Origin of the sequence: Citrobacter telavivensis, from assembly GCA_009363175.1 — a bacterium.
Classification (GTDB): domain Bacteria; phylum Pseudomonadota; class Gammaproteobacteria; order Enterobacterales; family Enterobacteriaceae; genus Citrobacter_A; species Citrobacter_A telavivensis.
On record CP045205.1, the window covers coordinates 3,509,978 to 3,565,608 of the forward strand.

Annotated in this window: 64 protein-coding genes and 4 pseudogenes (2 of these 68 running past the window's edge); 16 read left to right on the forward strand and 52 right to left on the reverse strand. The window is 50.1% G+C overall.

What is annotated here, in order from left to right:
- Window positions 1-946: the 3' end of a formate dehydrogenase subunit alpha gene (locus GBC03_19085; GenBank protein ID QFS72164.1), read on the forward strand. It extends 1,202 nt beyond the left edge of the window; the window shows 946 of its 2,148 coding nt (coding positions 1,203-2,148); its start codon lies beyond the left edge, outside the window; its stop codon occupies window positions 944-946.
- 130 nt (window positions 947-1,076) lie between these two features.
- Here the strand turns inward: GBC03_19085 and GBC03_19090 are convergent, their stop codons facing one another.
- The 4 genes from GBC03_19090 to cspI all read right to left on the reverse strand — a co-directional run bounded on the left by GBC03_19090 (window position 1,077) and on the right by cspI (window position 2,171).
- Window positions 1,077-1,250, reverse strand: a complete 174-nt coding sequence (locus tag GBC03_19090) for an addiction module toxin, GnsA/GnsB family (protein ID QFS72165.1) — start codon at window positions 1,248-1,250, stop codon at window positions 1,077-1,079.
- A 207-nt stretch (window positions 1,251-1,457) separates the two neighbouring features.
- A complete protein-coding gene (locus tag GBC03_19095) occupies window positions 1,458-1,688 on the reverse strand; it encodes a hypothetical protein (protein ID QFS72166.1) in 231 nt (76 codons plus the stop codon).
- Window positions 1,689-1,759: 71 nt separating this feature from the next.
- Window positions 1,760-1,948, reverse strand: a complete 189-nt coding sequence (locus GBC03_19100; protein QFS74065.1) for a cold-shock protein — start codon at window positions 1,946-1,948, stop codon at window positions 1,760-1,762.
- A 10-nt stretch (window positions 1,949-1,958) separates the two neighbouring features.
- On the reverse strand, window positions 1,959-2,171 hold the full coding sequence (gene cspI / locus GBC03_19105) for a cold shock protein CspI (GenBank protein QFS74064.1): 213 nt from the start codon (window positions 2,169-2,171) through the stop codon (window positions 1,959-1,961).
- A 627-nt stretch (window positions 2,172-2,798) separates the two neighbouring features.
- On the opposite strand from cspI, the gene GBC03_19110 reads away from it, so the two are divergent.
- Together GBC03_19110 and GBC03_19115 are read left to right on the forward strand one after the other, a co-directional pair.
- Window positions 2,799-3,032, forward strand: a complete 234-nt coding sequence (locus tag GBC03_19110) for a hypothetical protein (GenBank protein QFS72167.1) — start codon at window positions 2,799-2,801, stop codon at window positions 3,030-3,032.
- Window positions 3,032-3,481 carry an NUDIX domain-containing protein gene (locus GBC03_19115; GenBank protein ID QFS72168.1) on the forward strand — a complete coding sequence of 150 codons (450 nt, stop codon included), beginning with the start codon at window positions 3,032-3,034 and terminating at the stop codon, window positions 3,479-3,481. Before GBC03_19110 ends, GBC03_19115 begins: the two co-directional genes overlap by 1 nt.
- A 503-nt stretch (window positions 3,482-3,984) precedes the next feature.
- Here GBC03_19115 and GBC03_19120 read toward each other — a convergent pair.
- The gene (locus GBC03_19120; protein QFS72169.1) at window positions 3,985-4,461 is read right to left on the reverse strand and encodes a GNAT family N-acetyltransferase; all 477 of its coding nucleotides are present in this window, start codon (window positions 4,459-4,461) and stop codon (window positions 3,985-3,987) included.
- Window positions 4,462-4,579: 118 nt separating this feature from the next.
- Here GBC03_19120 and GBC03_19125 point away from each other — a divergent pair, with 118 nt between their 5' ends.
- Both GBC03_19125 and GBC03_19130 read left to right on the forward strand, forming a co-directional pair.
- Complete coding sequence (locus GBC03_19125) at window positions 4,580-4,774, forward strand: phosphoglycerate mutase (protein ID QFS72170.1); 195 nt, start codon at window positions 4,580-4,582, stop codon at window positions 4,772-4,774.
- A 132-nt stretch (window positions 4,775-4,906) separates the two neighbouring features.
- The gene (locus GBC03_19130; GenBank protein QFS72171.1) at window positions 4,907-5,206 is read left to right on the forward strand and encodes an antibiotic biosynthesis monooxygenase; all 300 of its coding nucleotides are present in this window, start codon (window positions 4,907-4,909) and stop codon (window positions 5,204-5,206) included.
- A 338-nt stretch (window positions 5,207-5,544) separates the two neighbouring features.
- On the opposite strand, the gene GBC03_19135 is transcribed toward GBC03_19130, so the two are convergent.
- Window positions 5,545-6,795, reverse strand: a complete 1,251-nt coding sequence (locus GBC03_19135; GenBank protein QFS72172.1) for an NADP-dependent isocitrate dehydrogenase — start codon at window positions 6,793-6,795, stop codon at window positions 5,545-5,547.
- A gap of 170 nt (window positions 6,796-6,965) precedes the next feature.
- Here GBC03_19135 and rluE point away from each other — a divergent pair, with 170 nt between their 5' ends.
- From rluE to purB, 5 genes are read left to right on the forward strand one after another with little or no spacing between them, the layout of a single operon-like run.
- A complete protein-coding gene (rluE, locus tag GBC03_19140; protein QFS72173.1) occupies window positions 6,966-7,634 on the forward strand; it encodes a 23S rRNA pseudouridine(2457) synthase RluE in 669 nt (222 codons plus the stop codon).
- A gap of 3 nt (window positions 7,635-7,637) precedes the next feature.
- Window positions 7,638-8,099 (forward strand): NUDIX domain-containing protein, encoded by a 462-nt coding sequence (locus tag GBC03_19145; protein QFS72174.1) that lies wholly within the window; start codon window positions 7,638-7,640, stop codon window positions 8,097-8,099.
- A gap of 53 nt (window positions 8,100-8,152) precedes the next feature.
- Complete coding sequence (gene mnmA, locus GBC03_19150; GenBank protein ID QFS72175.1) at window positions 8,153-9,259, forward strand: tRNA 2-thiouridine(34) synthase MnmA; 1,107 nt, start codon at window positions 8,153-8,155, stop codon at window positions 9,257-9,259.
- Window positions 9,260-9,295: 36 nt separating this feature from the next.
- The gene (gene hflD / locus GBC03_19155; protein QFS72176.1) at window positions 9,296-9,937 is read left to right on the forward strand and encodes a high frequency lysogenization protein HflD; all 642 of its coding nucleotides are present in this window, start codon (window positions 9,296-9,298) and stop codon (window positions 9,935-9,937) included.
- Window positions 9,938-9,940: 3 nt separating this feature from the next.
- Entirely contained in the window at window positions 9,941-11,311 is a 1,371-nt protein-coding gene (gene purB / locus GBC03_19160) for an adenylosuccinate lyase (GenBank protein QFS72177.1), read from the forward strand.
- Window positions 11,312-11,826: 515 nt separating this feature from the next.
- Here the strand turns inward: purB and lpxP are convergent.
- Together lpxP and GBC03_19170 are read right to left on the reverse strand one after the other, a co-directional pair.
- Window positions 11,827-12,762, reverse strand: a complete 936-nt coding sequence (gene lpxP, locus GBC03_19165) for a kdo(2)-lipid IV(A) palmitoleoyltransferase (GenBank protein QFS72178.1) — start codon at window positions 12,760-12,762, stop codon at window positions 11,827-11,829.
- A gap of 187 nt (window positions 12,763-12,949) precedes the next feature.
- Entirely contained in the window at window positions 12,950-13,138 is a 189-nt protein-coding gene (locus GBC03_19170) for a hypothetical protein (protein QFS72179.1), read from the reverse strand.
- Between the two features lie 514 nt (window positions 13,139-13,652).
- Here GBC03_19170 and GBC03_19175 point away from each other — a divergent pair.
- The gene (locus GBC03_19175) at window positions 13,653-13,886 is read left to right on the forward strand and encodes a hypothetical protein (GenBank protein ID QFS74066.1); all 234 of its coding nucleotides are present in this window, start codon (window positions 13,653-13,655) and stop codon (window positions 13,884-13,886) included.
- A 19-nt stretch (window positions 13,887-13,905) separates the two neighbouring features.
- Here the strand turns inward: GBC03_19175 and GBC03_19180 are convergent, their stop codons facing one another.
- The 3 genes and pseudogenes from GBC03_19180 to GBC03_19190 form a co-directional block, all read right to left on the reverse strand.
- Window positions 13,906-22,485 (reverse strand): cyclic beta 1-2 glucan synthetase, encoded by an 8,580-nt coding sequence (locus GBC03_19180; GenBank protein QFS72180.1) that lies wholly within the window; start codon window positions 22,483-22,485, stop codon window positions 13,906-13,908.
- A 401-nt stretch (window positions 22,486-22,886) separates the two neighbouring features.
- The gene (gene cspF, locus GBC03_19185) at window positions 22,887-23,099 is read right to left on the reverse strand and encodes a cold shock-like protein CspF (GenBank protein ID QFS72181.1); all 213 of its coding nucleotides are present in this window, start codon (window positions 23,097-23,099) and stop codon (window positions 22,887-22,889) included.
- Between the two features lie 89 nt (window positions 23,100-23,188).
- Window positions 23,189-23,358: pseudogene (locus GBC03_19190) on the reverse strand (LexA family transcriptional regulator).
- Window positions 23,359-23,388: 30 nt separating this feature from the next.
- On the opposite strand from GBC03_19190, the pseudogene GBC03_19195 reads away from it, so the two are divergent.
- Window positions 23,389-23,457, forward strand: a pseudogene (locus GBC03_19195) (DinI family protein).
- A 107-nt stretch (window positions 23,458-23,564) separates the two neighbouring features.
- A complete protein-coding gene (locus GBC03_19200) occupies window positions 23,565-23,804 on the forward strand; it encodes a DinI-like family protein (GenBank protein ID QFS72182.1) in 240 nt (79 codons plus the stop codon).
- Window positions 23,805-24,081: 277 nt separating this feature from the next.
- Here GBC03_19200 and GBC03_19205 read toward each other — a convergent pair whose 3' ends face one another.
- The 8 genes and pseudogenes from GBC03_19205 to GBC03_19240 all read right to left on the reverse strand — a co-directional run bounded on the left by GBC03_19205 (window position 24,082) and on the right by GBC03_19240 (window position 34,631).
- On the reverse strand, window positions 24,082-25,590 hold the full coding sequence (locus tag GBC03_19205) for a hypothetical protein (protein ID QFS74067.1): 1,509 nt from the start codon (window positions 25,588-25,590) through the stop codon (window positions 24,082-24,084).
- Between the two features lie 477 nt (window positions 25,591-26,067).
- Window positions 26,068-26,451, reverse strand: a pseudogene (locus GBC03_19210) (hypothetical protein).
- A 9-nt stretch (window positions 26,452-26,460) separates the two neighbouring features.
- The gene (locus tag GBC03_19215; protein ID QFS72183.1) at window positions 26,461-27,423 is read right to left on the reverse strand and encodes a hypothetical protein; all 963 of its coding nucleotides are present in this window, start codon (window positions 27,421-27,423) and stop codon (window positions 26,461-26,463) included.
- A 7-nt stretch (window positions 27,424-27,430) separates the two neighbouring features.
- Complete coding sequence (locus tag GBC03_19220) at window positions 27,431-30,142, reverse strand: DUF1983 domain-containing protein (GenBank protein ID QFS72184.1); 2,712 nt, start codon at window positions 30,140-30,142, stop codon at window positions 27,431-27,433.
- Complete coding sequence (locus GBC03_19225) at window positions 30,142-30,540, reverse strand: hypothetical protein (protein QFS72185.1); 399 nt, start codon at window positions 30,538-30,540, stop codon at window positions 30,142-30,144. Before GBC03_19225 ends, GBC03_19220 begins: the two co-directional genes overlap by 1 nt.
- A 6-nt stretch (window positions 30,541-30,546) precedes the next feature.
- Window positions 30,547-31,131, reverse strand: a complete 585-nt coding sequence (locus GBC03_19230; protein QFS72186.1) for a hypothetical protein — start codon at window positions 31,129-31,131, stop codon at window positions 30,547-30,549.
- Window positions 31,131-31,724: a hypothetical protein gene (locus tag GBC03_19235; GenBank protein ID QFS72187.1), complete on the reverse strand. Its 594-nt coding sequence runs from the start codon at window positions 31,722-31,724 to the stop codon at window positions 31,131-31,133. Before GBC03_19235 ends, GBC03_19230 begins: the two co-directional genes overlap by 1 nt.
- Before the next feature lie 3 nt (window positions 31,725-31,727).
- Window positions 31,728-34,631: a phage tail tape measure protein gene (locus tag GBC03_19240; protein QFS72188.1), complete on the reverse strand. Its 2,904-nt coding sequence runs from the start codon at window positions 34,629-34,631 to the stop codon at window positions 31,728-31,730.
- 170 nt (window positions 34,632-34,801) lie between these two features.
- On the opposite strand from GBC03_19240, the gene GBC03_19245 reads away from it, so the two are divergent.
- Window positions 34,802-35,311 (forward strand): hypothetical protein, encoded by a 510-nt coding sequence (locus GBC03_19245; protein QFS72189.1) that lies wholly within the window; start codon window positions 34,802-34,804, stop codon window positions 35,309-35,311.
- 198 nt (window positions 35,312-35,509) lie between these two features.
- Here the strand turns inward: GBC03_19245 and GBC03_19250 are convergent, their stop codons facing one another.
- The 15 genes and pseudogenes from GBC03_19250 to GBC03_19320 all read right to left on the reverse strand — a co-directional run bounded on the left by GBC03_19250 (window position 35,510) and on the right by GBC03_19320 (window position 46,629).
- Window positions 35,510-35,842: a hypothetical protein gene (locus GBC03_19250; protein QFS72190.1), complete on the reverse strand. Its 333-nt coding sequence runs from the start codon at window positions 35,840-35,842 to the stop codon at window positions 35,510-35,512.
- A gap of 90 nt (window positions 35,843-35,932) precedes the next feature.
- The gene (locus GBC03_19255; GenBank protein QFS72191.1) at window positions 35,933-36,181 is read right to left on the reverse strand and encodes a hypothetical protein; all 249 of its coding nucleotides are present in this window, start codon (window positions 36,179-36,181) and stop codon (window positions 35,933-35,935) included.
- 17 nt (window positions 36,182-36,198) lie between these two features.
- Window positions 36,199-36,719, reverse strand: a pseudogene (locus GBC03_19260) (hypothetical protein).
- Window positions 36,720-36,781: 62 nt separating this feature from the next.
- Window positions 36,782-37,957 carry an Ig domain-containing protein gene (locus tag GBC03_19265; protein ID QFS72192.1) on the reverse strand — a complete coding sequence of 392 codons (1,176 nt, stop codon included), beginning with the start codon at window positions 37,955-37,957 and terminating at the stop codon, window positions 36,782-36,784.
- Between the two features lie 24 nt (window positions 37,958-37,981).
- Window positions 37,982-38,374: an electron transfer flavoprotein subunit beta gene (locus GBC03_19270; protein ID QFS72193.1), complete on the reverse strand. Its 393-nt coding sequence runs from the start codon at window positions 38,372-38,374 to the stop codon at window positions 37,982-37,984.
- A complete protein-coding gene (locus GBC03_19275; GenBank protein ID QFS72194.1) occupies window positions 38,371-38,751 on the reverse strand; it encodes an HK97 gp10 family phage protein in 381 nt (126 codons plus the stop codon). The genes GBC03_19270 and GBC03_19275 overlap by 4 nt, the downstream gene beginning before the upstream one ends.
- A gap of 1 nt (window position 38,752) precedes the next feature.
- A complete protein-coding gene (locus GBC03_19280; GenBank protein QFS72195.1) occupies window positions 38,753-39,136 on the reverse strand; it encodes a glutamate 5-kinase in 384 nt (127 codons plus the stop codon).
- A 1-nt stretch (window position 39,137) separates the two neighbouring features.
- Window positions 39,138-39,548, reverse strand: coding sequence for a protein singed (locus tag GBC03_19285; GenBank protein QFS72196.1), 411 nt, complete (start codon window positions 39,546-39,548; stop codon window positions 39,138-39,140).
- A 3-nt stretch (window positions 39,549-39,551) separates the two neighbouring features.
- Window positions 39,552-39,851, reverse strand: a complete 300-nt coding sequence (locus tag GBC03_19290) for a hypothetical protein (GenBank protein ID QFS72197.1) — start codon at window positions 39,849-39,851, stop codon at window positions 39,552-39,554.
- Window positions 39,852-39,889: 38 nt separating this feature from the next.
- Window positions 39,890-41,026, reverse strand: a complete 1,137-nt coding sequence (locus GBC03_19295; GenBank protein QFS72198.1) for a P22 coat - protein 5 family protein — start codon at window positions 41,024-41,026, stop codon at window positions 39,890-39,892.
- Window positions 41,027-41,113: 87 nt separating this feature from the next.
- Complete coding sequence (locus tag GBC03_19300) at window positions 41,114-41,878, reverse strand: hypothetical protein (GenBank protein QFS72199.1); 765 nt, start codon at window positions 41,876-41,878, stop codon at window positions 41,114-41,116.
- Between the two features lie 104 nt (window positions 41,879-41,982).
- Complete coding sequence (locus GBC03_19305) at window positions 41,983-43,095, reverse strand: hypothetical protein (protein QFS72200.1); 1,113 nt, start codon at window positions 43,093-43,095, stop codon at window positions 41,983-41,985.
- Window positions 43,082-44,485, reverse strand: coding sequence for a DUF4055 domain-containing protein (locus GBC03_19310; GenBank protein QFS72201.1), 1,404 nt, complete (start codon window positions 44,483-44,485; stop codon window positions 43,082-43,084). The genes GBC03_19305 and GBC03_19310 overlap by 14 nt, the downstream gene beginning before the upstream one ends.
- A 3-nt stretch (window positions 44,486-44,488) precedes the next feature.
- Window positions 44,489-46,060, reverse strand: coding sequence for a terminase (locus GBC03_19315; GenBank protein QFS72202.1), 1,572 nt, complete (start codon window positions 46,058-46,060; stop codon window positions 44,489-44,491).
- Complete coding sequence (locus tag GBC03_19320) at window positions 46,057-46,629, reverse strand: terminase small subunit (protein ID QFS72203.1); 573 nt, start codon at window positions 46,627-46,629, stop codon at window positions 46,057-46,059. The genes GBC03_19315 and GBC03_19320 overlap by 4 nt, the downstream gene beginning before the upstream one ends.
- Window positions 46,630-46,652: 23 nt before the next feature.
- On the opposite strand from GBC03_19320, the gene GBC03_19325 reads away from it, so the two are divergent.
- Window positions 46,653-47,111, forward strand: coding sequence for a hypothetical protein (locus GBC03_19325; protein ID QFS72204.1), 459 nt, complete (start codon window positions 46,653-46,655; stop codon window positions 47,109-47,111).
- Between the two features lie 267 nt (window positions 47,112-47,378).
- On the opposite strand, the gene GBC03_19330 is transcribed toward GBC03_19325, so the two are convergent.
- Both GBC03_19330 and GBC03_19335 read right to left on the reverse strand, forming a co-directional pair.
- Window positions 47,379-47,897, reverse strand: coding sequence for a hypothetical protein (locus GBC03_19330; GenBank protein QFS72205.1), 519 nt, complete (start codon window positions 47,895-47,897; stop codon window positions 47,379-47,381).
- 221 nt (window positions 47,898-48,118) lie between these two features.
- A complete protein-coding gene (locus GBC03_19335) occupies window positions 48,119-48,367 on the reverse strand; it encodes a Fur-regulated protein (GenBank protein ID QFS72206.1) in 249 nt (82 codons plus the stop codon).
- Between GBC03_19335 and GBC03_19340 the strand changes: the two genes are divergently transcribed.
- Window positions 48,366-48,962 (forward strand): hypothetical protein, encoded by a 597-nt coding sequence (locus tag GBC03_19340; GenBank protein ID QFS72207.1) that lies wholly within the window; start codon window positions 48,366-48,368, stop codon window positions 48,960-48,962. The genes GBC03_19335 and GBC03_19340 overlap by 2 nt on opposite strands.
- Window positions 48,963-49,082: 120 nt before the next feature.
- On the opposite strand, the gene GBC03_19345 is transcribed toward GBC03_19340, so the two are convergent.
- From GBC03_19345 to GBC03_19420, 16 genes are all read right to left on the reverse strand, one after another.
- Window positions 49,083-49,538, reverse strand: coding sequence for a hypothetical protein (locus GBC03_19345; protein ID QFS72208.1), 456 nt, complete (start codon window positions 49,536-49,538; stop codon window positions 49,083-49,085).
- An 86-nt stretch (window positions 49,539-49,624) separates the two neighbouring features.
- Window positions 49,625-49,819 carry a hypothetical protein gene (locus tag GBC03_19350; protein ID QFS74068.1) on the reverse strand — a complete coding sequence of 65 codons (195 nt, stop codon included), beginning with the start codon at window positions 49,817-49,819 and terminating at the stop codon, window positions 49,625-49,627.
- Window positions 49,776-50,045, reverse strand: a complete 270-nt coding sequence (locus GBC03_19355; GenBank protein QFS72209.1) for a hypothetical protein — start codon at window positions 50,043-50,045, stop codon at window positions 49,776-49,778. The genes GBC03_19350 and GBC03_19355 overlap by 44 nt, the downstream gene beginning before the upstream one ends.
- Before the next feature lie 6 nt (window positions 50,046-50,051).
- Entirely contained in the window at window positions 50,052-50,666 is a 615-nt protein-coding gene (locus GBC03_19360; protein ID QFS72210.1) for a glycoside hydrolase family 19 protein, read from the reverse strand.
- 156 nt (window positions 50,667-50,822) lie between these two features.
- Window positions 50,823-51,104, reverse strand: coding sequence for a phage holin family protein (locus GBC03_19365; GenBank protein QFS72211.1), 282 nt, complete (start codon window positions 51,102-51,104; stop codon window positions 50,823-50,825).
- A complete protein-coding gene (locus GBC03_19370) occupies window positions 51,091-51,486 on the reverse strand; it encodes a hypothetical protein (GenBank protein ID QFS72212.1) in 396 nt (131 codons plus the stop codon). Before GBC03_19370 ends, GBC03_19365 begins: the two co-directional genes overlap by 14 nt.
- Before the next feature lie 189 nt (window positions 51,487-51,675).
- Window positions 51,676-52,110, reverse strand: coding sequence for an IS200/IS605 family transposase (tnpA, locus tag GBC03_19375; protein ID QFS74069.1), 435 nt, complete (start codon window positions 52,108-52,110; stop codon window positions 51,676-51,678).
- A gap of 168 nt (window positions 52,111-52,278) precedes the next feature.
- Window positions 52,279-52,653, reverse strand: coding sequence for a hypothetical protein (locus GBC03_19380; protein QFS72213.1), 375 nt, complete (start codon window positions 52,651-52,653; stop codon window positions 52,279-52,281).
- 83 nt (window positions 52,654-52,736) lie between these two features.
- Window positions 52,737-53,072, reverse strand: coding sequence for a hypothetical protein (locus GBC03_19385; GenBank protein QFS72214.1), 336 nt, complete (start codon window positions 53,070-53,072; stop codon window positions 52,737-52,739).
- Between the two features lie 41 nt (window positions 53,073-53,113).
- A complete protein-coding gene (locus GBC03_19390; protein QFS72215.1) occupies window positions 53,114-53,653 on the reverse strand; it encodes a hypothetical protein in 540 nt (179 codons plus the stop codon).
- 95 nt (window positions 53,654-53,748) lie between these two features.
- Window positions 53,749-54,546, reverse strand: a complete 798-nt coding sequence (locus GBC03_19395; GenBank protein ID QFS72216.1) for an antitermination protein — start codon at window positions 54,544-54,546, stop codon at window positions 53,749-53,751.
- Window positions 54,536-54,682, reverse strand: coding sequence for a YlcG family protein (locus GBC03_19400; protein QFS72217.1), 147 nt, complete (start codon window positions 54,680-54,682; stop codon window positions 54,536-54,538). The genes GBC03_19395 and GBC03_19400 overlap by 11 nt, the downstream gene beginning before the upstream one ends.
- Window positions 54,679-55,035, reverse strand: a complete 357-nt coding sequence (locus GBC03_19405) for a RusA family crossover junction endodeoxyribonuclease (GenBank protein ID QFS72218.1) — start codon at window positions 55,033-55,035, stop codon at window positions 54,679-54,681. Before GBC03_19405 ends, GBC03_19400 begins: the two co-directional genes overlap by 4 nt.
- Entirely contained in the window at window positions 55,032-55,322 is a 291-nt protein-coding gene (locus tag GBC03_19410; protein QFS72219.1) for a DUF1364 family protein, read from the reverse strand. The genes GBC03_19405 and GBC03_19410 overlap by 4 nt, the downstream gene beginning before the upstream one ends.
- A gap of 2 nt (window positions 55,323-55,324) precedes the next feature.
- Complete coding sequence (locus GBC03_19415; GenBank protein ID QFS72220.1) at window positions 55,325-55,525, reverse strand: hypothetical protein; 201 nt, start codon at window positions 55,523-55,525, stop codon at window positions 55,325-55,327.
- 5 nt (window positions 55,526-55,530) lie between these two features.
- Window positions 55,531-55,631, reverse strand: partial view of a DUF1367 family protein gene (locus GBC03_19420; protein QFS72221.1) — the 3' portion only. Its footprint extends 367 nt past the window's final position; the window shows 101 of its 468 coding nt (coding positions 368-468); the start codon falls outside the window, past its right edge; its stop codon occupies window positions 55,531-55,533.

The window sequence follows — 55,631 nt, forward strand, 5'->3', positions numbered from 1 at the left end:
CATCATGGGGGAAGATCCGCTGCAAACAGAAGCCGATCTGGGACTGGTGCGCGACGGTTTCGCGGCGCTGGATTTTGTCGTGGTACAGGATATTTTCATGACCAAAACCGCCGAGATGGCGGACGTTATTTTACCCGCCACCTCCTGGGGGGAGCACGGCGGCGTATTCACCTGTGCCGATCGGGGCTTCCAGCGCTTTGAAAAGGCCATTGAACCTACCGGTGACGTGAAGCGCGACTGGGAAATTATCAGCCTGCTTGCCAGCGAAATGGGCTACCCCATGCACTATGAAAACAATCAGCAAATCTGGGATGAGATGCGTGAGCTGTGCCCGCTGTTCTATGGTGTGACTTACGAAAAGATGGGCGATATGGGACATGTCCAGTGGCCCTGCCCCGACCTTGACCACCCCGGTACGCCATATCTGTATGAAAACAGCCGCTTTGACACAAAAGACGGTAAAGGCAAGTTGTTTGCCGCACCGTGGCGCGCCCCTGCGGAAGTCCCTGACGAGGTGTATCCACTGGTCTTGTGTACGGTGCGCGAAGTCGGTCACTATTCCTGTCGTTCTATGACCGGTAACTGTGCCGCGCTGCAGGCGCTTGCCGATGAACCCGGCTATGTGCAAATCAGCTTGCAGGATGCGCAAAAGGCGGGCATTCGCCATCGCGACCTGGTGTGGGTTAGCTCGCGCCGGGGAAAAGTGATCAGTCGGGCGGATGTCTCCGAACGTATTAATCACGGGGCAGTGTATATGACCTATCAATGGTGGATTGGCGCGTGCAATGAATTAACGCAGGATAATCTCGACCCTATCTCAAAAACGCCGGAAACCAAGTATTGTGCGGTTAAGGTCGAGAAGATTGTCGATCAGCAGTGGGCCGAACGCTATGCTGCGCAGACCTACCGTGACATGAAGACGCGACTTTGCGAGGCGATTGAATAGCGTAACGACATCGCGTAGCGGGTGAAATGAGCTCAAACCACCTCCAGTGGAGGTGGTTTGAGTTTGATAATAAAAAAGCACCCTCTCTTTATAAGATGATGCTTTCATTAGCGCTGGTTGTCGATGACCGCTAGATCAAATTAATTTTGATGTCATAGCTTTCCAACCCAGTCATTTTCTCTCGCGCCGTAAACTGGATATCAGAGACTTCTTTACCTGTCTTTTTTTTGAGCTCAACTATTTTTTTGGTAATAAAATCAGAAATATCCGCTTCAGTTTTTCTCTTTAACTCTTCGATTTTCATTATGCACCTCTTGGTCTGTAACGGCACCGATGCCCCCAGCAGATCCCATGATTCATGTGAAAACTTATACAACCACTGATATCTATAAACGATATGCAGTAAAGTTTCAATAATCAAGAGGTTAGTGGATATGGTTTATACCAAACCTGCTCAAGAAGCAAACAACAATCCGCAGTTTTACTGCCGTTCATAGAGGACTATGAGTCGTTATTTAAAGAGCTTTGATGCCGCCGCAATAATTTCTTCCGAAGTGACAGCCCGATCAGAGGCAACATGAACTATTTTATGATCTCCAGTGAGAGACGGGAAACCTGCGGACATGACTTGCAGGTGTGCCTTTTCCCCATTAGGGTACTCACGCATTATTGTAGTAATACTCTTCATGACTGATACGACTACTGCCGATTCTGAATTAAAAAATACTATCACTTTTTTCATAATTATTCCGTGATGATTCCGTTAATAAGAATAGCTTAAAAATAAAAAAGGCTCCCAAAGGAGCCTGAATTTTATTTTCTGAAATCCAATGGAGACTGACCAGAACGAATGTACATTGCAATATTATCGAATGTTATCATTGTAGTTTTGCAAAAAATACATTTCGCGCCGAAAGGATTTCTATCAGTGACATCGAAAGACGATGTTCTGTACTGAGACCCATGGCAACAAGGGCATCTGAAGTGAATATTATTAGTAATAGCAGTTTCCTTAAAGCGCCACGACGTTAACTGCCGAGGGACCTTTTGGACCTTGCTCGATACCGAACTCGACTTCCTGATTCTCATTCAGCGTCTTAAAATCGTTACTCTGGATAGCAGAGAAATGGACGAATACATCCTTACTACCATCTTTTGGAGTGATAAAACCAAAACCTTTTTCAGGATTGAACCATTTAACTAAACCAGTCATTTTGTTAGACATAATCATTACCTTTTTGAGTAAGCCCTTGGGCAGAATGGTCCGAAGAAAAATTATCAGAGAGGAAAAACCAACAAGGAAGTCTCAACAGGAACAAATAATAAAACTATTCTAGTGACTGCTTCAGATAAATTCATAACAAACCAGAACTCCATTAACGCATGATTAACGCGACATAGCAAGGTATAGTTTTGTAAGTCAGTTAACCCGCTACTAACGAACAAAAAAATAATATAAATAGCTTTAACCAGAAATTATGCCATGCTGATTCTGACCTTTATCTATCGCCCTAAGTTGTGAGGGATTTTGGCTCATGGAAGAGTCTCATTTTCCCCCTTCGCTTTTCTGTTTTTCAGCGACAGAACATACTGTTACGTTAATCGACGATATTTTTTGTGACTCTTCTCCCGACAATACACTTTTAGTGTTTCTTCAGGACTCATATGTCTTTGACAAGTCACTCCTGCCATGTCGCGTTCATCAGCGATGACAACCTAACGTTCATGCTTCTGGTGCAATATCTACGAGCATGTCGCGTACAATCCGGCGTTGGCTACGGTTGTTTTGCTTGTGACGACAGCGACAAGATCTGCGGTGTGCTTTGCGGCATCAGTCCAGGGCTACGCACCGATGGTCCATAAAAATGGTGTCTGGGGACTGGCAACTGCGCGGCTTTTTAATGAAGCACCCAGGCAGTTAGCGCAGCAACAAAGCTCGGACAAAATAGGTGGTAACAAGCGTATTGCGTTATATACTTTTCGCGCGCGCCACGGCATGAACAACCTGGCCGTTGCTGCAGTTCGTTATCCTAAACGATATGGCTGCGGCATCCTCCGTTTTGGCCATGCGAAAAGGAGTGAGTAATGGACTATGTACAGCAGATGCGCAGCATGATTGGTCATCGTTTACTTTTACTGGCGGGTTCTAATGTCGTTCTGACAGACCAAAATCAGCGTATCCTCCTGCAACATCGACGGGACGGAACATGGGGCCTGCCCGGTGGGCTTCTTGAACCGGGTGAGTCTTTGGAAGAAACAGCCATACGTGAAGTTAAGGAAGAAACAAATCTTGATGTCCACAACCTGACTTTATTGGGCGTTTTTTCCGGTCCGGAATATACATTTACACTTCACAACCAGGACAAAATCAACGTCGTTACATCCCTTTTCTGGTCTGGTGACTGGAGTGGAGAAATAGTGAATGACCCCGAAGAAGGGCTGGAGCTTGCTTTTTTTTCTCCGAATGATTTACCTAACAATATGGACAAAGAATATCAGGTTTATATAAGCCATTATCTGGCATGGTTAAAATGAACCAGCCGAATGTGTGATAGCTCATGCCTGCATAGACTGTAACTGTATTTCCCGTTCACTTACCCGTCGTAACAGTTGCGGCACGACAGGGACGAGATATGCAGCGCCGAAGACGTTCGAAGTCATCGGTCGCGGTCTTCGCGGCGATCGCGCCTTCCATACCTTTAACGATCAGGTCCGCGGCTTCGAACCACTGCATGTGGCCCAGCAGTGCATAGAGAAAATTTGTTCAACACTATGATAAATATCAACTTATTCAACTTTCAGCCTGTAAAAAGGCTCAATCACTCATGACGCAGCACCTTGATTAACAAAATTATATTTGTCGTTTTGGGAAAGTTTTCTGCTCTGTTTTGAAGCAACTTAGTTTTCTTTTGGTTAGTACTTTGTGGTGTGAATTAGACTAACCTGCCTCGAATAAACATCAGGACTCGGGGCCAGTTATGAGCGAATAGCGAACATAGTTTCGTCGATACTGCCGGCTTTTATTGCGTGTCAGTGGCTCAACCCGTAATAGATTTACTCATATTGATACCCGTCACTCCGAATCCGCTGGTTTCATAGACATGCCGGGCGCGAGCATTATCACCTGCAACACGCAATCTGATCTCTTTAAAACCTTTCGCCAGCAGATACTCTTCGAAAGCACGTAGAGATTGTTTGCCAAGTCCCAATCCCTGACAGGAGTTGAAAATATGAAAATCGTAGATAAAAACAGTGCGCTTAGTCGAGTCTGGTTTGTACCAGAGATAACCTACATGATTGTTAGTATTGTCCGAATGAGCAACAATACACATTAATACTTGCCCATGTGTATTAATTCCATCGGGAAGCATTTCCGCTATTTCCTGCTTCGCTCTGGCAAGAGAATCACGAGGGGAGACCATGTAGTTTGATTCGATCTCATATGCATAATCATTAACGAAATATTCGAGATAAGCAGGATACTCATCTTTTGTCATCGCTCGAAAAGAAATCATATCGGAATCCTCAACCTTATCATGCTGAAAAATATGAATATATTAATAACAACGCAGATCTCTATCGTCAATCATGTTCACGTCTAAATATGCGTTCAGGCCAGGTGATTAGCATAAGATAGCTAAACAACGCGCCGTTCAGGCTGCGGATATCCTGGTGACATCGGTAAAAGTAGTAAACGGGCCTGTTCTGCTTATGGGTCATTGGGTGATGAATCGACTGATTGCAAAGGAACTCGTATCGATGGGCTGGAAAGAGTATCGTCGACAGGGCAACGGTTACTGGAACGCTGTTATCTACAGCTTACTGTAAGTAAAAATCTTGATTAAACATTCAATATATCCAACCTCTTGAGTCTACCAGGCCCGCTTCTGGCTCTGACCAGCCCTTCAGGCTGGAATTACACGTAAAGAGCCTTGTACCATTTTTAATGAAGGAGTTCGCATGCTAAAGGTCATCGCCGAAGATTTTATCAAACTTGAGTGTGTCGAAACCGTTCTCCCTTTCTACCGCGAACTCATCGCCGCAACAAAGAAAGAGCCCTTGTGTATTGCTTATGATTTGTACCAGGATGAAAAGGATCCGGGGCATTTTATTTTCATTGAAGAGTGGCCTGACCGGGCAGCACTCGATGCACACTGCGCCAGCGAGCATTTCACTCGGCTTGTTCCTTTGATTGATCAATACGCGCGTAAAGCGGCGCAGTACATTCTGATGGATGGTCGGGTGGAACCAGAGAGATAACGTTCGATTCTGGCATGAAGTGGACTAACCCAGAGTCGAAGCCAATTCTACGCAAGACCTAAAATAATCCTCTATCCATTTAACGATTTTCCAGCTCAAGATAATCCGCATTGCTGATCGAGTCCGCGCCCCCAAAATCCAATAACCCGTCGAAGTCTCCATTCGTGGGATGAGTAATCTTCTCCCTGAAAAAAGTGCATGAAACTAAAACGGGTCTATTTACACGCTGACCTAACGCTTATCGGCTGAAAGCAAAACTATTTTGGGGCAGAACGTTAAAAGGGGTAAAAAAAACGGGAACCCATCGGCTCCCGTTCTTGTTTAACCCAGATACTGGATTACATGTTTTCGATGATCGCGTCACCAAACTCTGAACATTTCAGCAGTTTAGCGCCTTCCATCAGACGTTCGAAGTCATAGGTCACGGTCTTCGCGGCAATCGCGCCTTCCATGCCTTTAACAATCAGGTCTGCGGCTTCGAACCACTGCATGTGGCGCAGCATCATCTCAGCGGACAGGATGATAGAGCCCGGGTTAACTTTGTCCTGACCGGCGTATTTCGGCGCCGTACCGTGCGTTGCTTCGAACAGCGCGCACTCGTCACCAATGTTTGCGCCAGGGGCGATACCAATACCACCTACCTGTGCAGCCAGAGCGTCAGAGATGTAGTCACCGTTCAGGTTCATACAGGCGATCACATCATATTCGGCCGGACGCAGCAGGATCTGTTGCAGGAACGCATCGGCAATCACATCTTTAACCACGATCTCTTTACCGGTGTTCGGGTTCTTGATTTTCATCCACGGGCCGCCATCGATCAGTTCAGCACCGAATTCTTCACGCGCTAACTGGTAACCCCAGTCTTTGAACGCGCCTTCGGTGAACTTCATGATGTTGCCTTTATGAACCAGGGTCAGAGAGTCACGGTCGTTAGTGATCGCGTATTCGATCGCCGCACGAACCAGACGCTTGGTACCGTCTTCGGAGCACGGTTTGATACCGATACCGCAGTGTTCAGGGAAGCGAATTTTCTTCACGCCCATCTCTTCACGCAGGAATTTAATCACTTTTTCTGCATCTGCAGAGTCCGCTTTCCACTCGATACCGGCGTAGATGTCTTCTGAGTTTTCACGGAAGATAACCATGTCGGTCAGTTCCGGATGTTTAACCGGGCTTGGGGTGCCCTGATAGTAACGAACTGGACGCAGGCAAACGTACAGGTCAAGTTCCTGACGCAGCGCAACGTTCAGAGAGCGAATACCGCCACCAACCGGGGTGGTCAGCGGGCCTTTAATCGCCACGCGGTAGTCACGAATCAGATCCAGGGTTTCCGTCGGCAGCCAGACGTCCTGGCCGTATACCTGGGTGGATTTCTCACCGGTGTAAATTTCCATCCAGGAGATTTTACGCTCGCCTTTATAAGCTTTCTCAACGGCAGCGTTGACAACTTTGATCATCGGAGGGGTAACATCAACACCGATGCCGTCGCCTTCAATGAATGGGATAATCGGATTGTGCGGCACATTTAGCTTGCCGTCTTTCAGGGTGATTTTTTGACCTTCTGCCGGAACAACTACTTTGCTTTCCATTCACCTCTCCTTCGAGCGCTTCTGGTTGCTCGTCTGTCATCGCGCTGCATGTGCTTTTGCGTCCTGCTGCACGACTGCGTTAGAGCAATTTTTTGTTAATGTTTTGTAATGAGCATGTCAATACTACCCTAATGTTCGCTGCCATGAAAGACACTCGTTATTAGGCTATAATGCGGCAATTGATAAGATCTGAAAATACCATGCAAAAAACTTCTTTTAGAAATCACCGGGTTGAGCGATTCAGCCAGCGACAAGTCACTAAGCGTCGGAAAGAAAACCAGCCAAAACGCGTGGTTTTGTTCAATAAACCTTACGATGTTTTGCCACAATTTACCGACGAGGCTGGACGCAGCACGTTGAAAGATTTCATCCCTGTGCAGGGCGTTTACGCCGCAGGTCGTCTCGACAGAGATAGCGAAGGGTTGCTGGTGCTCACCAATGACGGCACATTACAGGCGCGACTGACGCAGCCCGGCAAGCGTACCGGGAAGATTTACTACGTGCAGGTAGAAGGTGAACCGACGGCGGAGGCGCTGGAGGCGCTGCGCAATGGCGTGACGTTAAACGATGGGCCCACCCTGCCTGCCGGTATTGAAGTGGTCGCGGAGCCCGAGTGGCTGTGGCCGCGCAATCCGCCCATTCGCGAACGTAAGAACATCCCAACCTGCTGGCTAAAAGTGACCTTATATGAAGGCCGTAACCGCCAGGTGCGACGAATGACCGCACACGTTGGTTTTCCCACATTGCGCCTGATCCGTTACGCGATGGGCGATTACACCCTGGAGAACCTGGCCAACGGTGAATGGCGAGATGCCACTGAAGAAGAAAATAAAGGATAGGTCATGTTCAAACCGCACGTCACGGTCGCCTGCATCGTTCATGCAGAGGACAAATTTTTAATCGTTGAAGAAACCATCAACGGCAAAGCGCTATGGAATCAGCCCGCCGGGCATCTGGAAGCAGATGAAACGCTGGAGCAGGCCGCTGCTCGGGAGTTGTGGGAAGAGACTGGCATAAAAGCGCAGCCTCAGCACTTCATTCGCATGCATCAGTGGATTGCACCGGACAGCACGCCGTTTTTGCGGTTTCTGTTTTCCATTGAACTTGCCAATATGTGCGACACCGAACCCCATGACAGCGATATCGACTGTTGCCGTTGGGTGAGCGCTGACACCCTCCTCAACGCCCCAAACCTGCGTTCTCCGCTGGTTGCCGAAAGCGTTCGCTGCTATCAGAGCGGAATGCGTTACCCGCTGGAGACGATCGGCGCATTTAACTGGCCGTTTACAGAGGGTGTCAAGTAAGGGGCTGCGTGCTAGAATATGCCGCCTTGAAGTTCAATGTCGTGAGTATTCCAATGTCAGAAAGCCCAAAAAAAGTGATCGTCGGCATGTCCGGCGGTGTCGATTCCTCCGTTTCCGCCTGGCTGTTGCAACAACAGGGTTATCAGGTAGAAGGCCTGTTCATGAAGAACTGGGAAGAGGACGACGGTGAGGAATATTGCACAGCGGCAGCCGATCTGGCCGACGCTCAGGCCGTCTGCGACAAGCTCGGCATTGAACTGCACACCGTAAACTTTGCGGCAGAATACTGGGATAACGTCTTTGAACTGTTCCTTGAAGAGTACAAAGCGGGCCGTACGCCGAATCCGGATATTCTGTGCAACAAAGAGATCAAATTTAAAGCCTTCCTGGAGTTCGCAGCAGAAGATCTGGGCGCAGATTACATCGCTACCGGACACTATGTTCGTCGGGCGGATGTCGACGGTAAGAGCCGCCTGCTGCGCGGAGTAGATAGCAATAAAGACCAGAGCTACTTCCTCTACACGCTGGGCCATGAGCAGATCGCGCAAAGTCTGTTCCCGGTTGGCGAGCTGGAAAAACCGCAGGTGCGCAAAATTGCCGAAGACCTGGGGCTGGTAACCGCGAAGAAAAAAGATTCTACCGGCATTTGCTTCATCGGCGAGCGTAAGTTCCGCGAGTTTCTGGGCCGCTATCTGCCGGCACAGCCGGGTAAAATCATTACCGTGGACGGCGAAGAGATTGGTCAGCATCAGGGGCTGATGTACCACACTCTGGGTCAGCGTAAAGGTCTGGGCATCGGTGGTACCAAAGAAGGAACGGAAGATCCGTGGTACGTGGTGGACAAAGATGTTGAGAACAACATTCTGGTGGTTGCTCAGGGTCATGAGCATCCGCGTCTGATGTCCGTCGGTCTGATTTCGCGGCAGCTGCACTGGGTCGATCGTCTGCCGTTCACCGGCACGATGCGCTGCACGGTGAAAACCCGCTACCGCCAGACCGACATTCCGTGCACCGTTAAAGCCCTGGATGCCGAACGCGTCGAGGTGATGTTTGACGAGCCGGTGGCCGCCGTCACCCCAGGCCAGTCAGCGGTCTTTTACCGCGGCGACGTGTGCCTCGGCGGCGGCATTATCGAGCAGCGACTGCCCCTGCCGGTATAATTATTCTCAACAGACTGATACAAGGAAGCAGTGATCGTGGCAAAGAATTATTATGACATCACCCTCGCACTGGCTGGAATCTGCCAGTCAGCACGCCTGGTGCAACAACTGGCGCACCAGGGACATTGTGATGCCGATGCGCTCCACGTCTCACTGAACAGCGTTATCGATATGAACCCCAGCTCAACGCTGGGCGTGTTCGGCGGCAGCGAGGCCAATCTGCGCCTCGGTCTGGAAACCCTGCTCGGCGTGCTGAATGCCAGCAGCCGTCAGGGGCTGAATGCGGAACTGACTCGCTATACGCTTAGCCTGATGGTGCTCGAGCGTAAACTCACCGCCGCCAAAGGCGCGCTCGATACGTTGGGCGAGCGGATCAACGGCCTGCAACGCCAGCTCGATCACTTTGATCTGCAGTCTGAAACGCTGATGAGTGCGATGGCCGGTATCTATGTCGATGTTATCAGCCCGCTGGGTCCGCGCATTCAGGTGACCGGTTCCCCTGCCGTGTTGCAAAGCCCGCAGGTACAGGCCAAAGTTCGCGCTTCGCTTCTGGCCGGCATTCGCGCCGCCGTGCTCTGGCATCAGGTCGGCGGGGGCCGTCTACAGTTAATGTTTTCTCGTAATCGCCTGACGACTCAGGCAAAACAAATTCTTGCTCATTTAACCCCGGAGTTGTGATCTATGGAATTATCCTCACTGACCGCCGTTTCCCCTGTCGATGGACGCTACGGCGATAAAGTCAGCGCGCTGCGCGGGATTTTCAGCGAATATGGTTTGCTGAAATACCGTGTACAAGTAGAAGTACGCTGGCTGCAAAAACTGGCCGCGCACGCAGCGATCAAGGAAGTTCCTGCTTTTGCTGCCGACGCAATCGGTTTCCTCGATGCTATCGTCGCGAACTTCAATGAAGAAGATGCGGCGCGTATTAAAACCATCGAGCGCACCACTAACCACGACGTCAAGGCGGTCGAGTATTTTCTGAAAGAGAAAGTGGCGAATGTCCCGGAACTGCATGCGGTGTCCGAATTCATTCACTTCGCCTGTACCTCTGAAGACATCAACAACCTGTCTCACGCGCTGATGCTGAAAACCGCCCGTGATGAAGTGGTGCTGCCTTACTGGCGTCAACTGATTGACGCGGTCAAAGATCTGTCCGTGCAGTATCGCGATATTCCCCTGCTCTCCCGCACCCACGGCCAGCCGGCTACGCCGTCAACCCTGGGCAAAGAGATGGCTAACGTGGCTTATCGTATGGAACGTCAGTTCCGCCAGCTTAACCAGGTGGAAATCCTCGGCAAAATCAACGGTGCCGTCGGTAACTATAACGCCCACATTGCCGCTTATCCGGAAGTGGACTGGCATCAGTTCAGCGAAGAGTTCGTCACTTCGCTGGGTATTCAGTGGAACCCGTACACCACGCAGATTGAGCCGCACGACTACATTGCTGAACTGTTTGACTGTATCGCCCGCTTTAACACCATTTTGATCGACTTCGATCGCGACGTCTGGGGTTACATCGCGCTGAACCACTTCAAGCAGAAAACCATCGCCGGTGAAATTGGCTCTTCCACCATGCCGCACAAAGTGAACCCAATCGACTTCGAAAACTCCGAAGGCAACCTGGGCCTGTCTAATGCGGTGCTTCAACATCTGGCGAGCAAACTGCCGGTTTCCCGCTGGCAGCGCGATCTGACCGACTCCACCGTTCTGCGTAACCTGGGCGTGGGTATCGGCTATGCGCTGATCGCCTACCAGTCCACCCTGAAAGGGGTGAGCAAGCTGGAAGTAAACCGCGACCGTCTGTTGGACGAGCTGGATCACAACTGGGAAGTACTGGCCGAGCCGATCCAGACCGTGATGCGTCGTTACGGCATTGAAAAACCGTACGAGAAGCTGAAAGAGTTAACCCGTGGTAAGCGCGTCGACGCTGAAGGTATGAAGCAATTTATCGACAGCCTGCCGCTGCCGGACGACGAGAAAATCCGCCTGAAAGCCATGACCCCGGCCAACTATATTGGTCGTGCGATCACTATGGTTGACGAGCTGAAATAAATACCTGGCCCGGTGGCACAACGTCACCGGGCCGACTTCCTGCACATCGCTTGCGCCGCCATCCGGCACTTCCCTCCCTCTTTCCCCCGGTTTATGAAATGTTTATCCCCGCAACTCCATAATCAGCGTTAAACTGCGCACATAAAAAACAAACAGATTTTAAAACATACATTTATAACAATATCAATATGTTGAAAAGGACTCAATCAGACGATAACAGATAATATCAGCTATTTCATCACCCCCAGAGTTACCCCTAAACTATTTTTTACCCCCAAATATGCCCCAAATTATTTGACGTTAGCTATAGGGCAGAATCGTCTACCAGGGCGGGATCAGTCCAAGGTTTAAAGGGCAGCTTTGAGCTGTTGAACTCACATCGAAAAACGGACCTTCAAATCCGAACAGGTTTAATTGATTAACCATGACTGTCAGTTACGCCATCGTTAACATGAAGTAGATCGAGTAATTCCTCATCCCATTTTTAACAAATACACAATGGCAAGAAAAATAGATTATGGCTCATGACAAGTAGAGTGATTCATTTGTATAAAGATGACTTCGCCTTCAGGACGCGTTTTGAACCTGCGATGCATCCACAGGTATTGCTCAGGGACACGGAGAATTTCACACTCGATGATCTTGTTCATATAAGCCGCTGCGGCGACCTTGTCTTCCCCTGGATAGCCTGACAACGGATTGCTGATATACATGTGATAACCTTTTTTATCGCTACGACGAAACATGCTAAGTGTGATCAAGTGTGCACCAGCGAGTTTTGACAGAGCATACGTTCCGTTCGTCGTGGCTGCTTTTTTTACCGAGAAAAAAGGTGCAAAAACGCTTCCCTTAGACCCATAATCCTGATCTGGTGCAAACCATACGGCTTCCCCGGCCTTCAGCGCATGAACATAACCAGATAAATTACGTCGATTAATCATAGTCTTATTTGAACGCATACGCCCTTTTGTCTGTACCCATTCCATTAATGGATTATTGTGTGGGCGATACGTTGCCATCATAGGATGACATAAACCCATTACTCTTCCACACAATTCAAGGGACATAAAATGAATCCCGACAACCAATACTCCTCTGGTCGCACTGGTCAGGTTTTCAAGCCCTTCGACATCAAACCATTTTTTGACTCTCGCATCGCTCCAGAACCAGGCCATTCCTGTTTCCATCAGTCCCAGCCCGAGAGAAACAAAGTTTTTATTGACCATCTGGCTCCGGGCAAACGGTGTCATCCCTGGAAAGCAGAGTTCGATATTTCTAATCGCAATTCCTTCCCGGCGTTTCAGAAAGGGTATGGATATTTTTCCAAGGCCAGAGCCCAGAATATGTAAAACCGGGTAAGGAAGTTGAACGAGAAGCCACAGCAGACCCAAACCAGACCAGGTAAGCCAGTAGCGGGGATGAAGTAAATTATGAGTAAAAGTCTGTGCCATAAATTTCCTTAATGCTAATGAAGGTTATAACGCAAAAGGAAAACAATGAGACAATTCGTCTTTAGCGATGCATTTTGTTTTAGATAATTTAAATCTGTCTAAATTCAGAAAAAACAAATAATTTTGCAATGACTGGTAAAGGATTTAAAGAGTCAGGAGTGAATTGTAAACCAGCAAAGTTTTTCTATTATAAATCCATGGATTTATCATTGATACTCAAGAAATTGTCTTCTTGATTCATCATCATCAAGGTACTCAAAAGAAAGAAGGCGAATTTTGGTAAGTTTATAAAACCACTCGCAATCGTTTCGTTGAATAATTTCGCCAGGTTTAAAACATATCCCGGATGCCACCCGGATAATCGCATATTTCCCATTACTAAACCTGACCCGGTGAATACAAAAAGGTTGACCGACCTGCCCGTGACAGCTGTTCGACAGGATATGTCCTTCAATAAAAACAGATTTTTTAGATTTCATTATCATACCCTCGACAACTACAGTACAGGAGAAATGTTGTCATTTCCCAACATCACTTACGTTAAGTGGCAGAAGCTGATCAGCCGCCTATACACCAGCATTCTGAAGGTCTGAACAACAGTCCGCAGGCAGGGCACTCAAGAACCGCATCTTTTCTTAGTTTACCTGCTTTCTGATCAGCTCTGTGTGCACATATCGGGCAGGCAACATGAACTGGTCTTTCTTTAAAGTGCCTGAGTCCTTTTGTATAAGACATAATTAAAGCTCTCTGAGGAATACAATAATTATTATACGCTTTAATATAATAATAACTGGTTTAAGTTATGTTGATTTATGACTGAACCAGAAGAAGAGATATTGAAAATTAAACGTCTGATTTATGATATACTAACCTTCCATGAGAAATTTATGATGAAATCAGAAGACACCCTTGACTGGTATCCGGCACAGCTACCGCCAGTGAAAATTATTCTTGGCGAAGCCGTGCTGGCTGTGGGTAAACAGGGCCGACCGATTAATACCCGCACCTTGCTGGAATACCTTCAGGTCATGCAGGACAAACAAAAAAGGCGGGATGACAAAATCGCCATGCAGACTGCGATTGATGTTCTCAGGGATAATCAGCGCATTAACGGCAGACGTTAATGCGCCTCCGGGATCAGTGTTAGTTCTGAATGATCTCAACTATATGGTTTTGTCCGTCATCCTGCAGCGGTATTCTGTCATCAGGGAGGAGAACACCATCCAGTGTCACGCGATATTCTGCATCACCGCGTGAGACACTAATCTGATAATGGCTTTCGCCATATTGATAGGCCATAGAAAAAGACGGCCACTCATCCGGTAACCGGGCATGAACACTAAAGTCAGTACCTGAACGTTTTATCCCCAGTAATTCCTCAGTAAGTAAACGCCAGGCCCAGCCTGCGGAACCGGTATACCAACTCCATCCTGCACGTCCGGTATGGGGAGCGACGCTGTAGACATCAGCACTCATGACATAAGGCTCCGCTTTATAAATCCCGACCGAGGCTGCATTCAGAGTATGATTTATAGGGTTGAGAATTGACCAGAGTTGCCAGGCACGTTCGGCATTCCCCATCCGGGCAAATGCCATCACGGCCCAGATGGCACCATGAGTATACTGCCCTCCGTTTTCCCGCACACCGGGCAGGTAGCCCTGTATGTAACCCGGATTTGGACCGTGTCCATCGAAAGGAGGCGTTAACAGTTTGATCAGTCCCCCTTCGTTATCAACAAGGTGCTTATCCAGCGCCTGCATGGCCTTTGCGCACCGTTCCTGACTCGCGGCTCCGGACAATACAGACCAGCTCTGCGCAATCGCATCAATCCGGCAGTCCTGTGAGGCTTTCGACCCCAGGGGAGTTCCGTCGTCAAAATACCCGCGCCGGTACCATTCACCATCCCAGGCGTGGGCTTCGAGATTGCTTTGCAGGCGCAGAGCCTGTGAACGGCACATCGAGGCGATACTTTCATCCAGCCTGCGCTCCGCCAGCGCTGCAAACCGCTGCAAAATGTCATACAGGAAGAAGCCCAGCCAGACGCTTTCACCTTTGCCTTCGATACCCACCCGGTTCATCCCGTCATTCCAGTCACCAGCCCCCATCAACGGCAGACCATGCTCCCCGAACCGCTGTCCATGGCGAATAGCTTTGATGCAGTGTAACCAGAGAGTCTCTTCGGTGCCGCTGATGACCGGCGTGTCATAGATAGACTCTTCACCAGGTTGAAGCGGGCGTCCCTCCAGGTAAGGAATGCATATTTCCAGTGCATCCGTATCCCCCGTCGTTTCAACATAGTGGCAAACAGCAAGCGGCAGCCACAGGTAGTCATCGGAACAGCGGGTACGAACACCGTTGCCGTGTGGCGGGTGCCACCAGTGCTGCACATCACCCTCGATAAACTGCCGTGATGCACAGAGTATTATCTGTTCACGCATCCGGTTCGGGGCAGCATGGCTCAGTGCCAGTGTATCCTGCAGTTGATCGCGAAAACCAAATGCACCGCCAGACTGATAGTAACCACTGCGGGCCATAAGGCGACAGGCTATTGTCTGATACAACAGCCAGCCATTAACCAGTAAATTTACGGACGTGTCGGGGGTGTTAACCACGATTTTATCGAGCACATTGTGCCAGTGGTTATGAATATGGTTCAGCTCCTGGCGGACCGTATCCTCGTTCATGTAACGAGCCAGCGTCTCCTGAGCACAAACATCATTCTCCTCTGTGCCGAGGATAAAAATAAACGTCCTCTGATCTCCATCAATTAATGTAACCGTCGATTGTACCGCCCCGCAGGGATCCAGACCGGCGCCCGTCTTACCTGAAAGTCTGCGCAGTTTCATGGCCGACGGGGCGTGCAGGGAACCATTACGGCCGATAAACTCCCGGCGGTCCCCTGTCAGCGAACAATCATTACCGCTGACGGCAAAAAATGCAGTTCGGCCGCCACCATTATCACCATAAAAGTTGTTCGCCAGCACCCCGCAGCCGCCAGGCGTTCTGGTCGCATGTGTCACAATGTGAGGGGCTGAGCGAGTTCGTGATCCTCCGAGCGTCCACTCCACATAGCCTGTGACGGAGAGTTTACGTGTCCGTCCCGAAGAGTTACTGAGCGTCAGGAGCACCAGTTTAACCGGTGCCTCTTCGGCAACCAGGACCGTCAACTCGCTGTCTATACCACTCTCACGATGGGCAAAAACGCTGTAACCAAAACCATGGCGGGTCAGGTAATCACCGTGTCCGCGAACAGGCAAAGCCGTCGGTGACCAGCACTCACCGCTCTCTTCATCGCGCAGATAAAACGCTTCGCCGCTTCGATCACTCACCGGATCGTTCTCCCACGGTGTCAACCGGTATTCATGTGCATTCTCATACCAAGAGTAGGCCTGTCCTGCCTCTGAAATCACACTGCCAAAATGGGAATTTGCCAGTACGTTTGACCAGGGAGCTGGTGTCTGCGCATTTTCCCGGAGGACAATCTGATACTCCCGACCATCCTGAGAAAATCCACCGTACCCATTGAAATGGCATAACTGACTGATATCGGGGCTCCAGTCCGTATGTTGATTACGCTCGCGCACAGCGCGCGGAATGAATGCTCTGGCCGGCAATTTCAGGGTATGTATACGCTGGTTAAGCTGCTCATTAATCCCCCCCGCGCGGTCATCAAGATAAAGACAGGCCACGCTCATCAAAAGCAACTTATCCTCAGCGGAGAGATGCTCACCATTACGGACAAAAAGCCCGCCTGTTTTGTCCAGCAGACTGGCTTCAGACCCGGCATAAATTAAATCCATAATCTGATTTTGTAATCCCTGCTGGTAGCCGCCGGGGCTGTTATTCAGGATAACCAAATCAACATCCAGCCCTTTCTGTCTCCAGTAACGGTGTGCCTGAATCAGTGTGGTCACTGAGGTTATACTTTCCTCGCTGGTTATACTAAACAACACTATCGGCAGATCGCCTGAAATTGCCCAGCCCCACAGACCGGACTGACCACGCCGGTTGCGGCTGATCACCTGGCCTTCAGCGCGCAACTCCTGGACAGGGTAAAGCACAGCGCTGGCGAGACGATTGAACAAAGAGGCATCATCTTCACTGGCGTTCATCTGGCGTAATACTACCAGACTGTGAGACCAGGCCAGTTCAAAGACGCGATCGGCGATAGGGTAATCGCGATATTTTTCCAGCAGCGCCAGGCTCTGTTGACGGGTCTCACTGATGCCATAAATAATATCAATCGTGACCGGCTGCCCCGGTTGCAGAATTATGGCATGGCGAATTGCCAGTATCGGATCCAACACTGACCCCGACGTGTTGCTGAGCGACCCTCCTGCCTCTATTGCCAGGGCATCAGCAGGGTTTCTGCCACGCCCGATAAATTTTGCCCTGTCCGTTTCAAACGAGACGTTATGTCGGTTATCGCCATGTACCACCATCATGTGAAACAGGCAGGGACACGCTTCATCCGGGGAGCGCGGGCGCCGGTGGCAAAGAATAGCGTCACGCTCAGGATCCAGCTCAGTTTGAATAAACAGATTGCTGAATACCGGGTGTGTCAGATCGCTAGCATCAGGTGCCAGTACCACTTCAGCATAGGTTGTCAGTTCCAGAGAGCGGGGCTGACGCCCACGATGAATCAGTGTGAGCCGCCGCAACTCAACATCATCCTCCGGGGAGATCACCACCTGAGTTTTGACACTGACTCCCCCAAAGGTGCGTCTGAATTCAGCCCCCGCATCGGTGAATAACACTTCCTCGTCGTGTCCGCTGGTATAGCCTGTCGGTTGCCAAGTATTGCTCCACACATTTCCCGTCTGTGTATCACGGATGTAGCAGAATGCTCCCCAGTTATCACGGGTGGTATCACTGCGCCAGCGTGTTAGTGCAATATCGTTCCAGCGACTGTAACCACCGCCGCCCGCGGTCAACATCAGATGATAATGGCCGTTGGACAGGAGTTGAATATCAGGAGCTGGTGTATCCACGCCATAGAAAATACGGGGTTCATAGCGAACGGGTTTGACCCTGCCTTCATGAGATTCAAAATGGCGGCGCGGACTGTACAGATCGACCGCATCCGGTACGCGCTCTTGTAACAGCAGACTCGCTGACCGGAATACCGTACTGGACATGAATCGTTCAGTCATGGGGGCGTCAAGCAGCACATGAGCCAGTGCCTGAAATGCCATGCCCTGGTGGTGCGCCATCCAGGACTGTACCACCGCATAGAGCTGGCCGGTTGCGAGGCGTGAGGGGGTATAGTCCAGCGCTTCATAAAAGCCGTATTCGCCGTGTGCGCCATTTTTTTGCAGTCTGAACAGGTTCTCACAGGCTCTTTGTGGAGAAACCATCAGCGCCAGCATTGTGGCGTAAGGTGCGACAACCATGTCATCGGCAAGTCCCCTGCGCAGACCAAGACCCGGTACGCCAAATGCCTGATACTGATAATTATGCTGAACATCAAAAGCATGATAGCCAGACTCTGAAACGCCCCATGGTACCCCGCGTTCTTTCCCCCAGTGAATCTGGCGCATAACCGCCGACTGACTCATTTCTTCGAGCAGGCTGCCGGGCCAGGTGGGCATCACCAGATTTGGCATCAGATATTCAAACATGGACCCGCTCCATGACATCAGGGCAGTTTCACTATCAATCGTGGTAAACAGTCGACCCAGCGCGTACCAGCTTTTAAGAGGTAGCTGATTAGTCGCAATGGCAAGAAAACTGGTCAGGCGGATTTCAGACGGCAGGAGATCGTAGTGGCTCTTGTCAGGCGTATTCGTGTCACAGTTATAACCGATACTGAGCAAACTGGTTGCTTCGCTGTACAGAAAGGCGAAATCCATCCGGGCATGCTCATCCAGCCGCTGTTCAAGTTCGGTGATAATATTCAGTCGCATTCGGGCCTGCTCCATCGCTGACGCCGGTGATGTTCCTGTACCGGTTAATGTCGGACGAGCAAGCTCGCTCAACGTCGGCAGCGTCTGTTCGTTCCACGATACAGGTAACCAGCCAAGCAACAACGACCACTCATGGCAGAACTGAACCAGTTGATGCTCCAGATGTCCTGCCCAGCGAATCTGAAGGGGTGATCCTTGATGACATAACGTGGACAGATGGTTGCACTGGATGCTCATGTTTTTCAGTTCGCTGAAAAACGCCTGTGGAGAGAGTGACATCGCGCTCAGGCAGTGTTTGCGTAGCAGCCGCAGGCTGTCTGGTAGGTTTTGACCCCACTGTTTTTCCAGAATATCCAGCGTATCGCTCAGTCCTGCCAGTATCTGTTGGCTGTTTAAAACAGGCTGATGACGCATGGAGGACAGCCCTGCACGCAGCGTCAACAAATGCCCGGCCATATTGCCGCTGTCGACGCTGGAGATATAGCGTGGACTGAGGGGGATCAGCGTACGGGTGTCATACCAGTTGTAGAGATGGCCCCGGTAGTGCTCCATTTTATCCAGCGTGTCGAGCGTGAGCGACACGCGCCGGAGCACCTCTCCGCCGGGCAGGTAGCCAAAGTCCCATGCCGTCAGGTTAGCCATAAGTGAAAGACCAATATTGGTAGGTGAAGTTCGATGTGCCACCGTCGGTTGTGGTATTTCCTGATAATTATCAGGCGGAAGCCAGTTCTCTTTTGCTGTGACAAAGGTTTCAAAAAAAGCCCAGATTTCACGGCTTGTCTGGCGTAACAGCTGTTTTTGTTCCTGATTTGGCGAAAATACCTTACGCACGGGCTGGCGACTCAACCAGCTCATCAGCAGCGGTGCCACACACCATAACAAACCGATCGGCAACGCAATCCACAGCAGTTGGGGGGTAAATTGTCCGGTCAGTATTATCAGCGTCACGCCACCGGCAACATTCAGCCACATCGCCTGATAAAAACATGCAACAGTGGGTCTGGCCTGATTACTGTCCTGGCTGTGGCTGACCCACTGGCTGAGGTGACGCCTGCTTATCCCCAGTCGCCATAGCGTCACGGCGATCGCTTTCAGTGAATATCCGGCTTCGTGCGGCAGTATCGCAAAATTAAGACCGATACCTGACAGACGCTTCAGCGCGCCCGCCCCCACAAGTAACAGATGCGGCTTCAGGCGGCGGCGCAGAGGTTTATTGAGAAGGTCATGGGTGATGCAGAGGATGGCTGGCAACAGCCAAATCAGTGACAGTATGCCCAGCCAGTAAACCGGATTGGGTACCCAAAGCAGGGTGAAGTACAGCAATACCAGTAAAGAGGGGGCTACCAGACTGCGACGTAGATTATCGAGTAATTTCCAGTAAGAAAGCGCGGTCAGCGGATTCCGGGCACAGGTTCCATCGGCTTTTCTGACACGTGGTTTCAGCCAGTTAAGCAGTTGCCAGTCACCCCGGATCCAGCGTGAACGGCGTGCAACATCCGACAGATAATTATTAGGGTACTGTTCGTAGAGTAACACCTCACTCAGCAGACCCGAGCGCGCATAGCACCCTTCAAGGAGATCATGGCTGAGAACCAGATTTTCCGGACAGGTATTGGCAGTAGCCTGCATAAAAATGTCAACATCGTAAATCCCTTTGCCCACGAACGATCCTTCCCCAAAGAGATCCTGATAGATATCCGAAGACATCATCGAATAGGGGTTATTACCCGGTATGCTGCTGCGCAGGGCTGCGTAACGCCCCTGACCATCGCGTGGTATCTCCTCCGCAAGACCGGGTTGCAGAATGCCAAATCCTTTGACAACCCTCTGGCGTAGCGGATCATACTCTGGCGTATTCAGCGGATGCGCCATCGCCGCAACCAGTTTATGTGCCGTATCGCGCGGCAGCACCGTATCACTGTCCAGGGTAATGACGTATTTAATGTAACCCGGTAAAAGGTGTGCAGGCATGTCTGCAACGCTGACGAATTGCGTTCCCGGATGGCGCAACCAGCTGTTCAGTAACGCCAGTTTTCCCCGCTTGCGTTCATAACCTATCCACATTCCTTCCGCGGGGTTCCATTCAGGCTGGCGATGTAACAGATAAAAACGTGGTCGGCCGGAGGGGTAGCGCCGATTCAGCGCCTGCGTATCGGCGATAGCCTGTCTGAGCAGCGCGTGACTTTCCGGCGAGGGTTCATTTTCAGAATCAGCAAAATCAGTGAGCAGCGCGAACCTGAGATTTTCGTTTTCATTCCCAAGCCAGCAGACTTCAAGACTGGTGAGGAGCTGGATGAAACTTTCGTGGCTGGTCAGCATGCAGGGAATGACTAACATGGTGGCACTGTCAGCGGGAATACCGGCTGAAAAATCCATCCCCGGCAAGGGGCGAGGAACGCGAAAACGGGTGGTTGCATCACTGAGCAAATCGCTCATTAACTGAGTTAATGCGATAATCAGAGGTAATATCACCGCGATCAATAGCCAGTCTGCGCCCTGCATGGCGGTTTCGTGCAATATTGCTGCGGTCGCTGCGGTTGTCAGCAACGCCAGGCTTCCAAGCCATGACAGCAGGGTTATTCTGTTGAAACTGTGCCGCAAGCGTATGAGCCTTGAGGCGTCTGCCAGGAGATGAATATCCAGCGCCTGTCGACCTTCGCCCGCAAGATAATAACCAACATGATGTTCCGGTGTATCAGGCGCTTTTTCCTCTGAAAACGCCAGCGCCGTCTCAGCAACCTCAGGCTCGCTGAGACCGCTGTCTCTGGCCAGAACCTCAACTACGTGCCGGTAATGATCCCGGGTATTGAAGTGCATCCGGGGATAGATGCCGGCAGGATCATTGCGTAATGCCTGTTCGACAACGCTTATCGTTTCGGCGAAATCAGCCCAGTCCGTTTCACTCAATAAACGCAGGCCCGCGATGCTGTTACTGACGGACAGCTGGCTGGCGGCAAGCTGCTGATTGAAACTATGTATGAGAACGTCAGTGGTGATCCCCTGTTCCCGAAGGCACTGATCAACCCAGGTCAGAGGTAACGACAGCGCGTTGCCATGCCCCTGCAGGCGCCGCACCAGCTCTGCGACAAACGCGCTGGTTAACGGAGGTCGGGAGCGCGCCATATCGGCAACCACCATGATTAAATCACCAGGCGCACTCTCTGCGCATTCGACAATCCTTGTTATCCACGTATCAGCAAGGTTTCTGTCCTGCTGCGCTTTTATCACTTCCATACTGATACGACGAAGATTTTCAATCAGCGCAAGGCGCAGCATTCCCGGTAACGCCCAGACTTCACCCAGCGTCAGCGGCGTCACCTGTTGATAGGCAGTGAGATAGCTGGTCAGGCTGGCTGCATCCCAGCGACCATCGCCGTGAGCTATGGCCTCTGATGCAATATGGTAAATTCGCGGGCAATTCAGCGACATCAGCGATGGGAGACCTTTACCAAAGCTTTTCGGCAAGTGCTGGCGGACAGTGCGGATTTGTTCCTCAACCAGATAATAATTGTCCAGCAACCACTCCCCGGCGGGCATGATACTGGTCTTTTTACCCGAGTTAAGCTCATAGCAGTTTTGGGTGATGACTGCCTCATTGTCGCCGAGTCTTTTCAGAAGGTAATACGGAAGTTTATCCGGCGATATTTTATGGGTCCGTGCCAGTTTCTGACCGTAGCGTTCCATCTGGGCGGTCGAAAAGAGTTCTGACTGCAGAGTGCTTTCACCGGAAGGATCGTTCGCCGAAAACATAACGTTTCCGGAGGCATTCTCAGGAATACGGGAGCGGTTAAACCATGCTCTGGGGTTCATTTTCATAGCGTTGCTCTGATGCGACGTTAGCGCGCAGGAGCAGTTGCGAAATCAGTTCAGAAACGTTCTCTCAGGATGGGCGTAAGGCATCAGGGATTTAACAGCTGCTGGAATTTAACTTAAGTATAGAGCATGGGCTCTGAATGCTGTTTTAGTTGGGATTAGCGTCGGGAGATAAACAGAGCCTTACAGCCGGGGCAAAGCATGGCCTGATTGCGCCGGATTTTTAACAAGGGTTGAGCTGATTTTAAGCCACAAACCGGGCAGGTGGCGGTGGCGGTAGACGCACCGCTGAAAAGTTTCATTGCGTAATTGATAATAGACATAACCATTAACCTTTCAATGAATGAGCTTCACCGTATCACATGTGGTTAAGTTTTAATCTATTTATTTTGAAGCACTGAAATTCAGGAAAGGTAGATGTTCGCAGCCATAGGCCCCCTGAGATCGTTGAACCGGCAAATTTCAATGCGGTTTCCTGAGATGAGTAATTCTGATTCACGGGAGTTAACGTCCGAAATGTGAAGCAGAACGTCTTTTCGGCCATCTGAAGGGGTGATGAGGCCCTTACCACTGAAAATGTCAAAGCTTTTGACAATTCCTGTCATTTTATGGGACAAGTCAATTCCTGCTTCAGTAATACGTCGATTACCGCTTACCCAAGTGATATTTCCAATACTCGGTTATTCATCAAGATCCCGCATATCGCATCGACCGTCAGGCACCTTTCAACGTAGTCAGTTGCTGGTGAAGGGAAGCCCATAGCTAAAGTCCTCCGTTTGGATTGAAGAGCTGAAATGTACGGTTCTCACCTTCCTGCGTTGATACATCATGGAAGGTTGTCACGTACCATTCGATCCATTCGTTGGCCTGCTTCATGCTCCAGTGACAGTTAACCTTACTCAGTTCCTGGACAAACTGCTGCGTGGTGACAGTTTTCCGGCCGTTCGGTTCTTGCTGTATCGAAGCATGCCAGGCTAATTCAATATCGCTACGTCGTGACATCATTTCACCCTCTTTTGAGTGCTGGATAAAAACACAGTATAAATACTGTATATCCAACCAGTAAAGAGGGAAGGGAAAATATGTTTGTTGAGCTGGTTTATGACAAGAGAAACGTTGCTGGATTGCCAGGAGCAAGTAGCATCATTCTGGCAGAACTGACAAAGCGGGTGCACCGGATTTTTCCCGATGCCGAGGTGAAGGTAAAGCCAATGCAGGCCAATGCTTTAAACAGCGACTGCACAAAAACTGAGAAAGAAAGGCTGAACCGCATGCTTGAGGAAATGTTCGAAGAATCTGACATGTGGCTGGTGAGCGAGTGAACTATGGACAGCTTGATCATATCGGGGATCAGAATCTATTTCCCTAAACCCGGTGAGCGTCTCCCCATCCCACCGGATAACATGCGCAACTTTGCCATCAAGGGTACCGTAGGTGAGCGTTGCTGCATCCTGGCATTCCTGCGGAAAAGTTGGCAAGTTCTCTCGCTTCCAGAATACGAGCATACAGGAGCGGCCATTATGGAAGCGGTAAGGCAGGGAAAGCAAAACTGGAGATAGAGTTCGCGTGGGAAAGGGGCCAACCGGCCCCTTCAGTTAATTAACCCTTCAATGCAGTTTTCAACATTTCGATCTCTGCCTTCAGGTGTTTCACATACCCCAGCAAGTCCATCACGATCGGGTTGTTGTCTACCGACGGACGGTCGCGAGTTTCCGCCCCGATCTTGTTACCGTCTTCGTCCATGATATCGGCGATTTCTTCGGAGTTGTGTTTGATGTATTGCGGCGCCACCTTCTCGGCCTCTTCTGCAATAACTCCGAATCGTACACGCTCTTGTTCGTCATCGTTGTAAATGAAGTTGACCATGCGTAGAGCGTCAATGCGATTTACTGCTTCCGTCAGATCCGCGTCCGTCACATCGTGTTTATATGCCAGACCGGATGTCCCCTGAAGGGCTAATGTACCGTTGGAGTACGGCATATTGATAACAAGCTGGCCTACGTTAGACTGCGCTCTGTTACGGGCGATAAACTGCAAGCCTGAAACCCCGTTTAGCGCCATCATCCACGTTTTACCAACGGCGTCGGCGTTTGCTGTATTCTGGTCGCGAAGGCCAAGACCTACAAACCGATCGCCATTTGCAAACATTCCTCCGGTAACGCCGGGGTCAGCTTGTAAGTTAAAGTTCCCGCCGGGAATGTTAGCCGTGATGTATCCAGCGTGGTTAAAGGACCAGGAAGTCGAAGCGTCTGTGCTCCAGGCCTCTATCACGGCGCTTACATTTCTGAAACCTGAAGAGAACGTGCTATGCGTTGCGTACAGCGAACCGCGCGCCACTTCTACCCCAGCGATTTTATAAGAACTGCGCACATCTCCGCCACGAGTAACCACACCGGCACCGGGTGCCTCTGCGTCTTCGTTGATTACGGACCATAACGTATTTGCCGCCGTGAACCCACCGGACGCACGCACGATCCAGACACCGACAAAAGAGTTGGGCCATACCTGATTAGCGCTACGCCCATATACAAGACTGCTATCTGAAGCTTTAAACGATATTAACTGCAAAGACGTTGCGAGCGTGCTGTTAAGGCTAATAGGCCCGTACTGCCCTGTCGCGCCGGTATTAACAGTAAAAGATCCGCCACTCCCTACCAGGTTATTAGCTAACTCCCCTGCGGGCGCTCGAACTTGCCTGAAGTTTAAGGTCCCTGCTATTTCCGGCGCTGCACTTTCGTAAACGTTACCCGCTGGCAACGAGCCGCCCTGATCACCACGTCCGAACAGCCCTGGAATACTGCCGGATTGTACCCCGTTCATATCTGGTAAACGGAAAGTTGTCGAACCATCACCAGCGGAATATTTACCGCGCTGCGCTGGGTTAGCTAACCAAACAGCATCGTCAATTGGCGATTGCATTTGCGCGTGCGCCCACAATTCAGGCCAGTCTGCACGGTTAACAATCTGGCCGTCTTTCGGCAGCGCCCACGACGGAATGAACGCACGAGTATCCCATAATGTACTTTCACCGACACCGTAGTTTTGCACCCCGTTCATCGTCGGACCTGTACCGCCGCCGCCCCCGACATAATTCATAACCCAACGCATGGTCACTGCGTCGTAAGGGTTTACGGGGTCGCCTGCAAGCGGAGTAGACCCGAGAGGACGCACGTTAAGCCAGGCGGCGGCACGGTCCGCCAGGTCTGACAGGTTCAGCGATTTAACGAGTGCCTCAGCAGGATTGTGAGATGCCGCTTCTGCTGCGGATTTCTTCGCTTTCTCCGAATAGTGAAGCGCTGAATATTCGTTACCTGTTACCGGGTCATCCTCCGGATTAAGCGCATATTTACGAGCCAGGTCCTTATAGCCTTCAGCGTTAGTTTCACTCTCGGCTGCATCAGAAGCTGAGCCCTGTGCGCCAGTCGCAGCAGCGGACGCAGCCTGCGCATCAGTTGATACCTGCTCTGCCGTGTTAACAACCGTGTTTTTATCGGTTTCAACCTGCTGCGCATCATGATTGATCTGAGCGGCAAGTTGATTAAGGTAATCAACATCAAGTGTGCTCAGCGTTTCTGCAATGCTCTTCCATGACGGGCCTGAAAACGATGAGCCATCAGGCAACATGACGGTGATATGACCGTCCACACTGAATACGGCCTGCCAGTTTTGCTTGTCGTAGTTCAGCCCACGCAATGCCTCGGTGCTCTGCACCACCAGCGCCGCCGTAACCTGGTTCTGTGTGGCACGTGGTACTGCATTCCACGCAGAACCTTGTTGTGTCGGTCCGGGATATTTGCTGATGAGGGTGATTTCAGTATCACCTTCGACGGACTTAACCGGCAGCGTATAAGTAACACCACCAACAATAACGACAACGAAATCACCTGCGATCAGTTCTGTGGAAAATGAGGTGCCTGCCCCGGAGACCAAATCTGAGTTATTGGTCAGGGTTAATGTTCCTGCTGACATATTATTTCCTCAATACATAGGGGGAAGGACAAGGATTGGCATTGAGATGTTTTGGTTAAACCTGTTGTCGAATCCCTGGTTATAATAGTTACCAACAACCCGATTAAGCCCGGCACGAATATTATTTCCGGACCGAATCATCCCCTTAAAGCGCACATTATCGTAATCGCCAATCTTGCGGCTATTTGACCCGACAAAACATAATTGCGTAAAACTGGTTCCTACGGACTGGTTACTGTCGGACACGGCCAGAAGGCGTTCGTAAATAAACGGGCGCTTAAGTGTGGAAAATGTCACCTGCCCCGCTGCGTTAGTCATGGTGATACCAGGTCCCCCAACCGGGGCCGTGTTGTTGAATATGACCAGGTCTAATGTAACGCTCCCTGTAACGTCGTCAGACCCGGTATAATTAGTATCCCGCACGATAATATTGGTGCCGTCGAATCCTACTGATACACCTCCGTTATCCCAGCGGGCGAAGGGTATCCCGCTAACAGGAAGGGCACGAGACCCATTCACAACCCACTGCCCAACCCATGCGCATGTCATTAATTTAGCGTTGTTCGATATAGCAGTGAAATCGGTAGAGTCAGCCACCAGCAGGCCGGTGTTATAAGTTCCAGCTGGCAATATCTCAAGAACCGTGCCGCGCCAGTCCTGCGGGGTAAGGTTGTAGCCGAACTGAGGACCGCCGTTGATGATTACTCCGCTATTTCCATTTCGTGCAACTGACGCCATCGATACGGGGATCTGAAGAAATACCTGGTTATCGATGATTTCCTGGACTTCGACCGGCTTCGTTGGAACGACAATCACCTGTGACCCGGCCGTTAGCGGAGTGCTTATTGTCATTTGATTACCTGCCGTGCCGCGCCCCGAGAAGTTCGTACAAAATGACGGGGCACGAAGCCCCGCTGTAATCGCCATCACCGGGCGACCATCGTTATAATCAATCAGAATACCTTCCGGCATAATTCACCTACCATTTACCAACAACGACGCGCCCGCCACCAGACAGATTGACAGTAATTCCATTCCCGTTAATAACGACCGTATTGTTCACACCGTTAAATGCAAACTGGCCGCTGGTCGCATACAGTTTTCCATGGAATTCACAGTCACCACTCTTATCAATATTCCAGCCACGTGTTCCGGCGAGGAAATTATTGGAACGGATATAGTTTGCAATTTTGGCATTGGTGATACTGGCATCCTGAATAAGCGCATCGCGGATAAATACCTGCCCGTTATAGACAAAGAAGGCGGCGGTGTAATTTCCCGGATCGCTACCAGAATAAATGCCGAACTGATCAGCAGCAAAAACCACTGTGGATTTATATGTGCTGCCTGAAGGCTCGATGGACATGCCAAACCCGGTGTTATATTTCACACCGTTTCTGACAATTCCAAGGTTCAGTGTGTACGACGCTTTCGCAGTACCATCGTTGTTCACTTCAGCTGTTAATTTCTGATTTACAGCCGCCATCAGTTCCCCATCCGGCCCGATCTGCGCCTGTACATAATCAGCCAGTTCAGCGAATGCGCCATCCAGATTTGCAACCGTAGTGGTCACCGTCATAACTTCGGCTTTGACTTCACCATACTGCTCAAACTGACGCTGAACCGTGCCGTGATTGGCGAGGGCATTTTCCATTATGCCTTCAAGGTTTGTATCAACCCCGCCTTTAACGTTCTGGAACGCTTCGGAATTCTGAACAGAATCATCAATGAGGTCGATCAGACTTCCTGTATCCATTGAGCACAGAGCAGGGACTTCGATAAATGCAGAAGCGCCGAATGCGTTAATGGTCCTGATATACCAGTAATAGGTATGTCCAACCTGCAACTGATTGCTGGTCCAGGTGGTACCCATCCCCTCTCTGCTGGCATTGCCCTCAACGATCTCAGTTGAGGTGCCCGACAGTTGCGTCTCACCTGATGTCCAGAAGTCGAACTGGGTAGAAACGTTGGTGATAGCAGCAAGGCGGGGGATCATCGTCACCGCAAAGAAACCCTGCTCAATATCAACATGCGAGGGCGGCGGCGGCGCTTCAACACTGAACTCAAGATAAGCTTCCGGCGATTCAGCCCCCATCTGATTCACCGCTGAAACATGAGCCGTGTAGGTATTCCTTGGCAACCCAGTCAGACGAGTGAAAGAACCCGGCACCTGGGCAGAAAGCACCATCTGGCCATTACGACGAATGACGACTTTGTTATAGACAACCTGCCCGATATTTTCCCAGGACAGTATCCCCTGGACCACCTGACCAATTTCTTCGACGGTGTACTTCATGTTCTGCGGCTGGGCAACACCACCGGACGGCAACTGAGTGAACGGAGGCCGCTCTATAGGCTTTCCAACAGCATCACCCCATACATCAGCCGTTTCCTGTTTCAGTGTCAGTTGCACGCCATTCTGCACACCGAATTTCCAGTCCGTCACCCGCATCTCAACGTTCACGATGCCGATAGACGGGAAATTGACCTTCACATACATTCCGGGACGATATCGGTAGCCGCTGAGATTCAGCGTAACGTTCATCGTTCTGGCAATACGGGTACGCTTTAACTTCACATCAGCCAGGCGCTGAGCCTGAAACTCACTCGTCACAAATCGCAGTTTCATATCCTGCGAAATTTCGACGCCGTCCTCCGCCACCCACTCGCTTACAGATACGGATGGAAAATCAGCTTCAGTAAACCCCTGTTGCGGATCGACGAATGTTCCCTTGATAGTGTTAACACGTTCCGCCTGAGAGACTTCCGGCATGATTTCGATATCACCGGCCAGCTGGCTTTCAGTGATCACTTCCGTTGCCGGGCCATAGTACGCACCAACCAGCAAACCATGCTTTCCGGCAATATAGGTGACGTCTCCTGCACAGGCCGCAAGCATCCCCTCCAGAATGCTCACCTTGTTTTCGCTGAGGTCAAACTCACCGTTGATCGTGTAGCGTCTTTCGACGGTATTACCGCCGGTGATCACATCCTCATCGCAGATGTTGGCGGCTTCCTGAAACTGATCCCAGTTGATGTCTGAATCAGGAACCTTCAGGTAGTTGCGGTAATAGTCCAGGATAACCAGCGCCGCATTGTTACTGTATCCGGTCAGGCCTGTTCTCGGGTCGTATACGACGCGCCCAAACTTCTCTACCTTGATATTGGGAATACCGGAAGGGAATTTCTCTGCACTGAATTTCAGGGAGACACGAAGCCATGTGATCCCCTTGCCGATCATGTCATTTTTCCATGACGGGCAGTTCGCCAGCATGAATGGATCCGCTGTCTGCCGGTTCGTGTGCAACTGGAATGAGGCATGCTCGGGATAACTGCTGATGGGTTCGTCGCCGAGCCATACCGTTCCGATACTGGATAATGAATGCCCTGCGAGGGCTACCGCCAGATGCAGCATCTCCCCGTCAGCCTGTTCGCCTGGCTGCTCTTCTGAAAAGAACAACGTACCGGCGGCAGTGGTACGTCCATAAACAACCGTTTTGGCGCTGGCAGCCGCACGAAGAACCTGTTTACGTTCTGATGTGTCACGGTATGAATCGATGGATGGTTTTTTGGTGAGAGCCTGAGTTGCGACCTGGGCAGCAACGGTGATCGCCATTGCGATCCCGTAGTACTGATACGAAGCAGCAGCACCTGCTGCAACAGTCGCAATGACAGGAATAGCAGCCGGCATTAACGAACCCTCCAGACACTCAGCGGTCTTACCCGTAAACTCACCAGACCATTTTCACCAGGCACCCAGACCGAACCGGAATACACCACGCCAGCGCACTTTGCCCCGCCGTTCTCGACGATGGCGATGTCACCACGCTGCGCCAGTTTCACCGGAACCTCGTCAAGGTATTTGCCGATCACTTTTTCCAGCGTCCCGCCACCTGTAAGAATCGCTTTCTTTGCGCCGGTTTCACTGTCATAAGTTCCACGCCAGTCTGCCGCATAGTCATCGCCACACATGGCCTGTGCGCAGTCAGCCGCAAACAGGCAACAGTCATGTTTACCCCATGAAAAAGGCCGCTCAATGGCGGCCTTCATCACTGCATTTAATCTGTTTTGCCAGTCAGGGTGCTTCATGCTTCCTCACTTATAAGTAAACCCAGGCGCATCCTTTTTGTTGCCCCAGAAAATGGAACGCTCAGCCATCTGCGCCACATAGCGGAATATGCGGTCGCCAGAATAAGAGGCTTGCTGTGATTCGTCGGTATAGCGATCCGGGAAAGGTCGTTGCCAGTCTTCAAAAATATTACTGATAGTGTATTGCAGGGCGTTGGTTTCCCCGGCAGTAGCCCCGGTACCCGATACTTTCCCTTTAAACAGAAGATCGGCAACCTGCACCACACCGTTATCGTTCATCGCAACCAGATAGATTTCAGCATTGCGACCAACGCAGCGTTCATTAAGTGTTTTGGCGAACAGTGACAGGTCAAGCCCGGAAAGTGTCATCTTCACCTGCGTCGGGCTGGTCGTGTTCGTCTCGGTAGCATCATCAATCGATCCCATGCGCCCCATGCCGTAATAAACATAACCACCCAGCACGATCGGGCCGGTACCGGAATGCACGTAAACAGTGCCGGATTCAAACTGAACACTGGCAGCGATCACCACTGTCACCCGGTCGCGGGAAAGCCAGTCAACCATTGCGTCAGAAAATGGGGAATACAACATTAAAACGCCTCCTCAAATTCAATAGTCATTGACGTTATCCCACCCGGTTTACGGTCAAATGCGCCCTGCAAGTTATCTGAAAGCTTGAATATCCCCCATGGTTCTCGCACCTCTACCGTACTATTTGCCGCTGGAGATGACCGCAGCATTGGGGATATAGGGATCACAGCAACACCGCTGGAATTGCTGAATACATCCTCAGTCACTTTTTTCAGTTCCGAATTTACAGTCAGGTAGTAACCGGCTTGCATCACCATTGTATTAGCCGGCCAGCCTTTAGTTGAAAGGTTACTTCCTGTTTGATTCGCATCCGTCACTAACACTGCGGCGGCAGTCGAGCCACCATCACGCCCCCAGTCGCGAATTTTCACACGTCCATATTCACCGTCCAGTGACGCCAGTACTGCCTCAATTTTTCTGGCCTGAGCGTCATCCAGAACGTCATATCCGACAGTACATTTCCACCGGGCTCCCGGAAAGCGCGCTACCTGGGATGAGCCATTGAATGGAGATCTGAATGTTTTGGTATTCGACTCGAGATACCAGTTGAGGGATGAAGGGCGAGGCCCTGGCCACTCTAATACATCAGCCATCTGTTAAACTCCTAGTAATCTCCGCCCCTGCCCACGGCTCTGAAAATCCTGAAGCATTTCCTGTCTGGCCCGTCTGGCGCCGTCGTCAGCCCCTTTTCTGGCAGCATCTTCCATTGCGCGATTCAATGCAGCGTCGCCATTTCCTGAAACATGAATCGTTTGCTGGACGATTATGTCGCCAGAGAAGCCCCCTCCCTGCGCTCCCATCATCCTGACCCCCAGATTCCCGTCAGGCGTTCGGGCAAGTGGCATAATTGCTTCCGGCCCTGCTTCACCAAATACACCAGCGCCTTTTGCGAAGGCAAAAAGTTTCGGTGAATCAAATACACCGCCAGAATATGCGCTAAGTGATGGAGAGTCATAAACCCCACCTTTAGCATTTTGTTTGAAGAAATCCAGCCCACTTGATGCACTGCCATAGGCTCCGGAAGGAGTCGATCCACCGCTGTTCGCTGAACCAAATAACGAGCCCCAAATACCTGCGCCTTGCATTGATTTGATGCCGTTTACGATCATCGCGTTCAGTAGCACTTTTTGAAGGGACTTCAGAACACTCATAGACCACTCATTCCAGTCCGCTTTACTACCGCTTAACCCATCGGCCATCGTGTCGACAAGACCACTCATCGCTCCCTGAACAACGCCAGACATCTGGGTAGAATATGTCGATGCTGTATCCATCCAGTTTCGAAACCCCTGCTCCACGCCGCCCAGCCAGTCATTGTTCATCGCGTCGAGGTTTTCATAGTGTTGTTGCATTATTGCCCTCTCGCGGCCTAACGCATCGGTCAGCATTTGTGATTTAGCGTTATACGTTTCCTCGCTCATACCTTTCGATTTATCTGCATAATCACGATCAAGTTGCTGTCGCTGAGTATTATATTTTTGTTCCAGTTGAAGCAGTTCCTGCGTCTGTTTCTGCTGCTTCTCACCCAGACCGAAACCAGAATCCTGAACAGCATAGCTGGCCCGTAAATTATCCAGTCCCATCTCAAGCGTGCTGCGATACGATGCAAGTTCCGTCGCCTCCTTCATCAGGCGGTTATTTTTCTCCTGTTGGGCATTGCGCTCCATCAATGAAGTAATTTCGTCTTTACGAAGCAGTAGCGATTTTTGTGCGGTAGTTAATTGGGATGGTGACCGTGTTTCCAGAGAGGAAAGCTGCTGACGCCATTTGATGAGTTCCTGTTCAGAAGAAGACAGTTTGTTTGTTGCTTCAGCCTGAGTAACCAGCAGGGCATTTTGCTGGTTGAGCTGATCAATCATGCGTTGCCCTGCATCTTCAGTAACGGCTTTACCTTTTGGCGCTCCTGGCGTTTTTGGGTCTTTATACATTTCATTGATGCGCGAGATATTTTTCGCGTACCGTTCCGCGCTGATTGCGCCGGCGTCCAGGAACTTTTTCTGCTGCTCAATAGCTTTATTGCGCTTATCAGCATTCGACAGGAACTGCTGGTTGACGCGATCCGCATCCTGCTGAATCTTGATGTGTTCCTGCTCTTTCCTGTTCCTGTCGTCAACCAGTCCGTTGATGAGATTCTGTGAGATCTCCTCACCTTGTAGCAAAGAGAGTTGCTTCTCCAGGTTGCTGACCAGTGTTTCCTGATCTTTGCTCCTCTGTCGTGATTGCTGCGCGCCTAATGAATCGCTCTGGCGACCATATCCGTAATTACCAGTATCTACAGAACCGCCTTTTTGCATATTTGCCAGATCACTTCTAGCGCGGTCCAGCATATCCTGAGTCTGCTGAATTTTCTGTTCAACAGATGATTCGCGACCGACATTAAGCATGGCATTCCATGCCTTTCCAGCCATTTCTCCCAGCGAATTCCACGCCCTTTCGAGTGTGCCGAGGTTTTCCTTAATCTGATTCGAGCGCTGAATTAACGATGAAGAATAGGCTTCACTGGCAACACGCGCCGCTTCCTGCTGATTCCCTTCCTCCTGAAGCGCTTTAATCTGGTTGTAAGTCGCCAGCGTCAGGAAGTGGTACTGGTCGTTAAGTTTGGAGATGGCTGCCACAGGGTCGGCGGCGATGCTGTTGAAATCACCAACTAACTGGTCTGTCGCAATTCCAGTGGCTTCGCTTGTTTTAACAACGGCAGTAGTCACCCGCTCCAGCGAATCACCGGCAACCTTTCCTGACTCTACCAGTTGATTCAGTACCGACGCTGCGGCTCCCGTGGTTGAATTTGCCGCCACACCAGCGCGCGCAGCAATGTCCGCCAGTTGCCCCGATGTTTTCCCTACCTGGTTACCCGTCAGGATAAGTGATTTATTAAAAGCATCCTGTTCCTGGCTCCCCTGGTGATAAGCCAGTCCAAGAACACCGACAGCGGCTGCCGCCAGGGTGAAAGGATTAACTAACCCAAGAATGTATCCCCCCATAGCCTTGGCTGCCGGACCAATGCCGCCGAACATGTCCTTTAACTGACCCCCTTGTTGTAACAGAACCATCAATGGTGGTTGCCCTGCCGCTAAACTTGTTACGATATCGGTCATTTGCATTGGAACAAGTCGCATGGCAAAAGCGGTCTGCTTTGCAGACATGCCAGTATTTTTCAACTGGGCGGAAAACCCGGTGAGACGGTTACGTGCCTCATCGATTTTTTTCGAATAGACATCAAAGGTCTCATCGTCCAGCATGCCTTTCGACTTGAATTTCACGAGTTGCTGCTGTTGTTTATCCAGCTTATTCAGCGCAGCGTTAACCGGGTCAATGCGGTCAAGCAGTTCCGATAATGCTGCCGATTCTTCCTCGGTGGCTTTTGTTACCTTCCCGGCGCTGGCCGCTGCTTTCTGCCCCCATTCAGTCAATCCATGTAGGGCGCTGGTCAGGCTTTCAGCATTTTTTTCTGCGCCGGTGCTATCAATAATGATGGCAAGGCGGGATGTCTGTTCTGACATTGAGATCTCCGGGCATAAAAAAGCCGCACTGTGGCGGCTACTGTCTGAATATCAGGGTGTTACTAATTTAAATACCTGGCTATGGTTGAGGTTCAGCCCGTCAGTGGTGGGACACTGGCGCACACAGGTAAAGAGGGATGGCTGATTACCTCTGTTAAGGAAAAATAAGCATGGATAAGTTTGATCGCTCAGTTCAACGAGATATCCTCATGGCTCTGTACGAAGCGGCTCCAGAAGGCATAACCCGTCAGATTAGCCAGAGTTTTGAGCAACGGTTCGGTGGGCAGCATAGCTACATCGCCAACCTGAGATACCTCGAAGGACATGGCCTGCTCACCTGCCGTATAGATCAATATATTGGCGGGGGCTATGAGATTGCCTATGACCTGATGGCGATAACCAGTAAGGGTATAGACTTCGTCCGTAATGATGGTGGATTAGGTGCCATCCTGAATGTTGTAAATGTCCGCCTTCATAGCGATACCATAAATACACTGGAATCTATTATCAGTTCGTCCGGGTTAGCGACAGAAGAGGAGAAGTCGGCAATGATTTCAACACTTCGCAAGCTTCCTGAAGATGCCATAAAACATTTGAATCTGAAATTACTGGATATGGGGTTGGCTCGCTTGCCGGACGCGTTTCACGCAATTCAAACAGCGTTGCACGGCCTCCTGTAGAAACCGGGTCTCCATCACGAATGCGAACAAATTTCCCCCACCCCAGACTCCGGCTCAGTAACACCCAAAAGTCATGGGGACATTCGGCATTGATAAAAAATCCATTTGGATGAAAGAATGCACTATATATTTTCATTATTTCTCCAACAAAAAACCCGCCTGAGCGGGTTTTCAAATAACAATTACTTAGTTTACTTATTACAATTCAAGCATGGTTAATCTGTCGTCGTAGTCACCCCAAACGGCGGAATTCAACCCAAGATACACATGATGTATTGTCATTCCAGAGGGTTGCGTCTCTGATTTGGCTACACCAATTTTTGTATGAACAAAAACAACATCATCTTTTTTGCAGTTGCAGCAACGAAATTGATATGCGTTACCTAGATGGTGGTCGATAGAGCAATTTCTTATATACTCACTGTCAGCCAGCAATGCGCTGAATTCATTCTTGTCCGCCAGGCAATGATAAATCGCACATTCGTTATCAATATTTCCCCGCTCATCTATCTGTCTTAATAGAAAACTCATTTTAATATCCTCACAATTGTGATTAAAAACTGCACAAACCATACCAATTGTAAGGGATTAAAAAAAATGGAAAGACCAGCGGTAAGATTTTTACTGGATCTTTGTCTTTGGATTCTTCTGCTCTTTAGCCCACTGCTCACGCCATGCATCATCAAGTGCGAATATCGCAGCATCAAATTCTTCTCGGTCAATGAGGACGGGGCGTGCAGAAAGAAAGCGCTCAATATCATGAAGTGAGATCGGCAACGGTGCGCCCGCCATCCCTGCATACAGACGGGAGCGGGAGATAACGGAGTAGGCGTTGAGGATTTCCCCTGTCACACCGTCAATTTCAGGCACTGGAATTGGCGGGAGTTTTAATTTCTCCCTTCGCCACCTTGCCTTTTCGCCCTTCTCCCCGCCGAACTCAATAAGCCACTTTTGCGCTTCGACGGCTTTTTTACGGTTACCTGCTTTTGCTGCTCTTTTCCCTGGGCGATGCTGGCAGCTTCAGCCAGAATTTGCCAGTAAATCGCCGGTTCCTGTTTCATAAGTGCAGCACCGCGTTCCGGCGTGTACTCAATCGGAATCTCTTCGCCATCAACAAGCTCACCGACACCCTTCCAGTCTTTTAGCAAGTAACGCGCGCAGTTGTCGATCAGCAGGTCATCGGCAGAGTCAATTTCCCCGACCACTGACAAGTTAAATTCGCTGGTTCCCACCTGGTAACTGGCATCCATCTTTCAATATGGCGGCGGATAAGCGCATTACGCGAGCGGTACTGATCGTTATCAATGCTGCTGACGAGTAGTTTCAGCCCTTCAATGGGTTTCAGGTCTTTCAGTGGTGTAAACCAGCGCTCGCCACCAATATCAATTCGTGGGGTTAAGATGATCATTAATAACTCCTGCATGAAAAAAGCCCGCGCCGCCATGCAGAGCGGAACGGGCAAGGGAAAACTTATGGTTCAGTTACGGTAATCTCGGCTGTGGCGGTGAAGCCTCGCACTTTACCGGTTATCGTTGCAGTGCCGTCGCCAACTCTGTCTACCTGGCAGGTTTTTTGGCCTGTCGATACCACCGTTGTGACAGTCGGATCTGATGACTCCCACTGCACAGCATCAGTCGCACCAGCCGGAGTAAGGCTCGCTGTCAGCGTAACGGAAGTACCGACATCACCTGATGAAGTTGCTGGCGTTACGCTGATTGCTGTGGCTGGGACGGTAACAGCGCGGGTAATCGTCGGCGACTCGTCGGCCGCAGTGATATCCAGTTGAACCTGGATAATTTCGGTGTTGCCGCCATCCGGCCAGTCACCAGCGACCTGCACTTTCGGGAAAGTGAAAGTGTACTGACCTTCGTCGTTCGCCAGCGTGAAACTGAATGGCACGGTTGCGCCGGTAAGCGTTTTGCTCCAGACCTCCCACGCGGCTTTTGACCACGACAAAGTGATCGAACCAGACGGCGTAAAGGTGGTAGGGATGTTCGCCCCGGCAAACGGTGAACCGGTGCCGATACAACGCTGCGTCTGGACGTTATTGTCGAACTGGATGTTGAAGGTATCGATACAGAAACCATCACCGCCGTCGATCCCGTTCAGGTTGATTGCTGTGACCTCTTTGAACGAGTAACGCAGTTCGCCAGCATTATCCGCAGGAGTACCGGTGATGTAACTCGTATCGTCTGCTTTTGAGTCCCAACCCAGCCCGGCGAATGTGACTGTCGCGGTAACGTCGCCATCATTCGGGACCGCCAACTGGAACACACTTACCTGCGCGCCGCGAACAATGGAGGCAATACCAACGTCCGACGCGTATGTTGCGAGTGAGAAAGAGATACGGTCATTCCCCATCGTCAGCACATTACCCGCCCACTCCGCGCCAAAACACGAAGCCAGGAAGTCATCATGCTGGCCATAGCGGAATTTTGCTCCGACATCGCCGCCAACATCGACCGTTCCCAGCGTAGCGCCCTGCGCCATTCGGGTGCCGCCGATCTCATCGTTGTCGTTGGTATTCTGGGATGGACCAACACCCCAGCTTGTACGTTTAAAAAGGTTCCACGGAATACCCGTTGGAGTCACTCCGGGAGTGATTTCGCGCACGAATGCACTAAGAACTTTGGCTCCAGATGACATCTGGTGACCTCCTGTTATTTGGCGCTAAGTCGCGCGATAAGGGATGTTGATGTTCCATTGATACCAACCATTGGCATCACCGACTTCGTATGCTGATGCTGCGAAATAGCTCAGTGCGCCGTCATCCCGGAACTCGAACAAAGAAACAATTTTGTCGGCGGCCTGAGTTATTGGTAATGAGTGAGAACCGGCGGGAACAAAAAGCTGGATAATGACAATCCCCGTTCTGTGTACAACGGGACCCGCGCCGATTTCCGTCGCGCCTGCCTGACCGGCTATGTTTGTCACACGCGCCCAAATATCCTTTCCTTTCGGGTCGAATGTCGGGTCGTTAGGGTATGTCACGTCACTTTCAGCAATAGCTGTCTGCGCCGTCATACGAGCAATGACAGCGTTACGAATTTCTGTAAGGGTCATTTGTAGGCCTGTGTTACACCGTGGAATGAGACAGCGTAGATACCTGCCGGAGCCTGCTGCGAGTGACCATTCTCCAGAGGTTCCGCGTATGGGAGGTTATTCTGAATGTAGATGACTGAATAAGGTTTTCCTTGCGCGATAACAGCGCTGCCTTGCTGAAAAGTCGCCGATCCATTTTTATCTGTTGTATCGGTGGTGCCGTATTCAGGAGAGCCAATACTCACCTGATTATTCGCACGGAAACGCCCGGTATCGACCGGAGAGCGAGAGACAATTTCATTCAGTAACTGAAGCGAGATAAAACGCAATTTTTTACCAACGTCTTCCTCAACCTGATTCATAAAAACAGAGGGGTCGATACTCCACCCGTTCGCCATATCACACCCTCCGCAACTGAATGGAATATGTCGCTTTCGCCGGATCGGTTCCTGCGATAATGACCTTGTAGCGTTGCTGTTCGCCGGTAATCAGGTCTGGTGCAGTGATGATGTGATCGACTTTTGGCTCGTCGGTAACTTCATTCGTCAGCGCGGTTAATTTCAGGTCACCTTGCAGGATATTGACGCCGTCAATGCGGTTGAGACTGTATTTCGACAGAACGCCGCGCCCGGTGTAGGTCACGGTGGTTTCACCGCCTGTTTCCGTTACCGGATCCCATCCGGTTTGGATGACGTAAGAGCCGGTGAAATCGTTGACAGCATCCGCCAGCTTGGTATCAAAGGCCTTTGCGACCTTCGTCTGAATCTTGTCACGAATCCCCACATCACCCCCTGACAAGACGAATCTGAGAAGTGTTGGCGCCGTATGGTTTGAGCATTGCCAGCGCCAGTTGCAGATCGGAATCCAGCAAAGATGTGCTGTTTGTTGCCATTTCGGCGTAGCTTTCCGACACGCTCACGCCATCGGCATCAACTGATTCGCTGGTAAGCACGCCAGAGCTGGTTTTCTGTTGATACAACCCGCCATTCGCTGCCGCCTGTGCGGCATACGCCCCAGCCTGCTTCACATCATCAGGGATAATGATTTCGTGGGTATTTTCGTCACATGGTAATTTCAGTCCAAGACCATTCATCCAAGTGTTAGCCATCAGTACCGATTTTGTTTTTTTACTGGGATCAGTCCAGTCGGCACCGAGTATCTGATCAACGTCCGCCACTATGATGTAGGTGATCATGAATCACTCCTTCATGCGCCAGCCTGCCGCCTTCCAGTTTTCGACTTCGTCAGGATGAATGTCTGCGGTGGTGGGCGCACCCGGGAATGCCGGGAAGTCAGTGAACATAGCAACCAACTGAGCACCCTGCTCCTGCTGCTCCTGCTGCTCCTGCTGCTCCTGCTGCTCCTGCTGCTCCTGCTGCTCCTGCTGCTCCTGCTGCTCCTGCTGCTCCTGCTGCTCAGAATTGTTTTTTGCCGCCAGTTCAGCAGCAAGTTTTTCCGCCGCTCGCTGAGCGCGCTGCTCTTTGGTTAGTCCAGCCATAAACCCTCCATTAAAAAGGGGCCGCAGCCCCCTGATAATTAACCCTGAATTAAGCAGCTATGCTCTGTTTTCACTGCCGCCACGCCCCATGACAGACCAACTTCGTAGCGTACCTGGCGGTACTGTCGGTACAGCGCCACCTGGTAAGTAATACCAGATACCGGATCGGTAACGTTCATCACATCATCCGCAGTGTCGCCACCCTGCGGCATTGCAGGCGTACGGGAAGCCAGAAGAAATGCGTTACGATCGAACGCCATATTTGCGGTGTAGGTACCATCAGCAGTAATAGCGGTATTATCGGCCAGCGCCTGACGTAAGCCCGGAGCAGCCAGAGTAATAGTCGTGGCAGTCGCCGCAGCAACCAGGTAGTTATTGTTGTCCCCGTCGAAAGTCACGATATCGCCGGCAGCAAAAGCACCTGTCCCGGTATCAATCGCAATCAGGATTTCGCCTTCAGCTTTTGCACCATTCACCAGATACCCGCCAGCCTGAGATGCTGCACGTTTCTTAACATGTGCAGATTCGTGGATGTTGAAACCTTCCAGACGCCCCACGATACCTTCACGCAGCAGCGCATCAGTACCGGACTCGTTCACTTTGAACAGAACAGACTGTTTACCGCGGAGATTAGCGATAGCCGAAGAACCGAGAACCATCTGCAGATCAGTTGTCGGCGAACCGTTGTCAGAGAGAACCTGGCGCGCATTTGCCGCATCTGACAAATCACCTGCAATACCGAAAGGAGCAGTACCGGCAGTGCCGACCGCACGGGAGGATGCGAAATACAAAGCCGCGAGATCTGCATCCATCTCATTAGCCAGCGCGCGAAAAGCCTGCTTAAACTGATCTGCAAGAATGGTGTTGTATGTCCCTGCAGGCCCCAACGCCAGTTGTTCCTCACCGTTCCATTTGACTGGGGCCATTTTGGATTTGGTGATTTTGACATCAACTGTACCGATCGTCTGGTCACCGTCATTTGGTGCAGTAGCCCCCGGCGTAATGTCAACAGTGGTTGCAGGTGGCGCAACCGGTGCAGTAACAGTCTGGTCCTTCGCTGCCGCATCAGATTTGGCATTGCGCGATACGGCCGGAATAAAACCGACCTGCTCGCGAGAAACGGTATCCAGAGCCGTAAAGATAGTCGGGATCAACCCGGTAAGTGTGTTAGCCATGTGTATGGATTCCTTGGAGATTTAAATATAGGGTTGGTTGAGCTATCCAGCTCTGGCACCAGCCGCCATCCGACGACTGGCAAAAAATTAATCGACGATGGTGATACCGTCTTTGAGGGTCGATTGCTGATCTGCCGGACTCAGACTGGTGAACGAGTCACGTTTCATTGTCTTCTGTCCGGAAGCATGCTGTGTTTGGCGCGAACCAGTACCCTGATTACCGCTGGCCTTCAGGATGTGGTCTTTTTGCGGGTGCTGCTCCACCAGGAATTCCAGCGCCTCATCAAAGGTCGCCAGCTCGCCCGGCTTAGAACGGGAGTAAATTTTGTTGCCAGAGCCGTCATACGCAACGACTTTGCCATCTTCAACTTTGAACGACTGACCAAAGCGGGCCTGGAGCATGTCGGACGGGATTGCGACTTTATCTGCGATGAATTTTGAGCCAGAGAACCGGCCGCCGATCATTTCCTGATAGAGCTGGCCTTCGAGGGTGGTCGCGCGCTGAGTGGCTTCATCGAGCTGAGTCTGAAACGCTTTGGTGATATCCGCTTTCACCTGGTCAACGGCACCCGCGTCGATCAGTTTTTTCTGGTCGATTTTGGTCATCATATCCAGCGCTTCGAGTGCCTTCGTCGGGTCACCGATTTTGGCAAATTTAGCCAGGCTGGCTTCGGCAGTTTCTTTGGCTTCGCGATGGGATTTAGCCTCGCCATTCAGTGCCGAGATTTTGCTGACAGCCTGAGCGGCATCGAAGCCAATTTCTTTCCCGTCGTCATGCACGTAAACCGGCAGGCCATTAGCATCGACTTCTGCGTAGTGCTTACCGTTTACTTCTACTGTCTTCAGTTTCATGTTGTTACCTTTGAGTTGGTCATCCGACCGTTGCACCGCTCACCATCCGGATTGCGGCCATAAAAAAGGCCGCCCGGAGGCAGCCTGTTGTGATTTATTGAAGATTAAAGCCCTGCATCCCTGAACGCCTGCGCGTCACGTTCACGCAACTGCGCCAGCGTCAGCCATTCGCCTTTATCGGTGTAGAACTCATCCGGCGACATACCGCCATCACGAATCAACCGGGCGCGCTTCTCGCCAACGATTTGCTTCTGGCGATCGAACGACTGGCGCGAGAACCACTCCTGATAGTTGGTATCGCCGGGCACAACACCATCCATGCTGGCGCGTTCCGCTGGCGGGATATCGCGAACATCGATACCTAACTCTTTCGCCGATTTAAGGATGAAGGTTTCAGTGGAACGGCAGCAGAAATGAATTTTTCCAGGTCCCTGCAAATACGGAACTTTATGTCCAATCGGCTTGTTATCCAGCGTGTACTTCAGGCGGTCGCGAATCCTGCACATCTGCGTCGTTCTGTTGTCCAGGGTGGAAAGCCACTGCTTACCCTTCATCAGGTCGTTATTGGCGTCAGCAAAGCTGTTACGCGCCGTCGCCGCAAGGTGCCCCACTGCCGTTTTCGCGATGCTGGCGGCATTGGCGCGACTCATCTGTAACGCGCCATCCTGATAGCCGCGATTAGCGTGACCGCGAACCTTGCGCGCTATCTGCTCGTTCGTATCTCCCAGCAAAAAACCCTGTCGAACTGCGTTACTGATGCGGTTGAGGCGATCCGCTTCGAGATTTGAGGCCCACTCACTGAGCAGTCGCCCCTGAAATGGCTGCGCCATTGCCGCAGCATAAACAGCGTCTGGAGAGATACCCACCAGCGGATGAACGTCGGTCACGAACTCCGGCAACAGCGCGTCAAAGAGACTCAACTGATACCCCGCCTCATGTTGCGCCAGGTCATTCAGTTCAGTAGACAGGCTGGAAAACATGCCGTTTATCGCAGTGCGGTTAATCTCCCGTACGCTCGCCAGTAGTGCTTCAAGACGCGTGACCGTAAAGCTATTCGGCTCTATGCCATCCATCGCCACCAGCAGGCGCGCCGTCAGTTCAGCATCACTTTCGTTGAGCAGTTTCACCATTCGACTGGCTACGCCGGTGCTGTAGCGGCTAATCCAGATAGCGTGCGCAATGGACTCGTCACGCAGTTGCTCGTTAACCGTCGCCATTATTGTTGCCTGTCAGTGTCACTGGTGGATTGTTCAGCTCGTCGATCACATCATCCGGCTTCACGTCAGGGTCGATGAATTTAAGCGCCTGGAGCACGCGAACGGCATCAACCTGGCGGATGTCGCCCCCCTGTCGCAGGGACTGAACGGCCATAGCAGCAGATGAATCGAACGTCTGAGCAGTAACATCCAGTTCGGTGCGCACATCAACATTGCCGCCATCACTTTCACCAATCCACTCAGCCATGATTTGCAGAATGTTATCAAGTGCATCCTCCAGAGAACTCGCCATGGTGTACAGTGGCGAGTTTTCCTGCATATGCTCTTCATGCGTCTGGTCGTCAGATTTTGTTGATGTGTTTTCTGCGCGCAGCAGTTTCGCACCCGCCTGGCGCATCTGATTTTCCAGATCATCCAGAGATGTTTTGCCGGATTCAATGGCAGCGCCGGTGTGCTCGGTGTATTCCATACCCTGCTTTGCGCGGTCGCTGAATTTAGTAGCGCTGGATGAGCCAATGACCAGCTCCTGATCGTCTTCCAGGCCAAAAACCGACAGAAGTGGTACACGCACCACATGAAGAATGTTGTCCTGCTCACTCTGGCTTTGCCAGTGCTTGATATTCAGCAATGCCAGATTCAACAGCGGCGGAGAACCGCGCATAAACCCGGTTTTCTTGGTGTAGAGCGTTACAAGGGTAATATCGTCGCGACTGGTTTCCCACTCTTCATAAAGAGTCCAGGTGGATTCCCCACCATCACCTTTGTTACGGCGCCAGATTTCCACTTTACGCGGCATGATGTGGCGGATCTGCTCAACTTTGGTTTGCCCGAAGTCGTCACCATCCACGACAATGACTTCTTTTACGCGTAACTCAGTGAGCACAACTTTTCCGCTGACAACCTTTGATTTCCAGCCGATCACCTGCCGAGGATTAAGCATCGTTACATACGGTCGACCACCAGCAGCCTGCTCGTCAGCTTTTGTGCGGATTTCTTCGGCGTTTGTGCGCGGGTAATCCACCAGTGCATGTGCGAGACCATACTGAAACGCCAGGCTAAAGAATTGCTGCGCCCAGACATCAAGGCGACTGCCTTCCATATCGATGTTTTCGGCATAATCTTTGATTTTTTCCGGCGTTTTTTCGCTTAACACTGTTGGCTCAGCAAATACGCGCCCGGTATTTTGCTTAATGCTTTCTTCGTAGGCCGGGAGCAGCGTCGCAACAGACAGGCGTTTCTTATAGTCCTCTTTGTCCTCGCGCGGCCAGCGAGGTAGGTAGGCTTCGCCCTGCCGGCGCATTTCCAGCGTGCCGCCCATCAGTGCATCGTTAATGTCCCACGCCTCAACCATGTCGTTATAGTCGAGGTTGGGTGTCGAAATATCTGGCATGGTTTACATCCGAAGTTTGGTGACTTTGCCGACTTTCTTCGGCGGTGAATGCAGAACTTCATAACGAGTTCCGTCCCAGTCGTGATCTTCCTGTTGCGTGTCAACGTCATCAGGGTTTTTGCTGTCGCGGACGAGTACAGGAATACGGCTTATCCAGCCACGGCAGTAATCAAAAACATAAAACGCAGGTTTTTCTGGTATCCCGGATTCCAGTTTTTTACCTTCGACAACCGCCTCCAGCATGTCGGCAAACAATGCGGCGCCATTAACGCGAGAGCCGGGCTTTTTGTTGGCCTCAACCCATTTAACGCCCTGCACTTCCATTTTCTGAGCGATTGAAAGTTCATCATCGCCAGTGTTGTAGATCGCGCTGTCGGCCGGGCCGGGAACAACCTTTTTGCAGATACCCGGCATAATGTTGAGTTGTCCCTGAGTGACGCCATCGAGTTTTATCTCATCAGGTTCGTCAACTTCCTGGCCTGTTAGCCGCTTATCAATCCACGCAACGCCTTTTGCGACGTTGGTAGATGACATGTTCAGCCCTTTATTCAGTTCGTCAGGCGGGCAACCGTACCACTCGCCAATCAGAATCAGAGACCCGGCGGGCGGGCAGAATTGACGCCCATCAGGCAGCGTCGCGACAGTGCCATCCGAACGAGCCCACCAGAGGTTAGAGAACGGTTTCGACTCCCCCCAGTCATGGGAACGGTCAACGGTCCAGCTATCCGGGATGCGGAACGGCTTGATGACGTGATGCGATGCATCCCACAGGTGGTCAAAGCGCCCTCCGCTGGTCACATCCCATGTCCCCTCTACCCACGCTTTGCGGCGGTTAGGATCTTTGATAGCCATCAGCGTCGCGATGTATTGCGGATCGAGATACGGGTTCTCTTTGAATGAGCCGTGAATCGCGACACGCGTCAGCGTCACATCCTCTTCGCGCTCAGTCTGCGGGTTAAATACCCTCTGCGTTTCTCGAATGATGGTGCCGCGAGGTGCCGGTTCAATGAAGCGCTTCTTTACCCATGTGTGGCCGATGCCAAACGGGTTAGTCGTGCTGAATGTTTCTAGGGGGATCGGCTTTAGCATGCTGCCATCCGCCAAAGGATAATTCTCCGGGCGAAACGATGAGCGTCGGCATGAGAACATCATCTCGTAAAACTCGGCTGACTGCTGCTTGGTCAGCTCGTTGAATCCGATGAACGGGAATTCCTGACCGTGATAATCCCAGTAATCACTCTCTTCTTTCCCGAAGCGAAAGAGTAGCTCTTCTCCCGTAGGCCATACCCAGCGAAGTTCTGACGCCGACGCGAGATAGCGAGCACCGTCGTTAAACAGGCGGTACATACGCTTTGACTGGGTGATGATATCGGTGAGGTTTTTATATTCGGTATCGAAGATGACGCCGCGCCAGAACGAGCCGTAACCCAAGCCAACGAGGCGACGGAATCGCGCAAGTTGTGCGGCTGTTTTTCCCGGCCCACGCGTTCCCTCATAGAGAATTTCGTTACACGGGCAACTCAATGCCAAGGATTGCGAGCCAGGCAGTGGCTTCCAGACGGCTTTGTAATTCATCCACCTAATACCTCGCCCTGCTGTTTCTGCGCCGCCTTTTCCCAGTCATCAACGTTATCGCAGGACGGGACCAGCATAATGCTGTGGGTTGCTGTGACCTTTTGTTCAACCTGCTCTTTAAACGCCTGCACCTTGATGTGCTTACCGAGCAGTTCAAGGTTCTTGACCTTATCCGGCCATTTCACCTTTTTGAGGATGGTTTCCGCCGTCTCCTCGTCGAAGTTCTGAATCGTGGTGCTGATGTCCATGCCGGTTAGCGACGTTCGCCAGGCTTTCGGCCAGAGACTGATCTGCTTCAGGCTGCCGTCGTCGTTAAGGATATCCAGTACGTCCATCTGGTCGATCTCAACCAAGCGACGAAGAACATAATCTGCATCAATACCCACATCTTTGTTGCGCTTCGCTTTGAGTTCGGCGATTCTGTTTTGGATGACAGGTTTTGACATGTTTTCGGACGCCGTGCGGTTAGCTGTCTTTACGCTGTACCCCGCCCGAATAGCCGCTTGCGTGGCGTTTAAATCGATGAGGTACTCGCGACAGAACATTTCTTGTTTGTCAGTGAGTGCCATTTAGTAAACCTCAGGAGTAAGATGTGAATTTGTACGATTTTTGCGAGCATAAATACCTACAGGGCAATCGAGAAAATTTTAATGGGATTGCAGCAAAACCAGCAAACATTGCTGGCATGATCAATTGTTTCTATAGCGTGTTTTGTACTTTCTTCACTGATCGTAAAGCATTCCCTGATGCTGAAAAGTTGCTGATGATGCCTGTGTCAACTGGGGGAATGTTCAATAAGGAGAACATGGTCGATTTGATAGCACTTGTATTTGATGTAGTCACGGAGAGAAACCATAACCCAGAACTTTGGGGAAAACATGAGGAAATTACCACCGAAATAACACATACATTCAATGTGCTTTTTCATGGAAAAATGGCTGAAGTCTATTCAGATGGAATAGGTGCAATTGATAAAATGAACAATAATTATCAAGAAGCCAAAAGTATTCTAGAAGAAGAGCTTAAACCACCATTCCAGAATCTTTATTAGTAAAAATCTATAGAATTAAATCGATGTAACACTTTCGTTGTGAGTAGTTTGTTCGTGATCCCAAGCAACTCCGCAGAGAATGCGTTGCTTATAGCGCCGCTTCTCCGCGGCTCAATCCAGAAAGGTTCTATGTTTCGCAATTAAGCGAACATGGCCTAGAAATTTTCCCTCAGTAATTGCGAGGCTCGTCATTACAAGAATTGCGCTTTGATGTATGCCTGCAAATATCCGATCTGATTTGTCACTGTGACGATTCAGATGTAGTAACTAGGTCGAGGGCTCAAAGTACATATCAATAACTAACAAAGCGTCCAACGCTGAAATGAAAAATTTCTGGTTCTGGCGACCCTGAGTGTACTCATTATACGCTTTGTAAATTCCTTCCCACAAATTTTCAACATTTGTTCCTTTGAATAAGCCTTCGCTAGCAAACCACAAGCGGGCACAGTTTTGCATCGCATCCTCAAGCTTTTCAAACTCCCGCGCATACCCTTCAAATGCTTTAATCTGTTTATCAACTAATTGTTCCCTGGCTTCACCTTGTGTTCCATACAACAAATCTCGCCCAAGCATTAGATGCCCTACGTTGATGGTTTCAGGTAACCAAAGGACAACAAACTTCATTTCAAGTAATGCCAACTTAAAATCCTTCTTGGATTTGAGAATTTCCTGGGCCTTCCAAGTACTAAGCGCAGATTTTGCGATAAGAAGCGTAGCAACGGACGCAGCGGCTGATACAGACGAAACAATCACACCGGATAGCGTAATCACATCTGAAGTAGTCATATTCAACTCCATGAAATATATAGAGGAATAATAACACTATTTTCAGTTCCATAGAATATCGAAGCCCTTCAGTGAACCTCTTCTGTAAGCCTATCCACACTCTCGCAGTAGCCACGCTCGTGCCCGTAAGTTCTCATTTTGCAAGGCTCACCACTGAAAGCTCTCTTTGTGATGCGCGTGTGATGCGCTTGGAAGAACTGCTTTGGCTGTCTGTTTTTATATCAGGATTCATTACCTGACTGTTTGCGGGTAAAGTTCGTAGTGCGCTGATCGTGCAATATGATTTTCCTTGGGAACAGATAGGTACTCTGCCCCAAAAAAATCTGAATATTTCCATCTATTCCATATCCAGCGCATTGACCATCGGGATACTGAAGGGAGATTCCATCATCTCTTAGAAAGATCACCATCTCTTTTGTTTCATTTTGCATATAGCTACCTGGAGGGTTTATGAATGCAAGGATTTTCATGGACTATTACCATGAGATTGATTTTCCATCTTTATTCGCGAGAGCAGTGGAAAGCGATGACGATGTGGGTACTACATTGCGCATTCACCTACTTTGTGAGCGCATGGCCGAAGCATGGATATGCGCATACTGTGACTGCCAAGATCTCTTTGGAAGAGATAAAAACAAACTTTTAATCGAATGTAATACTAAAATATCCATGGCGGGAAACTTGGGAATTCCCCCAGAACTTGTGAAATCACTTAAAACCATCAACTCAATGCGTAATGACCTTGCACACAACCCATCAATACAAAGCATTGCAGATTCAAGGATCCAGAGTCTGAAGGATACGCTGACTGAATATTTTAAACAGCACCCAGTGGAACCCTGCATGGAAGAATCAAAACTGGGTATTTTTAACACCGAGAATCAATTAATCGAAGAAGTTTCCTTGGATAGTGACAGTTCAAAAAACAGACTTAAGCTAATCTTGCTTTTCAGCAAGTTAATGCAGGCGTTAGTGCAATTAGTTGCCGCTAATCATAAGGGGCGTTGGGATAACCAATTTAGCCAATTCGTATACCATGTCACCATGAACGCAACAAAGAGATAAATCCAAGCCCGTTTTGTGCGGGCTGTTGCATTATCACAGGCACTCAGTGAATGCCTGCTGAAAAACCTAAACTAATGGCAACTAACCGGAGGTGGTGATGAAATCATCACGCCAAAATAATCAATCTTGCAACGTGTTAACTACGCTGCGCAGATCATTTTTAAGCTGCTTAGTTATGATTTCAATATTAGTATCGAACCAACCCGTATCCTGATCAGAAAACTCATAACCAGGTGAAATGAGCCCAAGCATACCTTTCTTAGACTCTAACGGGGAACGACCTTCCACTCCTTTCGTTATGGCAAGCACTTGATACGGAAGATAACTTAAATCCTCCTCGGTCATACCTGCTCTAGACGCCACATCAGCAACACACGTCATGATTGTGCCACTACAAACTTTTTCCTCAGTAATTGCAGTACTAATAATAACAAGACTAATTCTATCTAAATCCTTCTGGTCAATATAATTCCCTGCCATAGAATTTCTGAATGTAAGCGACATAACTTCCATCCAATGAGCGATATACTTTCTTATCTTTGCAGAAGCGATATTGCGTCTGAATTGCTTGAACATTAGATTCTCCATTTTATGAGAACTAATAGTTTAACCTAAAGATAACAAAGCCAAAAGCACAGTGGTCACATCAGCTAAAAATTCCTCTATTGCGAGGATCTACCTGATTTCTGGCAGTTCACCTGCCACGCTTTGTTATGCGCCAGGATGTCTTTCTTCGTCTGCTGCTCCAGCACATCCCAGTCGTGATCCGTTCCGTAGATGGGTTTAACCCAGTCACAGGCAGTGTCCGTTACTTCAGGTTTTGCGGGTAAATTTCTCACGCAACTCGCGGTCAACATCATCATCAGGAAGATGATTAACGGTCTGCTGTACATCCCTAGCTCCTTTTGTTGCCTCTACCCGGCGTTCTGCAACGGCTTCAGTAGCTGCTGCTCGTTCTTCGGTGCGCTGGATTGCCGCTTTGGTCTCAGCGATAGTGGTTCCGCGTGATTTCCCAAAACCAAAAGCACCTGCAATTGCTGCCAGGACAGCAACAACCAGGCCAATAATCATTTCAAGTCCCATATGACCTCACACCAATGCAGCTTTAGCTTTGGCGTAACGTTCACGCCGGTCTTTAATGCCGTTCTGTCCGCCGTTGATAATTTGCGTGACGCGTTCCACATCCCCCGAATGCAGGAGACAACCGCGTAACGTGAAATACCACGCCGCCGAACGGGCCGAATGTCGCTCTTGCGTCAAAAGTTCTGGCGTACTGACAACGTCAAGCTTCAGCGCCGAGCCACATTTGGTGTAGTTCTCACGTCCAGTGATTTGCAGCAGGCCGCGACCGCGATATTTCCAGCCATCACCCGGGCAGTTATTACCCATGCGGTCACCGTAAACCAGATTGGCAATTTGCGGCTGGTGAGCGACCTGCTTACCATCAACGCGCCCCAGTATTTCGCACTGATACGGCGTTAGTCGTTTACCGAATGTTTTCTTCAGCCCGTTTACCGAGTAGTTAAAGCTCTCTACCAGAGAGGTAAAACCAGCAGATTCATGCCCGACTTGTGCAATGAACATGGCCTGATCATTAATTGCTGTAATGCCAAACTCTTTCATTGCCGCATCGATGTGCGGAAACCAGCGCGCAGCTAATCCGGCGCTTATACCAGCCGCCTGCTGAAATTGTGATTGTTTCATGTGATTAATCCGAAATTGAGGCAGGACAAAACCCAAATCAAAGGATGTGATGTAATACCCGCGAAACAGAGTTTGACTAAAGTCGACACTCCACCTCATTAAAACAACACAAAGCCTCGAACTTTCAGGGAAGCGGAGATGTCGCGCTTCCCTTTTTTATTTCTGAAGAATGTTAATTAAGCGTGCCAGGTTCCCCCGTGCGCGAAGCACGATGGCGCAGATGACCAGATTGACGATGACCACCATCCAGTGTGATTCCTGATAGAGACCAAACAGATACCTGAACGGGATGCTGGCGTATATCAGCACAACAAAGTAGGCCAGCAAAGATATCATCGGGCGATGTCTCGCCCCGTCACGTTGATAGAACATCAGAACAAGAACGATGACCCCGCAGATTAACGCATTGATCATCGCAGAAGGATCATTTGTTACCATTGCTGGTCCCTCCTCCGCGTAAACGAGAGAGAATGCCAAACAGGCTGCCCAATTCCTGGCTGTTGACGAACGTCAGCAGCTTAATGGCAATTGCTGCAACGAGCACCGCACCCAGCGCATCGAGTGGCCTGTCACTGTATCCCGTCCATTTAGAAAAAAACGAACCAACTAGTGGAGCACCAAGAACGCCAAAGATGAAAGAAGTGATGAAGTAACCCACCAACTTAAAGCGGCTGATGTTCACCGCCGTCGCAACGTAGAATACTGCACCAGCAAAGGCGCCAAACACTACGCCGTAATCAATACCGGTTGCCAGGCCGAACATGCTGGCCCCCATCAGTCCACCAGCCGCTACAGTAGAGCCAGAAACAGGATCGGACATTTAGCCCCCTCTTATTGCTGTGAGTCCTCTCAGAAATGAGGGGAAATAGAATCAGGCTTCACGGGCTGGATTTATCAACAAAGCACGTAGTAAGTGATACCCGTGAGCCTGAAAGTAAAAGACCACCTTCTGAGAAGGTGGCTTTTGAGAATGCCCCCTGTAAGGGGGGCTATTGTCTCCTTCCGCTTACTACTCCAGCAATTCCATCTGCTGTTCATGCGTTTGTTCCGTTTTCTCCTGATGCCGCACATATCGTCTGATAATTTCCTCGTTCACACCGACCGTATCTACAAAGTAACCACGTGACCAAAAGTGGTTGCCCCATAGCTTCTTTCGTATATGTGGAAAACGATTGTAGAGCCTGATAGCACTGCGGCCTTTCAGATGCCCCATCAGAGTTGATATCGAGATTTTAGGTGGGACAATTACTACAAGATGTACATGATCTGGCTGTACATTTAATTCCAGAATCTCACAATCTTTTATACCGCAGAGTATGTAGATTGTCCTGTAAAGCTCCTTGCCTAACTTATCTCTCAGGATCCTGAAACGGTACTTGGGCGTCCAGACTATGTGGTATTTGCAACGCCAATATACATGTGATGAACTCCTGTAAAGCCACATGTCGGTTTGTCTCCTTTTACTTGTGGTGAGTAAGCAGAGATATTCCGGCATGGGCATTCTTCAGGCTATAGCCTTACAGGATCAATCACCACCTCCCCAGGAGGTGGCCTAAGATTGACAGTAAAAAAGGCCGCCTCTTGGCGACCTCTTGAATTTCATGACTAATAACTACTTTTTATTATCAATTCCTGTTAGTACGTTTTTAATACAGATAGGCATCATTCTATTTTTGAGAAAATCTCGCGCTTCAGAGTAAGGCGTATCCATTTCCTTAATCATTTTTCGACTTCCGTCAGCACCTTCAATTGATACTTTAATAAAGTCAGTTTCATCAATAGAAAAGTCAGAAAAGGCGTAGCCCTTAGCTTTGAAGGAAGCTACCTCATCGCTAACGATATTGGTAGTATTTTCATTCGTACCAGATGCCCTATCCGTTATTTTCCACTCAGTGTCGCAGAGATCCTGAGCCGCCTTCTCATGATCAACAAGAGCAGCATTTGAAGAGACGCTCCATATCAATAATATTGATAACAGATACCTCATGATTTAACCCCATGTAATTCATTGTTATTAATAAGTTATATTAATCTACATGGTAGCTTAAAACATTGATAGTCCACACAACTTCAACTATAGATGCCCCCATAAAAGGACAGGGTTGAAGGGTATTGCTGTGTAAGTTGAATTAATGCCGCAAATAAAAAAGCCTGGCAATCACCGAGGCTTAAATTGTTGCCAGTTACCGCTCCGGCGCGATCAGCAAAAGCTATCGCGGTATCAGATTGTGGTCCTGCCCATGTGAGCTTTTGCGGACGGTTGGAACATGTAGGCTCCGCAACACTCCCCGCACTTTGTCTTATTGGCGTCGGGAATCCATAAAAGAAAACCCCGCCGAAGCGAGGTTTTTTAATTCTTGTAACGTCACAGGTGTAATAACCCATCGTTGGAATCAGGTTAGCCATTTTCCGCCACAATTACAAGCACTGATGTCACATTTTGCGCATCACTTGTGGATGTATGACGCAGCCTCATAAGCTGGTTGTTGTTCTTTGATGAGCGCGTCAGCTTCTTTGGTGACAGCATCAAGCAATATTGTGTTTTCTGCTAAGTCCTTAGTTTTCTCTTCGAGCGTTAGCGTGAATAACGGATGATGCTCAGATCGATATATGACTGCAGTTGATAGCTCGATAGTTGCGTCAGACTTAAGCACCATGTTGTCAACATTGAGATCCTTGTTTTTATCTTTAGATTTCCCAGAATTAATTAAATCAATTTGCTCCTGAAATTTCTTTCTCACTTCTTCTTGGTACCCATTCACGCCGACTTCGTTAGTCAGCACCCAGTCATCGGTGAATTTTTCATCCTTAAATTTTACCTTGATGGTAATAACATTTTTTTCCTGGTAGACGTTACCCAGCTTCACTGCACCGTTTTCAAGTTCAATAACGTGCTCATCTTTCAGCTTGATGGTATCAGATACAATCAGCGCAGAGACTATTAAACAGGCACCAACGAAAAAGCCGCTAATTCCTAATATTTTCATACATAATCCTTTGCAATGGAATTATATTATTTACTAAATAATTCATAACCTTACATTATCAATAATCTTACATTTACGAATTAACGCAAGACAAATTATCTGGTCACCCATTGCAGCACCTTTTCTGCAAACGATTCTTCAATATGGCAATACTCCACCAGCCGATCGAAGAACAGTTTGAAATTTCTGCGCCAGGTTGTTTCGGTTACGCCAAGAGCCTTGAATACTTCAGTATCCTTTAACCTTGGGTAGCCACGACCAGTGCAACGGGGGCATTTTTTAAAAACAGGAAGCCCCTGCAACTCGGATTTTTTCTTATCCAGTACCTCGCCGCGGCCACGGCACCGGCATTCATTTTTTGTGTGCCCCTTTCCGTTACACGCTTTGCAGATCACCCTAACCTGCTCGCGGACGGTTTTCGCTTCCTCCCAATCTGATGGTGAGATTCCCTTCGTAACCTTTACCCACTTCGGAGGTTTCCCGTCCGGGTATGTCACTTTGTTGGTGAATATCTCAGCATCAATAAATCCGGATCCGGCGCAACTACTGCATGTCACTATGCTGGCAGCGCTTAGCGAATAATCCCGGAAAACATATCCTGCCAGTACCCGCAAGAACTCAGCGCGCTGCTGCTCTGACATTGCCTGCAGAGGCTTATTCCGGCTGGCGCGCTGAATGGCAAGTTCGTTAATGAAGGAAATAATATTATCAGGTTGCAGAACACCGGCTTTTGCCAGGTAAAGCTCTATGCCTATCGCTGATTTTGACGTTGCCAGACCCAACGCGGCCATCACATCAGTGATCGTCAGCGTATCTGCTGAAATACCGCATGGAACGGCGCCGGGCATCATGGATTTAGGCGAAAAATATTTTGGTAAGGAATCAAGCTTCATTTCGATGCTCCCGTTTTGCTTCAATGCGGATATAATTGCGAAGGATGCGGTATGCCACCGGAAAAGATCCCCGGTAACGATAAATACGAAGACGTAGCCAGCGCCAGCGAAGAGACTCAATAACTTCAGGCTTCACTTTGCCTCCTCGATGATGATCTGCCCTTTCTCGCCCCAGATTTTGGTAACCCGGCCATCCCAGACGTGACTATCTTCATCAAACACTGCATCCAACAGCGCCTTTTCCAGATTGTCTTTGTCAGGTTTCTGCTGATGTGGCTTCCCGGCGTGTCGGGCTCGCTTCTTCTTGCTCCAGCTTTGGGGCATGGGGATAACGAATGTGATGTGATAACCGGCTTCCGGTAACTTGATGCCCAGAAGACGAACCTGCGCTTTGTATGACCAGTACGCCGCTGTCGCTGGCCGTTTGTGCCACCTGTCGCGCTGAGTCATTCTGGGCTTGCCGATCGGCGTGATGTCGTAGACTGTCATGATTTTATGAGGCCCTCCTTCAACCAGATAACCTGGGTTCGGGCCATCCACTCCAGCGCACACTCCTTCGCATATTCCGCATCAACCAGATGAGTTCGGCGATCAATCTCGTCATGGCATGATGAGCGTGCGATAGTCGCGATAAGGTCAGGCGGCTTGATGCCGGTGCCACATAACCCGGCAATGCGAATATGAGCCAGCACAGATGTCTCAGGGTTACCGTTGCATACTCCCGGAATACGCACCTGACATTCCCGGCCACGCGCAGCTTTTCGAAGATTAGCCATGTTCACCCCCAGACCTTTTGTCGGAAGGTTCTCGGCGTCCGTGCCAGACGTCCGCACTCCGGCAATTTCACGCTGACCGTCCAGGTAAGGAAATCAGGATTGAGGCTTTTTTCGGTCCTGATACCGCGAGCCCGATAATCTGCAATCAGGCGATCTGCCTGCTCGGTGGTACATTCCGTGTGGTGAAAATATGAATATTTCATCACCCTCACCCCGCAAAGCTCATAAGCTGGGCGGCGGCATTCTCGGCCTCTTCCCTGCTGTTGAAAGTGCGGGACAATATCCAGCGCCACAAAACATCGAGTGCAG

Excerpts from the sequence above, each read along its gene's own strand:
- GBC03_19355 (QFS72209.1), bottom strand. The coding sequence starts at position 50,045 with ATGGGACTTGAAATGATTATTGGCCTGGTTGTTGCTGTCCTGGCAGCA.
- GBC03_19385 (QFS72214.1), bottom strand. The coding sequence starts at position 53,072 with ATGGCTAACCTGATTCCAACGATGGGTTATTACACCTGTGACGTTACA.
- GBC03_19235 (QFS72187.1), bottom strand. The coding sequence starts at position 31,724 with ATGGCTGATGTATTAGAGTGGCCAGGGCCTCGCCCTTCATCCCTCAAC.
- GBC03_19245 (QFS72189.1), top strand. The coding sequence starts at position 34,802 with ATGGATAAGTTTGATCGCTCAGTTCAACGAGATATCCTCATGGCTCTG.
- GBC03_19300 (QFS72199.1), bottom strand. The coding sequence starts at position 41,878 with ATGAAACTGAAGACAGTAGAAGTAAACGGTAAGCACTACGCAGAAGTC.
- GBC03_19410 (QFS72219.1), bottom strand. The coding sequence starts at position 55,322 with ATGGCTAATCTTCGAAAAGCTGCGCGTGGCCGGGAATGTCAGGTGCGT.
- GBC03_19175 (QFS74066.1), top strand. The coding sequence starts at position 13,653 with ATGAAATCAGAAGACACCCTTGACTGGTATCCGGCACAGCTACCGCCA.
- GBC03_19120 (QFS72169.1), bottom strand. The coding sequence starts at position 4,461 with ATGATTTCTTTTCGAGCGATGACAAAAGATGAGTATCCTGCTTATCTC.
- GBC03_19095 (QFS72166.1), bottom strand. The coding sequence starts at position 1,688 with ATGAAAAAAGTGATAGTATTTTTTAATTCAGAATCGGCAGTAGTCGTA.
- GBC03_19145 (QFS72174.1), top strand. The coding sequence starts at position 7,638 with ATGTTCAAACCGCACGTCACGGTCGCCTGCATCGTTCATGCAGAGGAC.
- mnmA (QFS72175.1), top strand. The coding sequence starts at position 8,153 with ATGTCAGAAAGCCCAAAAAAAGTGATCGTCGGCATGTCCGGCGGTGTC.
- GBC03_19220 (QFS72184.1), bottom strand. The coding sequence starts at position 30,142 with ATGCCGGCTGCTATTCCTGTCATTGCGACTGTTGCAGCAGGTGCTGCT.
- GBC03_19265 (QFS72192.1), bottom strand. The coding sequence starts at position 37,957 with ATGTCATCTGGAGCCAAAGTTCTTAGTGCATTCGTGCGCGAAATCACT.
- GBC03_19380 (QFS72213.1), bottom strand. The coding sequence starts at position 52,653 with ATGAGGTATCTGTTATCAATATTATTGATATGGAGCGTCTCTTCAAAT.
- GBC03_19340 (QFS72207.1), top strand. The coding sequence starts at position 48,366 with ATGGACTATTACCATGAGATTGATTTTCCATCTTTATTCGCGAGAGCA.
- GBC03_19215 (QFS72183.1), bottom strand. The coding sequence starts at position 27,423 with ATGCCGGAAGGTATTCTGATTGATTATAACGATGGTCGCCCGGTGATG.
- GBC03_19370 (QFS72212.1), bottom strand. The coding sequence starts at position 51,486 with ATGTCCGATCCTGTTTCTGGCTCTACTGTAGCGGCTGGTGGACTGATG.
- lpxP (QFS72178.1), bottom strand. The coding sequence starts at position 12,762 with ATGGCACAGACTTTTACTCATAATTTACTTCATCCCCGCTACTGGCTT.
- GBC03_19270 (QFS72193.1), bottom strand. The coding sequence starts at position 38,374 with ATGACCCTTACAGAAATTCGTAACGCTGTCATTGCTCGTATGACGGCG.
- tnpA (QFS74069.1), bottom strand. The coding sequence starts at position 52,110 with ATGTGGCTTTACAGGAGTTCATCACATGTATATTGGCGTTGCAAATAC.
- GBC03_19170 (QFS72179.1), bottom strand. The coding sequence starts at position 13,138 with ATGGGAAATATGCGATTATCCGGGTGGCATCCGGGATATGTTTTAAAC.
- GBC03_19360 (QFS72210.1), bottom strand. The coding sequence starts at position 50,666 with ATGAAACAATCACAATTTCAGCAGGCGGCTGGTATAAGCGCCGGATTA.
- GBC03_19390 (QFS72215.1), bottom strand. The coding sequence starts at position 53,653 with ATGAAAATATTAGGAATTAGCGGCTTTTTCGTTGGTGCCTGTTTAATA.
- GBC03_19225 (QFS72185.1), bottom strand. The coding sequence starts at position 30,540 with ATGAAGCACCCTGACTGGCAAAACAGATTAAATGCAGTGATGAAGGCC.
- GBC03_19180 (QFS72180.1), bottom strand. The coding sequence starts at position 22,485 with ATGAAAATGAACCCCAGAGCATGGTTTAACCGCTCCCGTATTCCTGAG.
- GBC03_19320 (QFS72203.1), bottom strand. The coding sequence starts at position 46,629 with ATGGCACTCACTGACAAACAAGAAATGTTCTGTCGCGAGTACCTCATC.
- GBC03_19315 (QFS72202.1), bottom strand. The coding sequence starts at position 46,060 with ATGAATTACAAAGCCGTCTGGAAGCCACTGCCTGGCTCGCAATCCTTG.
- GBC03_19285 (QFS72196.1), bottom strand. The coding sequence starts at position 39,548 with ATGATCACCTACATCATAGTGGCGGACGTTGATCAGATACTCGGTGCC.
- GBC03_19130 (QFS72171.1), top strand. The coding sequence starts at position 4,907 with ATGCTAAAGGTCATCGCCGAAGATTTTATCAAACTTGAGTGTGTCGAA.
- GBC03_19295 (QFS72198.1), bottom strand. The coding sequence starts at position 41,026 with ATGGCTAACACACTTACCGGGTTGATCCCGACTATCTTTACGGCTCTG.
- GBC03_19335 (QFS72206.1), bottom strand. The coding sequence starts at position 48,367 with ATGAAAATCCTTGCATTCATAAACCCTCCAGGTAGCTATATGCAAAAT.
- GBC03_19310 (QFS72201.1), bottom strand. The coding sequence starts at position 44,485 with ATGCCAGATATTTCGACACCCAACCTCGACTATAACGACATGGTTGAG.
- GBC03_19135 (QFS72172.1), bottom strand. The coding sequence starts at position 6,795 with ATGGAAAGCAAAGTAGTTGTTCCGGCAGAAGGTCAAAAAATCACCCTG.
- purB (QFS72177.1), top strand. The coding sequence starts at position 9,941 with ATGGAATTATCCTCACTGACCGCCGTTTCCCCTGTCGATGGACGCTAC.
- GBC03_19200 (QFS72182.1), top strand. The coding sequence starts at position 23,565 with ATGTTTGTTGAGCTGGTTTATGACAAGAGAAACGTTGCTGGATTGCCA.
- GBC03_19365 (QFS72211.1), bottom strand. The coding sequence starts at position 51,104 with ATGGTAACAAATGATCCTTCTGCGATGATCAATGCGTTAATCTGCGGG.
- GBC03_19275 (QFS72194.1), bottom strand. The coding sequence starts at position 38,751 with ATGGCGAACGGGTGGAGTATCGACCCCTCTGTTTTTATGAATCAGGTT.
- GBC03_19205 (QFS74067.1), bottom strand. The coding sequence starts at position 25,590 with ATGCGTTGGGTTATGAATTATGTCGGGGGCGGCGGCGGTACAGGTCCG.
- GBC03_19115 (QFS72168.1), top strand. The coding sequence starts at position 3,032 with ATGGACTATGTACAGCAGATGCGCAGCATGATTGGTCATCGTTTACTT.
- GBC03_19290 (QFS72197.1), bottom strand. The coding sequence starts at position 39,851 with ATGGCTGGACTAACCAAAGAGCAGCGCGCTCAGCGAGCGGCGGAAAAA.
- GBC03_19415 (QFS72220.1), bottom strand. The coding sequence starts at position 55,525 with ATGAAATATTCATATTTTCACCACACGGAATGTACCACCGAGCAGGCA.
- cspI (QFS74064.1), bottom strand. The coding sequence starts at position 2,171 with ATGTCTAACAAAATGACTGGTTTAGTTAAATGGTTCAATCCTGAAAAA.
- GBC03_19330 (QFS72205.1), bottom strand. The coding sequence starts at position 47,897 with ATGACTACTTCAGATGTGATTACGCTATCCGGTGTGATTGTTTCGTCT.
- GBC03_19305 (QFS72200.1), bottom strand. The coding sequence starts at position 43,095 with ATGGCGACGGTTAACGAGCAACTGCGTGACGAGTCCATTGCGCACGCT.
- GBC03_19230 (QFS72186.1), bottom strand. The coding sequence starts at position 31,131 with ATGTTGTATTCCCCATTTTCTGACGCAATGGTTGACTGGCTTTCCCGC.
- GBC03_19090 (QFS72165.1), bottom strand. The coding sequence starts at position 1,250 with ATGAAAATCGAAGAGTTAAAGAGAAAAACTGAAGCGGATATTTCTGAT.
- GBC03_19110 (QFS72167.1), top strand. The coding sequence starts at position 2,799 with ATGGTCCATAAAAATGGTGTCTGGGGACTGGCAACTGCGCGGCTTTTT.
- GBC03_19240 (QFS72188.1), bottom strand. The coding sequence starts at position 34,631 with ATGTCAGAACAGACATCCCGCCTTGCCATCATTATTGATAGCACCGGC.
- GBC03_19405 (QFS72218.1), bottom strand. The coding sequence starts at position 55,035 with ATGACAGTCTACGACATCACGCCGATCGGCAAGCCCAGAATGACTCAG.
- GBC03_19345 (QFS72208.1), bottom strand. The coding sequence starts at position 49,538 with ATGTTCAAGCAATTCAGACGCAATATCGCTTCTGCAAAGATAAGAAAG.
- rluE (QFS72173.1), top strand. The coding sequence starts at position 6,966 with ATGCGGCAATTGATAAGATCTGAAAATACCATGCAAAAAACTTCTTTT.
- GBC03_19395 (QFS72216.1), bottom strand. The coding sequence starts at position 54,546 with ATGAAGCTTGATTCCTTACCAAAATATTTTTCGCCTAAATCCATGATG.
- GBC03_19250 (QFS72190.1), bottom strand. The coding sequence starts at position 35,842 with ATGAGTTTTCTATTAAGACAGATAGATGAGCGGGGAAATATTGATAAC.
- GBC03_19350 (QFS74068.1), bottom strand. The coding sequence starts at position 49,819 with ATGTTGACCGCGAGTTGCGTGAGAAATTTACCCGCAAAACCTGAAGTA.